Origin of the sequence: Metabacillus sp. FJAT-52054 (assembly GCF_037201815.1) — a bacterium.
Classification (GTDB): domain Bacteria; phylum Bacillota; class Bacilli; order Bacillales; family Bacillaceae; genus Metabacillus_B; species Metabacillus_B sediminis.
Genome location: NZ_CP147407.1, coordinates 2,639,993 through 2,697,663, shown reverse-complemented (window position 1 = coordinate 2,697,663; position 57,671 = coordinate 2,639,993). Strand labels below are relative to the sequence as shown.

Annotated in this window: 62 protein-coding genes, 1 other RNA gene and 2 other annotated features (1 of these 65 cut by a window edge); of the genes, 54 read left to right on the top strand and 9 right to left on the bottom strand. The window is 43.7% G+C overall.

All coding sequences use genetic code 11. The features are described 5' to 3' along the window. Positions 1–1,513, bottom strand: the 5' portion of a protein-coding gene (locus WCV65_RS14145) for an SH3 domain-containing protein (protein WP_338777304.1). The gene continues 203 nt to the left of window position 1, outside the view; 1,513 of the gene's 1,716 nt are visible here — the first part of the coding sequence; its start codon is at positions 1,511–1,513; the stop codon falls past the left edge of the window. 119 nt (positions 1,514–1,632) lie between these two features. Between WCV65_RS14145 and WCV65_RS14140 the strand changes: the two genes are divergently transcribed. The 6 genes from WCV65_RS14140 to WCV65_RS14115 all read left to right on the top strand — a co-directional run bounded on the left by WCV65_RS14140 (position 1,633) and on the right by WCV65_RS14115 (position 7,327). After that, positions 1,633–1,809 carry a hypothetical protein gene (locus WCV65_RS14140; protein ID WP_338777302.1) on the top strand — a complete coding sequence of 59 codons (177 nt, stop codon included), beginning with the start codon at positions 1,633–1,635 and terminating at the stop codon, positions 1,807–1,809. 59 nt (positions 1,810–1,868) lie between these two features. Then, positions 1,869–2,103 (top strand) — a binding site (T-box leader). A 153-nt stretch (positions 2,104–2,256) separates the two neighbouring features. Next, positions 2,257–3,534 (top strand): histidine--tRNA ligase, encoded by a 1,278-nt coding sequence (gene hisS / locus WCV65_RS14135; protein ID WP_338777300.1) that lies wholly within the window; start codon positions 2,257–2,259, stop codon positions 3,532–3,534. A gap of 47 nt (positions 3,535–3,581) precedes the next feature. After that, positions 3,582–5,351 carry an aspartate--tRNA ligase gene (aspS, locus tag WCV65_RS14130; RefSeq protein ID WP_338777298.1) on the top strand — a complete coding sequence of 590 codons (1,770 nt, stop codon included), beginning with the start codon at positions 3,582–3,584 and terminating at the stop codon, positions 5,349–5,351. 83 nt (positions 5,352–5,434) lie between these two features. After that, positions 5,435–5,618: non-coding RNA, 6S RNA (gene ssrS, locus WCV65_RS14125), on the top strand. Positions 5,619–5,717: 99 nt separating this feature from the next. Next, positions 5,718–6,479: a tRNA threonylcarbamoyladenosine dehydratase gene (locus WCV65_RS14120; RefSeq protein WP_035405233.1), complete on the top strand. Its 762-nt coding sequence runs from the start codon at positions 5,718–5,720 to the stop codon at positions 6,477–6,479. A gap of 98 nt (positions 6,480–6,577) precedes the next feature. Beyond that, positions 6,578–7,327, top strand: a complete 750-nt coding sequence (locus WCV65_RS14115; RefSeq protein ID WP_338777294.1) for an SDR family oxidoreductase — start codon at positions 6,578–6,580, stop codon at positions 7,325–7,327. Positions 7,328–7,489: 162 nt separating this feature from the next. Here the strand turns inward: WCV65_RS14115 and WCV65_RS14110 are convergent, their stop codons facing one another. Further along, complete coding sequence (locus WCV65_RS14110) at positions 7,490–8,761, bottom strand: replication-associated recombination protein A (protein ID WP_338782304.1); 1,272 nt, start codon at positions 8,759–8,761, stop codon at positions 7,490–7,492. A 304-nt stretch (positions 8,762–9,065) separates the two neighbouring features. Here WCV65_RS14110 and WCV65_RS14105 point away from each other — a divergent pair, with 304 nt between their 5' ends. The 5 genes from WCV65_RS14105 (at position 9,066) to WCV65_RS14085 (ending at position 14,959) form a co-directional block, all read left to right on the top strand. Beyond that, positions 9,066–9,482, top strand: coding sequence for an Rrf2 family transcriptional regulator (locus WCV65_RS14105; protein WP_035405231.1), 417 nt, complete (start codon positions 9,066–9,068; stop codon positions 9,480–9,482). A gap of 18 nt (positions 9,483–9,500) precedes the next feature. Continuing rightward, positions 9,501–10,643, top strand: coding sequence for a cysteine desulfurase family protein (locus tag WCV65_RS14100; protein WP_338777291.1), 1,143 nt, complete (start codon positions 9,501–9,503; stop codon positions 10,641–10,643). A 17-nt stretch (positions 10,644–10,660) separates the two neighbouring features. Next, positions 10,661–11,776, top strand: a complete 1,116-nt coding sequence (gene mnmA, locus WCV65_RS14095) for a tRNA 2-thiouridine(34) synthase MnmA (protein WP_338777289.1) — start codon at positions 10,661–10,663, stop codon at positions 11,774–11,776. A gap of 114 nt (positions 11,777–11,890) precedes the next feature. Beyond that, positions 11,891–12,553 carry a tetratricopeptide repeat protein gene (locus WCV65_RS14090; protein WP_338777287.1) on the top strand — a complete coding sequence of 221 codons (663 nt, stop codon included), beginning with the start codon at positions 11,891–11,893 and terminating at the stop codon, positions 12,551–12,553. A gap of 45 nt (positions 12,554–12,598) precedes the next feature. Beyond that, positions 12,599–14,959 (top strand): ATP-dependent RecD-like DNA helicase, encoded by a 2,361-nt coding sequence (locus WCV65_RS14085; protein WP_338782302.1) that lies wholly within the window; start codon positions 12,599–12,601, stop codon positions 14,957–14,959. A 42-nt stretch (positions 14,960–15,001) separates the two neighbouring features. Here WCV65_RS14085 and WCV65_RS14080 read toward each other — a convergent pair whose 3' ends face one another. Next, a complete protein-coding gene (locus WCV65_RS14080; RefSeq protein WP_197491565.1) occupies positions 15,002–15,151 on the bottom strand; it encodes a hypothetical protein in 150 nt (49 codons plus the stop codon). Positions 15,152–15,319: 168 nt separating this feature from the next. Between WCV65_RS14080 and WCV65_RS14075 the strand changes: the two genes are divergently transcribed. From WCV65_RS14075 to WCV65_RS13995, 17 genes are all read left to right on the top strand, one after another. After that, positions 15,320–15,802 (top strand): PRC-barrel domain-containing protein, encoded by a 483-nt coding sequence (locus WCV65_RS14075; RefSeq protein WP_035405226.1) that lies wholly within the window; start codon positions 15,320–15,322, stop codon positions 15,800–15,802. Positions 15,803–15,814: 12 nt separating this feature from the next. Next, positions 15,815–16,003: a hypothetical protein gene (locus WCV65_RS14070; protein ID WP_035405225.1), complete on the top strand. Its 189-nt coding sequence runs from the start codon at positions 15,815–15,817 to the stop codon at positions 16,001–16,003. Between the two features lie 26 nt (positions 16,004–16,029). Beyond that, positions 16,030–16,161 (top strand): DUF3918 family protein, encoded by a 132-nt coding sequence (locus WCV65_RS14065; protein WP_082883708.1) that lies wholly within the window; start codon positions 16,030–16,032, stop codon positions 16,159–16,161. Positions 16,162–16,435: 274 nt separating this feature from the next. Further along, positions 16,436–17,401 carry a nuclease-related domain-containing protein gene (locus tag WCV65_RS14060; protein WP_338777281.1) on the top strand — a complete coding sequence of 322 codons (966 nt, stop codon included), beginning with the start codon at positions 16,436–16,438 and terminating at the stop codon, positions 17,399–17,401. Positions 17,402–17,465: 64 nt separating this feature from the next. Beyond that, on the top strand, positions 17,466–18,521 hold the full coding sequence (locus WCV65_RS14055; RefSeq protein ID WP_338777279.1) for an AI-2E family transporter: 1,056 nt from the start codon (positions 17,466–17,468) through the stop codon (positions 18,519–18,521). A 40-nt stretch (positions 18,522–18,561) separates the two neighbouring features. Continuing rightward, positions 18,562–18,774, top strand: a binding site (T-box leader). A gap of 81 nt (positions 18,775–18,855) precedes the next feature. Beyond that, the gene (gene alaS / locus WCV65_RS14050) at positions 18,856–21,492 is read left to right on the top strand and encodes an alanine--tRNA ligase (RefSeq protein WP_338777277.1); all 2,637 of its coding nucleotides are present in this window, start codon (positions 18,856–18,858) and stop codon (positions 21,490–21,492) included. 87 nt (positions 21,493–21,579) lie between these two features. Next, on the top strand, positions 21,580–21,846 hold the full coding sequence (locus WCV65_RS14045; protein ID WP_035405221.1) for an IreB family regulatory phosphoprotein: 267 nt from the start codon (positions 21,580–21,582) through the stop codon (positions 21,844–21,846). A 3-nt stretch (positions 21,847–21,849) separates the two neighbouring features. Further along, positions 21,850–22,266: a Holliday junction resolvase RuvX gene (gene ruvX, locus WCV65_RS14040; protein WP_035405219.1), complete on the top strand. Its 417-nt coding sequence runs from the start codon at positions 21,850–21,852 to the stop codon at positions 22,264–22,266. Between the two features lie 28 nt (positions 22,267–22,294). After that, positions 22,295–22,588, top strand: a complete 294-nt coding sequence (locus tag WCV65_RS14035; protein WP_035405218.1) for a DUF1292 domain-containing protein — start codon at positions 22,295–22,297, stop codon at positions 22,586–22,588. Positions 22,589–22,701: 113 nt separating this feature from the next. Continuing rightward, positions 22,702–23,838, top strand: coding sequence for an endolytic transglycosylase MltG (mltG, locus tag WCV65_RS14030; RefSeq protein WP_338777272.1), 1,137 nt, complete (start codon positions 22,702–22,704; stop codon positions 23,836–23,838). 146 nt (positions 23,839–23,984) lie between these two features. After that, a complete protein-coding gene (locus WCV65_RS14025) occupies positions 23,985–24,641 on the top strand; it encodes an O-methyltransferase (protein WP_338777270.1) in 657 nt (218 codons plus the stop codon). Beyond that, positions 24,638–25,570: a peptidase U32 family protein gene (locus WCV65_RS14020; RefSeq protein WP_338777268.1), complete on the top strand. Its 933-nt coding sequence runs from the start codon at positions 24,638–24,640 to the stop codon at positions 25,568–25,570. Before WCV65_RS14025 ends, WCV65_RS14020 begins: the two co-directional genes overlap by 4 nt. A gap of 44 nt (positions 25,571–25,614) precedes the next feature. Next, on the top strand, positions 25,615–26,883 hold the full coding sequence (locus tag WCV65_RS14015) for a U32 family peptidase (RefSeq protein WP_338777267.1): 1,269 nt from the start codon (positions 25,615–25,617) through the stop codon (positions 26,881–26,883). A gap of 5 nt (positions 26,884–26,888) precedes the next feature. Then, positions 26,889–27,524: a uridine kinase gene (udk, locus tag WCV65_RS14010; RefSeq protein ID WP_035405208.1), complete on the top strand. Its 636-nt coding sequence runs from the start codon at positions 26,889–26,891 to the stop codon at positions 27,522–27,524. Positions 27,525–27,730: 206 nt separating this feature from the next. Further along, positions 27,731–28,207: a transcription elongation factor GreA gene (gene greA, locus WCV65_RS14005; RefSeq protein ID WP_338777266.1), complete on the top strand. Its 477-nt coding sequence runs from the start codon at positions 27,731–27,733 to the stop codon at positions 28,205–28,207. Between the two features lie 54 nt (positions 28,208–28,261). Further along, on the top strand, positions 28,262–30,004 hold the full coding sequence (locus WCV65_RS14000) for a penicillin-binding protein 2 (RefSeq protein ID WP_338777265.1): 1,743 nt from the start codon (positions 28,262–28,264) through the stop codon (positions 30,002–30,004). 81 nt (positions 30,005–30,085) lie between these two features. After that, on the top strand, positions 30,086–30,697 hold the full coding sequence (locus tag WCV65_RS13995; protein WP_338777264.1) for a DUF1510 family protein: 612 nt from the start codon (positions 30,086–30,088) through the stop codon (positions 30,695–30,697). 52 nt (positions 30,698–30,749) lie between these two features. Here WCV65_RS13995 and WCV65_RS13990 read toward each other — a convergent pair whose 3' ends face one another. After that, positions 30,750–30,956 carry a DUF2536 family protein gene (locus WCV65_RS13990; protein ID WP_035405200.1) on the bottom strand — a complete coding sequence of 69 codons (207 nt, stop codon included), beginning with the start codon at positions 30,954–30,956 and terminating at the stop codon, positions 30,750–30,752. A gap of 179 nt (positions 30,957–31,135) precedes the next feature. On the opposite strand from WCV65_RS13990, the gene WCV65_RS13985 reads away from it, so the two are divergent. From WCV65_RS13985 to WCV65_RS13960, 6 genes are all read left to right on the top strand, one after another. After that, a complete protein-coding gene (locus tag WCV65_RS13985; protein ID WP_035405198.1) occupies positions 31,136–31,777 on the top strand; it encodes a class I SAM-dependent methyltransferase in 642 nt (213 codons plus the stop codon). A gap of 25 nt (positions 31,778–31,802) precedes the next feature. Further along, positions 31,803–32,498, top strand: coding sequence for a 5'-methylthioadenosine/S-adenosylhomocysteine nucleosidase (gene mtnN, locus WCV65_RS13980; RefSeq protein ID WP_035405195.1), 696 nt, complete (start codon positions 31,803–31,805; stop codon positions 32,496–32,498). Between the two features lie 54 nt (positions 32,499–32,552). Continuing rightward, on the top strand, positions 32,553–33,476 hold the full coding sequence (locus WCV65_RS13975; RefSeq protein ID WP_035405193.1) for a cysteine synthase family protein: 924 nt from the start codon (positions 32,553–32,555) through the stop codon (positions 33,474–33,476). A gap of 2 nt (positions 33,477–33,478) precedes the next feature. Further along, positions 33,479–34,612 carry a bifunctional cystathionine gamma-lyase/homocysteine desulfhydrase gene (locus WCV65_RS13970; protein WP_338777259.1) on the top strand — a complete coding sequence of 378 codons (1,134 nt, stop codon included), beginning with the start codon at positions 33,479–33,481 and terminating at the stop codon, positions 34,610–34,612. Positions 34,613–34,695: 83 nt separating this feature from the next. Continuing rightward, positions 34,696–34,917, top strand: a complete 222-nt coding sequence (locus WCV65_RS13965; protein WP_035405189.1) for a YrhC family protein — start codon at positions 34,696–34,698, stop codon at positions 34,915–34,917. A 614-nt stretch (positions 34,918–35,531) separates the two neighbouring features. Next, on the top strand, positions 35,532–35,660 hold the full coding sequence (locus WCV65_RS13960) for a YrzI family small protein (protein ID WP_082883707.1): 129 nt from the start codon (positions 35,532–35,534) through the stop codon (positions 35,658–35,660). Between the two features lie 132 nt (positions 35,661–35,792). On the opposite strand, the gene sigK is transcribed toward WCV65_RS13960, so the two are convergent. Next, positions 35,793–36,518: an RNA polymerase sporulation sigma factor SigK gene (gene sigK, locus WCV65_RS13955; RefSeq protein ID WP_338777257.1), complete on the bottom strand. Its 726-nt coding sequence runs from the start codon at positions 36,516–36,518 to the stop codon at positions 35,793–35,795. 192 nt (positions 36,519–36,710) lie between these two features. On the opposite strand from sigK, the gene WCV65_RS13950 reads away from it, so the two are divergent. Further along, positions 36,711–37,433: an SGNH/GDSL hydrolase family protein gene (locus WCV65_RS13950; protein ID WP_338777255.1), complete on the top strand. Its 723-nt coding sequence runs from the start codon at positions 36,711–36,713 to the stop codon at positions 37,431–37,433. A 96-nt stretch (positions 37,434–37,529) separates the two neighbouring features. Next, positions 37,530–37,703, top strand: a complete 174-nt coding sequence (locus tag WCV65_RS13945; RefSeq protein WP_156505842.1) for a hypothetical protein — start codon at positions 37,530–37,532, stop codon at positions 37,701–37,703. 154 nt (positions 37,704–37,857) lie between these two features. Here the strand turns inward: WCV65_RS13945 and WCV65_RS13940 are convergent, their stop codons facing one another. Continuing rightward, on the bottom strand, positions 37,858–37,995 hold the full coding sequence (locus tag WCV65_RS13940) for a sporulation histidine kinase inhibitor Sda (RefSeq protein WP_035405183.1): 138 nt from the start codon (positions 37,993–37,995) through the stop codon (positions 37,858–37,860). Between the two features lie 385 nt (positions 37,996–38,380). Between WCV65_RS13940 and WCV65_RS13935 the strand changes: the two genes are divergently transcribed. The 8 genes from WCV65_RS13935 (at position 38,381) to WCV65_RS13900 (ending at position 43,409) form a co-directional block, all read left to right on the top strand. Continuing rightward, complete coding sequence (locus WCV65_RS13935) at positions 38,381–38,893, top strand: YqeG family HAD IIIA-type phosphatase (protein ID WP_156505850.1); 513 nt, start codon at positions 38,381–38,383, stop codon at positions 38,891–38,893. After that, the gene (yqeH, locus tag WCV65_RS13930) at positions 38,875–39,993 is read left to right on the top strand and encodes a ribosome biogenesis GTPase YqeH (RefSeq protein ID WP_338777251.1); all 1,119 of its coding nucleotides are present in this window, start codon (positions 38,875–38,877) and stop codon (positions 39,991–39,993) included. Before WCV65_RS13935 ends, yqeH begins: the two co-directional genes overlap by 19 nt. A gap of 26 nt (positions 39,994–40,019) precedes the next feature. Continuing rightward, positions 40,020–40,856 (top strand): shikimate dehydrogenase, encoded by an 837-nt coding sequence (aroE, locus tag WCV65_RS13925; protein ID WP_338777249.1) that lies wholly within the window; start codon positions 40,020–40,022, stop codon positions 40,854–40,856. Position 40,857: 1 nt separating this feature from the next. Further along, the gene (yhbY, locus tag WCV65_RS13920) at positions 40,858–41,151 is read left to right on the top strand and encodes a ribosome assembly RNA-binding protein YhbY (RefSeq protein ID WP_035405175.1); all 294 of its coding nucleotides are present in this window, start codon (positions 40,858–40,860) and stop codon (positions 41,149–41,151) included. Between the two features lie 75 nt (positions 41,152–41,226). Further along, entirely contained in the window at positions 41,227–41,736 is a 510-nt protein-coding gene (locus WCV65_RS13915; RefSeq protein WP_338777246.1) for a nicotinate-nucleotide adenylyltransferase, read from the top strand. Continuing rightward, entirely contained in the window at positions 41,726–42,307 is a 582-nt protein-coding gene (yqeK, locus tag WCV65_RS13910; RefSeq protein WP_338777244.1) for a bis(5'-nucleosyl)-tetraphosphatase (symmetrical) YqeK, read from the top strand. The genes WCV65_RS13915 and yqeK overlap by 11 nt, the downstream gene beginning before the upstream one ends. After that, entirely contained in the window at positions 42,304–42,660 is a 357-nt protein-coding gene (gene rsfS, locus WCV65_RS13905) for a ribosome silencing factor (protein ID WP_035405169.1), read from the top strand. The genes yqeK and rsfS overlap by 4 nt, the downstream gene beginning before the upstream one ends. Then, positions 42,657–43,409 (top strand): class I SAM-dependent methyltransferase, encoded by a 753-nt coding sequence (locus WCV65_RS13900; protein WP_338777241.1) that lies wholly within the window; start codon positions 42,657–42,659, stop codon positions 43,407–43,409. The genes rsfS and WCV65_RS13900 overlap by 4 nt, the downstream gene beginning before the upstream one ends. 78 nt (positions 43,410–43,487) lie before the next feature. Here the strand turns inward: WCV65_RS13900 and comER are convergent, their stop codons facing one another. Next, positions 43,488–44,315: a late competence protein ComER gene (comER, locus tag WCV65_RS13895; RefSeq protein WP_338777239.1), complete on the bottom strand. Its 828-nt coding sequence runs from the start codon at positions 44,313–44,315 to the stop codon at positions 43,488–43,490. Positions 44,316–44,405: 90 nt separating this feature from the next. Between comER and WCV65_RS13890 the strand changes: the two genes are divergently transcribed. From WCV65_RS13890 to WCV65_RS13880, 3 genes are all read left to right on the top strand, one after another. Next, the gene (locus WCV65_RS13890) at positions 44,406–45,056 is read left to right on the top strand and encodes a helix-hairpin-helix domain-containing protein (RefSeq protein ID WP_035405164.1); all 651 of its coding nucleotides are present in this window, start codon (positions 44,406–44,408) and stop codon (positions 45,054–45,056) included. 64 nt (positions 45,057–45,120) lie between these two features. Beyond that, positions 45,121–45,684, top strand: a complete 564-nt coding sequence (locus tag WCV65_RS13885) for a ComE operon protein 2 (RefSeq protein WP_035405163.1) — start codon at positions 45,121–45,123, stop codon at positions 45,682–45,684. Between the two features lie 24 nt (positions 45,685–45,708). Further along, the gene (locus WCV65_RS13880; protein WP_338777236.1) at positions 45,709–48,042 is read left to right on the top strand and encodes a DNA internalization-related competence protein ComEC/Rec2; all 2,334 of its coding nucleotides are present in this window, start codon (positions 45,709–45,711) and stop codon (positions 48,040–48,042) included. Between the two features lie 40 nt (positions 48,043–48,082). On the opposite strand, the gene WCV65_RS13875 is transcribed toward WCV65_RS13880, so the two are convergent. Beyond that, positions 48,083–48,217: a YqzM family protein gene (locus WCV65_RS13875; protein WP_035405161.1), complete on the bottom strand. Its 135-nt coding sequence runs from the start codon at positions 48,215–48,217 to the stop codon at positions 48,083–48,085. A gap of 314 nt (positions 48,218–48,531) precedes the next feature. On the opposite strand from WCV65_RS13875, the gene holA reads away from it, so the two are divergent. Next, complete coding sequence (holA, locus tag WCV65_RS13870) at positions 48,532–49,557, top strand: DNA polymerase III subunit delta (protein WP_338782298.1); 1,026 nt, start codon at positions 48,532–48,534, stop codon at positions 49,555–49,557. A 227-nt stretch (positions 49,558–49,784) separates the two neighbouring features. Here holA and rpsT read toward each other — a convergent pair whose 3' ends face one another. After that, a complete protein-coding gene (gene rpsT / locus WCV65_RS13865; protein WP_035405160.1) occupies positions 49,785–50,051 on the bottom strand; it encodes a 30S ribosomal protein S20 in 267 nt (88 codons plus the stop codon). Between the two features lie 203 nt (positions 50,052–50,254). Here rpsT and gpr point away from each other — a divergent pair, with 203 nt between their 5' ends. The 6 genes from gpr (at position 50,255) to hrcA (ending at position 57,612) form a co-directional block, all read left to right on the top strand. Further along, positions 50,255–51,385, top strand: a complete 1,131-nt coding sequence (gpr, locus tag WCV65_RS13860) for a GPR endopeptidase (RefSeq protein WP_338777233.1) — start codon at positions 50,255–50,257, stop codon at positions 51,383–51,385. Between the two features lie 69 nt (positions 51,386–51,454). Next, entirely contained in the window at positions 51,455–52,651 is a 1,197-nt protein-coding gene (locus WCV65_RS13855) for a stage II sporulation protein P (RefSeq protein ID WP_035405158.1), read from the top strand. Positions 52,652–52,672: 21 nt separating this feature from the next. After that, complete coding sequence (locus WCV65_RS13850) at positions 52,673–53,020, top strand: DUF3679 domain-containing protein (protein WP_338777230.1); 348 nt, start codon at positions 52,673–52,675, stop codon at positions 53,018–53,020. 322 nt (positions 53,021–53,342) lie between these two features. Further along, positions 53,343–55,166, top strand: coding sequence for a translation elongation factor 4 (gene lepA, locus WCV65_RS13845; RefSeq protein ID WP_035405373.1), 1,824 nt, complete (start codon positions 53,343–53,345; stop codon positions 55,164–55,166). A 61-nt stretch (positions 55,167–55,227) separates the two neighbouring features. Beyond that, positions 55,228–56,370, top strand: a complete 1,143-nt coding sequence (hemW, locus tag WCV65_RS13840) for a radical SAM family heme chaperone HemW (RefSeq protein ID WP_338777227.1) — start codon at positions 55,228–55,230, stop codon at positions 56,368–56,370. 210 nt (positions 56,371–56,580) lie between these two features. Further along, a complete protein-coding gene (gene hrcA / locus WCV65_RS13835) occupies positions 56,581–57,612 on the top strand; it encodes a heat-inducible transcriptional repressor HrcA (protein ID WP_035405155.1) in 1,032 nt (343 codons plus the stop codon). Positions 57,613–57,671 lie beyond the last annotated feature (59 nt).

The following is a 57,671-nucleotide window of genomic DNA, read 5'->3' as shown; positions in this document are numbered from 1 at the left end:
TCAATTCCTCTTTTACCGGGAGAGCTAATTTCTGGCCGGATGAATGATAATAATAAACCGTCATCCCTCTAACTGCTTTATTCGAGCTGCTGTCGTAATGGAGGCTGATAAAGGCATCCGCTGACCTCGACTGAGCTGAATTGACCCTTGAGCTTAGGCTGATATACAGATCAGAGCTTCTAGTCATAACGACATTGGCGCCCTCTGATTGCAGCTCGCCTGAAAGGTAGCCGGCTGTTTTCATCGTCAGAGATTTTTCAAGGGTTCCGCCGGATCCTGACGTACCCCCGTCTATACCGCCGTGTCCCGGGTCAATTACAATCGTTTTCCCCTTAAGGGACTTTGACTCTCCAGGCCGGTTTACCGTTTTGCCAAATTCCGCATCCTCAGCAAGCCAGCCCGCCACATAGCCTGTCCTGCCATCAAGCAGCTTAATTTTGTACCAGTCGTTTTGCAGTGAAAGGACGGTGTATGTCTGACCTGCTGTCCCTCTGGCAATGACAGAGCTGTTCACAGAAGCGGAGGAGCGAATATTCGTCCCGTCTGAGATCAGCCGGATTGCTCCGCTGTTTTTGGGAGCTGTATCCTGTTGTGATCCTGTTTCTGAAGCTTTAATATAAAGCGATGAAACCCAGCCTGTCTGACTTCCGTTAAATCGGATTTTCGTCCAGCTGTTTTTTTCTTCAAGGATGGATACCTGTTCATTTTTTACGACTTTTCCAGATAACCCGCCAGTAGGGGAAGGAGCATTCCGGACGTTTAAGGATGCAGCTGTAACGATCCCTGTTTTCCCAGTTTTAATCTGGCTTTCAAGACTGCCGCTTTTTACAAAATCCCGGCTTACCCAGCCTGTCTTTCCGCTATAGGAAATTCTAAGCCAGCTGCCCTCCGACTTCAAAATGGCAACCTTAGTCCCTTTTGTTACTGAACCAAGCAATGAGCTTGCAGAAGAAGGGGCGGATCTTACATTTAGGGAGGTCGCAGTTATGTATCCTGATGGTCCTTTAAGGTCCGTTTTTTCTTTCGAATCCTTAATGGATGAAGAAGCATAGCGGGAGGAAATCCACCCAGTTATCCCGTTAAACGAGATGTTTGTCCATTCCCCTTCTTTTTTCAGAAGCACAGCCTGTTTTCCATAAGGGAAGGTGCCGACGATTGCATGGCCGGTTCCCGGTCCCTTGCGAATCCTGACATCTTCGGCATTTGAGTATACGGTTTTTACTTGTGATGGGGACTGAATTTCCACAAGCCAAGTGGCCGCCCAGCCTGTCCGGTTTCCAGGCAGATCAAGCTTTACCCATTCCTTGTTTTTTTCAAGAACACCATACTTCTCGTCTTTGCGTGCAATTGCCTCAATTCCATAGCTTAATCCTGGTCCTTTGCGAATATTAAGGGTGTCATTTAAAATTTTCGCCGTTTCCTTCGGAGCAGCCTCTGCATAAAACGGCTCTGCTGGAATGAGTGAGAAGAGCAGAATCGCACACAAAGCTGCGCTAACTATTTTTTTATACATAAGAACCCCCTTTTTAACCTTCACTTCTATCATTATATCGTCAAATCCCTGGTTCGTTTGAAATAATTTTTCGTCAATTTGGGCAGGCTAAAATGAATCTTACGAAAGGGGCTTTCAGAATGAGATACAGTGAAAAAGGAGAAAGGGCCCATCAGTCACCGGGAAATTTGTTTTCAGCCGACCTGCATGCCCTCTCAAAGGTGGAAAAGGATAGCGCCCCAATGGAGCTTGCTTCGGAATTTGGTTTAACATTAAGAGAGGTAAGAGATTTGAAAAAACATTTACACCAATCTTGACATGACAAGCGTGCATGCGTATGATAAGATAAAATTCGAATCTTGAAGGTTATACATATGAACAACCAGTGAGGGAGAAAAGTAGCTGGAACTACACGTGGAAAGAGATGAAATGCCTTGGCTGAAAGCATTTCTCCATGATGATCCAATGAACGAACACTCCTTAGGTTTCTTTCTGAAAAGCAGGAGCTTAGTAGGATAAGGACGCAGCCGGCGTTAAAGGTTATGAGCGGAAGCCTGAATCATGAGGCTTCAACTAGGGTGGAACCACGGGTATTAACTCTCGTCCCTGCGATAATGCAGGGATGGGAGTTTTTTTATTTTAGCTCATTAAAGTTCGAAGCTGATTGGAACGCGATGTGATTTCGGGAGTTACCGCTGAAAAAAGAGTGCTGGAAGCGGATTTTATCAGAATCATTATTTTTAAGAACGCAGGAGTGATGAAAAATGGCATTTCAAGTTCCAAGAGGGACACAGGATATTTTGCCGGGACAATCTGAGCGGTGGCAATTTATTGAAAATATTGCAAGAGAAGTTTGCAGCATTTATCAGTACAAGGAAATAAGAACCCCAATCTTTGAACACACAGAATTATTTCTAAGAAGCGTCGGCGAATCAACGGACATCGTACAAAAAGAAATGTACAGCTTTGAAGACCGCAAAGGAAGGAGCATTACCCTTCGTCCGGAAGGAACAGCTTCTGCTGTAAGATCTTTTGTAGAAAACAAAATGCATGCAGCAGCGCAGCAGCCTGTCAAGCTTTACTACATTGGACCGATGTTCCGTTATGAAAGACCACAGGCAGGCCGCTACCGTCAATTTGTTCAATTCGGTATCGAAGCGATTGGCAGCGAGGATCCAGCAATTGATGCAGAGGTTATTTCTTTGGCAATGAGCGTGTATCAAAAAGCCGGTTTGAAAAACTTAAAGCTTGTCATTAACAGCCTTGGGGATCAGGATAGCCGCTCGGCACACAGAGAAGCGCTTGTTCAGCATTTCCAGCCAAGAATAGGGGAGTTCTGTGCAGACTGCCAAAAGCGTCTTGCTCAAAATCCTCTTAGAATTCTTGACTGCAAAAAAGACCGGGAGCATGAGCTTGTTCAATCGGCGCCATCCATTCTTGAATATCTAAATGAAGAGTCCGCAGCGTATTTCGAAAAGGTGAAATTTTACCTGGAAGAACTGGACGTTGAATATACGGTTGATAAAAACCTTGTACGCGGGCTTGATTATTACAATCATACCGCTTTTGAAATTATGAGCAACGCGGAAGGATTCGGTGCTATAACGACTCTTGCCGGCGGCGGCCGCTACAGCGGTCTCGTAAAAGAGATGGGCGGACCGGAAATTCCCGGAATCGGTTTTGCGATGAGTCTGGAGCGGTTCCTCGCAGCGATTGATGCTGAACAGGCAGAGCTTCCTATACAGTCCGCAATTGATTGTTATGTTGCATACATGGGCGACAAGGCAAAAGACCGTTCCGTTTCGATTCTAAATCATCTGAGAAAAGCGGGCTTGTCCGCTGAAAGAGACTACGAGAACAAAAAACTGAAAGGCCAGTTCAAATCAGCAGACCGTTTACAGGCTCGATTTGTCGCGGTCCTTGGTGAAGATGAGCTTGAAAGAGAAGCGATTACGCTAAAAGATATGGAATCAGGAGAGCAGCAGGAAGTTTCCATATCAGACCTTGCGGAAGTCATTTTATCCCGAAAGAACGGGAAATAAGTTTCACTGATTAAAACGATTTTAATTGAAAGTAAGGAGAGGTTTACATGTTTGGAAGGACTTATTATTGCGGGGAAGTTGCACCGGAAGCCATTGGCGAAAAAGTAGTTTTGAAAGGCTGGGTTCAGAAGAGACGCGATCTTGGCGGACTGATTTTTATTGATTTGCGCGACAGAACGGGCATCGTCCAAATTGTTGTCAATCCTGAAGAGGCAAAAGGAGCCTGGGAGACGGCAAACAATGTACGCAGTGAATATGTCCTTGATATTGAAGGGACTGTAACGGAAAGAGCGGAGGGAACCGTTAACCCGAATTTAAAAACAGGGAGCATTGAAGTGCACGCTTCATCCGTTTCCATACTAAACGCTTCTAAAACCCCTCCTTTTATGATCGAGGATAAATCGGAAGAAGTATCAGAGGATGTTCGCCTCAAATACCGCTACTTAGATCTAAGAAGACCTGCATTATTCAATACAATTAAAATGCGTCATGATGTGACAAAGGCCATTCGTTCTTTCCTTGACAATGATGGTTTTCTGGATGTTGAAACCCCGATTTTGACGAAGAGCACACCAGAGGGTGCACGTGATTATCTTGTACCAAGCCGTGTCCATGAAGGGGAATTTTATGCGCTTCCTCAATCTCCGCAGCTTTTCAAGCAATTGCTGATGGCATCTGGGTTTGAAAAGTATTATCAAATCGCCCGCTGCTTCCGTGATGAAGATTTGCGTGCAGACCGCCAGCCTGAATTTACCCAAGTGGATATTGAGACCTCCTTCATGAGCCAGGATCAAATTATGGAAATGGCAGAGCACATGATGGCTCACGTGATGAAAGAGGCGAAGGGGATGGAAATCTCTCTTCCTCTTCCAAGAATGAGCTTTGATGAAGCCATGTCCCGCTTCGGTTCCGACAAGCCTGATACGCGCTTCGGAATGGAACTTGTAAATGTCTCAGAGCTTGTGGCAGACAGCGGCTTTAAAGTATTCAGCAGCGCTGTGGAATCTGGAGGAGAAGTGAAGCTGATTACCGTAAAAGCCGGTGCTTCAAAATATTCCAGAAAAGATATCGACGCCCTTACTGAATTCGTTAAGCCATACGGCGCAAAAGGGCTTGCCTGGCTGAAACAGGAAGAGGACGGCTTAAAAGGACCAATCGCGAAGTTCTTCTCAGAGGAAGAGCAAGCGGCTTTAATTCAAACGGCTGATTCAGAAATTGGCGATTTGCTGCTTTTCGTTGCAGATCGGAAATCAGTAGTAGCCGATTCTCTTGGCGCGCTCCGTCTAAAACTGGGGAAAGAACTTAAACTGATTGATGAAAGCAAGTTCAACTTCCTATGGGTAGTGGACTGGCCGCTTCTGGAATTCGATGAAAAAGAAAACCGTTACTACGCTGCCCATCACCCGTTCACGATGCCTGTGCGCGAGCATCTGGATAAGTTTGAAAGCGATCCTGCAGGAATGATCGCACAAGCATATGATTTAGTATTGAACGGCTATGAGCTTGGCGGAGGATCCATCCGTATTTTTGAAAAAGAAATTCAGGAAAAAATGTTTACCCTGCTAGGCATGAGCAAGGAACAGACAGAGGATCAATTTGGATTCCTGCTTGAAGCCTTTGAGTATGGCGTTCCTCCGCATGGCGGAATTGCCCTCGGTCTTGACCGCCTTGTAATGCTGCTTGCGGGTAGAACCAATTTGCGCGATACCATTGCCTTCCCTAAAACAGCGAGTGCGAGCTGCATGATGACGGATGCTCCTGGCCAGGCAAGCGACGCCCAGCTTGACGATCTTCATATTGCCAGAAAGACAAAGTGAACACAGAAAACAGGAGGACTGCCCCTCCTGTTTTCCCTTGAAAACGGAAAATCCATATAGTATAATCTTCTAAAAGACGGGGAAGAGTCCTGATGTGTTCGTTGGATACCTTGCATTTTGACCGAACAATTTTTTGATTGGGAGCTTGCGTTTTTGAAATGAGCAAATGCCTTTTATAAGGACTTGCGAACTTTCAAAACAGGGCACCCACCTGCTGAGAGCGGGTTCAAAACAAAGGATAAACACGACGGCACGATTGGGACTTAGCCCATCGAAATAATCAATAAACTGCATGGGCAAGGGTGCTCATGCAGTTTTTTATGAGGTAAAAAACCAATAAAACATACAGCAATGGAGTGAATGAATGTGCTGCACCAGTTTTCCAGAAACGAACTAGCGATTGGCCAGGAAGGCATTGAAATCTTAAAAAACAGTACGGTTGCTGTACTCGGAATCGGCGGGGTCGGCTCTTTTTCGGCAGAAGCTCTCGCACGCTCAGGAGTTGGCCGTTTAATATTAGTGGACAAAGATGATGTGGATATCACCAATGTAAACCGCCAGATTCACGCGCTTGTGTCTACAGTGGGCAAGCCGAAAGCGGATTTAATGAGAGACCGCGTAAAGGAAATTAACCCTGAGTGTGAAGTAATCTCACTGAAAATGTTTTATACGGAAGAAACCTATGAGGAATTTTTCAGCTATGGGCTGGACTATGTGATTGATGCATCAGACACCATTTCATACAAAATTCATTTAATGAAAGAATGCCTGAAACGAGACATTCCGATTATCTCCAGTATGGGTGCTGCAAACAAAACCGATCCGACAAGGTTTAAAGTAGCGGATATTTCAAAAACCCATACAGATCCAATAGCCAAAGTCATCCGCACGAGACTGAGAAAAGAAAGAATTCACAAAGGGATTGAGGTTGTGTTTTCGGATGAAAGCCCAATTGTGATCCGCGAGGATGTCCGCAAGGTGGTTGGTAAAGAGGATGCCCCTATCCGCAAAGCAAAAATGCCGCCTTCTTCCAACGCTTGGGTTCCCTCTGTTGCAGGCCTCATTATGGGCGGCCATGTGATTATGAAATTGCTTAAAGATATTAAAATAAGCCGGGTAAATGATTAAAGCAGCCACTGATGCTGCTTTTTTTAATGCTCTCCTTTTTGTTATTTCCAGTTGAAAAAGGGTAAAGATAGGGAGTCGAATATAAGGGAGAGATAATCATGAATTCAATTAAAGGAAAAACAGCAATTATTACGGGTGCAAGCAGCGGGATCGGAGAAGCGATCGCGAAAAAATTGGCTTCTGAAGGAGCAAATATTGTTCTGGCAGCACGCCGCGAAGACCGTATTTCCACATTGGCAAACGAGCTGAAAGAATCCTTTTCATCGGAAGTGCTTGCTATCTCAACGGATGTAACATCAAGGGAAGATGTAGAGCAGCTTGTGAAACAGGCGAAAGAAAAATTCGGACAAGTGGATATCCTTATTAACAATGCAGGAGTCATGCTGCTGTCTTTCCTTAAAAATGACCTTGTTGATCAATGGGAGCAGATGGTGGATGTGAACATTAAAGGAGTATTGTTCGGAGTGCATGCTGTACTTCCGGGAATGCTTGAAGCCGGACGAGGACATGTAGTGAACGTTTCCTCTGTAGCAGGGCATGAAGTATTCCCGACATCCGCTGTTTACAGTGCTACAAAATATGCTGTTCGGGCCCTGTCCATGGGAATGGAAAAGGAATTGGCGGAAACGGCTATTAAGGTTACGAATATATCTCCGGGAGCCGTGCAGACTGAATTGACAACCCATATTACGGATGAGGAAGTTCAAGGGATGTTTAAGAAAATGATTCCTGAAGATATGAAGGTGCTTGAAGCGAAAGACATCGCAGAGTCTGTTTTTTATGCCGTGTCCCAGCCGGATCATGTGAATGTGAATGAAGTGATTGTGCGGCCGGTGAACCAGGCTTAAGTGTTAGGGAACAAGGGGTCGTCTGAAAAGTACAATAACTAAAATAACTAAAACAGGGAGACGCATTTTAAGCGTTTCCCTGTTTTAGTTTAATAGTAGCCCAACCAATCCATATTCAAAAGCGAAAGCAGCTTTGAAAACTACTTTCTGGACAGCCCCTTGTTATTTAAGCTGCTGTCCATTTAGCTTTTTGTAGACCTGTGCAAGAGCCTGTTCAAATTTCCCGGTTGTTTTTGGGGTGTAATAGGTTTTATTTTTAATGGAATCCGGCAGGTATTGTTGCTTGACCCAGCCGTTTTCAAAGTCATGCGGGTACTGATAGCCGATTCCGCGGCCGAGTTTTCCCGCAGATTTATAATGGGCGTCCTTTAAATGTGCCGGAACATCTCCGGATTTGCCGGATCGGATGTCTGCAAGCGCCTCATCCAATGCTTTATAAGCAGAATTGGATTTTGGAGATAGGCACAATTCAATGACTGCATTCGCAAGGGGAATTCTTGCCTCAGGAAATCCGAGACGTTCAGCTGATTCAATTGCTGCGAGCGTTCTTGCACCAGCTTGAGGACTCGCCAACCCGATGTCCTCATAAGAAATGACGAGCAATCTCCTTGCGATGCTCACCAAGTCTCCGGCTTCTATTAATCTGCCTAAGTAATGAAGGGCTGCATTAACATCTGAGCCGCGGATGGATTTTTGAAAAGCTGAAAGGACATCATAGTGGGCATCGCCGTCTTTATCATGAGCAAATGCCTTCTTTTGCAGGCACTGCTCGGCCGTTTTTAAATCGATCGAGATGACGCCTTCCGGATTTTTAGGTGTTGAAAGAACCGCAAGCTCCAATGCGTTAAGAGATGACCTTACGTCTCCGCCGCTTCCGGCAGCCAGGTGATCCAGGGCTTCGGGAGAAATAGAAATGTGTTTTTCTCCAAAACCCCGTTCCTTATCCACGATTGCATTTGACAGGGCTTCCTTAATTTCTGTCTCCGTCAAAGCCTTCAGTTCAAATATTTGGCATCTGCTGCGGATCGCAGGGTTAATGGCATGATAGGGATTGCTCGTAGTAGCTCCAATCAGCACAATTCTCCCGTTTTCCAAATGAGGCAATAGAAAATCCTGCTTCGCTTTATCCAGCCTGTGGACCTCATCGAGAATCAAGATGACTTTTCCTGACATCTTCGCTTCCTCAACGACAATTTCCATATCTTTTTTATTATGAATGACCGCATTTAATGTCCGGAATGCCGTTTCTGTGCTTCCGGCAATCGCTGTTGCAATGGAGGTTTTTCCAATCCCGGGCGGTCCATAAAGAATCATCGAACTTAGGTGTCTGGCATTGACCATCCTGGAAATGATCATGCCTTCACCAACTAAATGCTCTTGTCCAATTATTTCATCCAATTTTCTTGGTCTCATTCGATAAGCAAGAGGCTTCAATTCAATCTCTCCCAAAAGTATCATGTGTGCTCCCTATTATAGTACGTTTTCACTTTGTTTGCAGGCAGCTGATTTGCGGTACGGAATTTTTGCAATGGAAGCTTGAATTCATTATAATATTCCAATCGGTCCTGCGGTTTTCAAGCGGACACCCTCTTAAATATGGTATAATGACATAGGTTTTCATGGAATTACAAAGATGCATAAACAGCAAATTCTTGCTTGATGTGTGAATTTCTATAGATTTTTTGTGATATAGAGCAGTCTGATTATATTGAATGATACCGGATTAGGGGTGTTTTGGTTGAAAATATCGACAAAAGGCAGATACGGTCTGACGATTATGATTGAATTAGCAAAAAAACACGGCGAAGGACCAACCTCGCTTAAAAGCATCGCTCAGACAAATGATTTATCCGAGCATTATTTAGAGCAGCTGATTGCTCCTTTGAGAAACGCAGGACTTGTCAAAAGCATCAGAGGCGCATATGGCGGATATGTACTTGGAGATGAGCCTGAGAACATCACATCCGGGGACATCATCCGGGTTTTGGAAGGGCCGATCAGCCCTGTAGAAGTTTTGGAGGATGAAGAGCCGGCTAAACGGCAGTTATGGATCCGGATCCGGGATGCTGTCAAGGATGTACTGGACAGTACGACTCTTGAAGACCTTGCGAGCTATTCCGATGGCGAGCAGGAATCTTATATGTTTTACATTTAACCTGTAAGAGGTGAGAACATGTCACGAATATACCTGGATCATGCAGCGACTTCACCGATGCATCCAGCTGTAATAGATACGATGACTTCATTTATGGCCGAAACGTACGGCAATCCATCAAGCATCCATGCGCATGGCAGAGAAAGCCGGCGTATTTTGGATACAGCAAGAGAGGAGATTGCCTCAATAATCGGTGCGAAGGCTAACGAAATTATTTTTACAAGCGGTGGAACAGAAGCCGATAACCTGGCCATCCTCGGGAGCGCATACGCAAACCGCTCCAAAGGAAATCACATTATCACGACGGCTGTTGAGCATCATGCTGTTCTTCACACATGTGAGTTTTTGAAGAAGGAAGGATTCCAGGTTACGTATCTTCCGGTTAATGAAGCTGGAGAAATCTCCCTGCAGGATTTCGATCAGGCGCTTACCGAAGAAACCATTCTTGTTACCGTTATGTACGGAAACAATGAAGTTGGAACCATTCAGCCGATAAAGGAGATCGGCGAACGGCTTAAAAATCATCAGGCAGTCTTCCATACAGATGCCGTTCAGGCGTTTGGTGTATTAAGCTTGAATGTACAGGAGCTGCAGGTCGACTTGATGTCAGTTTCGGGTCACAAGCTTAATGGACCTAAAGGGATTGGCTTTTTGTATGTTAAAACCGGACTTAAGCTGAAGCCCCGTGTTTTCGGCGGTGAGCAGGAGCTTAAAAGACGGGCAGGGACTGAAAATGCAGCAGGAGCAGCGGGATTGCATAAGGCAGCTTTACTGGCTGAAGATTTCAGGGAAGACAAGTTGCGGGAATTTACGGCCATGAAAAATAAGATGGCTGAAGTTTTTCGCAGCCACGGGGTTTCATTTGAAGTGAATGGTTCACTTGAAAAAGGCCTCCCGCATGTCCTGAATGTATATTTTCCGGGTACAAATGTTGAATCCTTTCTCGTTAACCTGGATTTAGCAGGAATTTCAGCGTCAAGCGGATCTGCATGCACGGCTGGCTCAATCGATCCTTCCCATGTGCTTACAGCTATGTATGGAAAAAATTCCAAACGTCCGGCATCGTCCATTCGCTTTAGCTTTGGACTTGGGAATACCGTTGAAGAGGTTGAGCAGGCTGCTCATAAAATAGCCGATATCGTAAAAAGAATAACAGCTTAGAATAGAGGTGAGAGCAAATGGAAAAAGCAATAAAAGACACGCGTGTAGTAGTCGGAATGTCAGGAGGAGTTGACTCATCTGTCGCAGCGCTCATGCTAAAGGAGCAAGGCTATGATGTGATCGGCATTTTTATGAAAAACTGGGATGATACCGATGAAAACGGCGTTTGTACAGCCACGGAGGACTACAACGACGTAATCCGGGTATGCAACCAGATCGGCATCCCCTACTATGCAGTAAATTTTGAAAAACAATACTGGGACAAGGTATTTACCTATTTCCTTGATGAATATAAAGCAGGCAGAACGCCAAATCCGGACGTGATGTGCAACAAAGAAATCAAGTTCAAGGCATTTCTTGAGCATGCCATGTCTCTCGGCGCCGATTACCTTGCAACAGGACATTATGCAAGAGTGGAAAAACGGGACGGCGTTTATAAAATGCTTCGCGGCATCGATGAAAACAAAGATCAAACGTATTTCTTAAATCAGCTCGGACAGGAGCAGCTTTCAAAGGTGATGTTCCCGCTCGGCGGAATTGAAAAATCCAAGGTCCGCGAAATAGCTGCAGAAGCTGGATTGGCGACAGCGGCTAAAAAGGACAGCACAGGAATCTGCTTTATCGGTGAACGGAATTTCAAAGAGTTTCTGGGAGGCTACCTTCCTGCTCAGCCTGGAGAAATGCAAACCTTGTCAGGTGTAAAAATGGGCAAGCATGATGGCTTGATGTATTATACGATCGGTCAAAGGCACGGACTTGGCATCGGCGGAAGCGGCGAACCGTGGTTTGTCATTGGAAAAGACCTGAAACGCAATATTCTATTCGTTGATCAAGGCTTCCACAATGACCTTCTTTATTCAGACTCGATTATCGCAACCGACATCAGCTGGGGCTCAGGTCAAGCACCCGAAGGCGATCTTGATTGCACAGCTAAATTCCGCTATCGTCAAAGCGATAATAAAGTAACGGTTACCATGCTCGATGAAACAACAGCCAAAGTAACGTTTGCCGAGCCGATTAGAGCGGTGACTCCAGGCCAGGCCGTTGTATTTTACGACGGTGATGTGTGCCTGGGCGGAGGAACGATCGATGAAGTATTCAAAGACAGCGAAAAATTAATGTACGTGGGATAATGCACAGCAGGACTGTCTCGAAGGATGTTCGGCCAATCAGCCTAGCGCTGTATGAATGGGTCTGGCGAAATTTGAGCAGTCCTTTTTACTTTACATAACGTTAGGAGAATGATGATGGATAAAAATCAGTTAGGCATTCAATCCATGCAGGAGGGAGAGCTGGAGCAGGCAGCTAAATATTTTACGGAAGCAATCAGTGAAGACCCTTCCAACCCGGTTTTATATGTAAATTTCGGCAACCTTCTGGCTTCCATTAATGAATTCAGCAAAGCGGAAAACTTTTTCTGCAAAGCCCTTGAGCTGGATCCTAAATTGGCTACTGCCCAATACGGTAAAGGCAATGTTTATTACGAGAAAGGCGAATTTGATAAAGCGGCAAAATCATTTACATCAGCAATGAATGATGGGCTTGAAGAAGCAGATGCTTATTTTATGACAGGAATGTCCCTCGTCCAGCTCAGCAGAGAGAAATTAGCACTTCCGTACTTTATGAGAGCGGTTGAAATGAACGGAGAAGATGCGGATGCACGTTTCCAATACGGATTGTGTCTGGCATCACAAGGACAAATCGAGCATGCTGCAAAAGAGTTCCGGCACGTAATCGAGCTTGTGCCCAATCACGCAGATGCCTACTATAACCTTGGAGTAGCCTATTCCTTTGAAGAAAAAGGACAGGAAGCCTATGAAATGTTTTCAAAGGCTGTTTCCATTCAGCCTGATCATGTATTGGCATTGAACGGCAAAAAGCTAATGGCGGATGCACTGGAGAAATCTTAAAGAAGCAATCATGCAGGAGGGGAGGAAAAAGCAATGCAAATATCGATGGATGAGCTTTCCAGCGCTAATCATGAGGAAAAGCCTTATGTTAAAGCGGTCATCAGGGCGGTTATTTTCCATAATGAACAGAATCTCTATACCGTTCTGAAGGCAAAATTGCTGGAGTCCAATCTGGAATTTGATGAGAAAGAAATCACTGTAACCGGATATTTTCCTCTCCTTGCTGAAGAAGAGACCTACCTTTTTTATGGAGCCGTCAAGCATCATCCGAAGTTCGGCATGCAGTTTCAGACCGACCACTTCAGAAAAGATATCCCCAATACAGAAGAAGGAATCATTCAGTACCTGTCCAGCGATTTGTTTAAAGGGATCGGAAAAAAAACGGCTGAAATCATTGTGGGGGAGCTTGGAACATCCGCCATTTCAAAAATCATGCAGGATCCGTCTGTCCTTCATAAAATTCCTAAGGTAAACAAGGAAAAAGCCGATATCCTTGCCCAAACGTTAAAGCAGCACCAGGGTTTGGAGCAAATCATGATTTCCCTGTCCCAATTTGGATTCGGTCCGCAGCTTTCGATGAAAATTTACCAGCAATATCAGGATCAGACGCTTGAAAAGATCCAGGAAAATCCCTTCCAGCTTGTGAAAGACGTTGAGGGAATAGGCTTTGGAAAAGCAGATGAACTGGCGCATCATTTAGGAATATCAGGCAGCAGTCCTGAACGGATCAACGCCGCTTGTCTATATACCATTGAACAGTCCAGTTCACAGGAAGGACATGTCTACCTCACCGAGAACCAGCTGGTTGAGAAGACAAGACAGCTCCTTAGCGCCTCAAATAAAGGACAGGTAAACGCTGAAAGCATTTCTGCTCAAATTGCCGCTCTTGCTGAGAGCAAACAGCTCATTGCGGATGAAGGAAGGATCTATTTTCCAATCCTTTACTACTCTGAAAAGAAAGTAGCCGAGCACATCCAGCAAATCCTGGAGCAAACGGAATATGACGACTTATTTCCGGAATCTGAATTTCTCCTTTCCCTCGGCAATCTCGAGGAACGAATGAAGGTTACATACGCATCAAGCCAAAAGGAAGCAATTCAAAGAGCGCTTATGACACCGATGCTGCTATTAACAGGCGGACCCGGTACCGGCAAAACAACCGTCATTCGGGGGATTGTGGAACTATACTCTGACTTGCACGGCTGCTCATTGGATCCAGGCGAATATAAAAAGGATGAGCCTTTTCCGATTTTGCTCGTCGCGCCTACAGGCCGGGCTGCAAAAAGAATGAGCGAGTCAACCGGAATGCCCGCCGTCACCATTCACAGGCTTCTTGGCTGGAACGGATCGGAGGGATTTGACCGCAATGAGGACAATCCGATTGAAGGAAAACTTTTGATCATTGATGAAATGTCCATGGTCGATATCTGGCTCGCCAATCAGCTTTTTAAATCACTGCCTAAGCAGATCCAGGTAGTCATGGTAGGCGATGAAGACCAGCTTCCTTCTGTCGGCCCCGGTCAGGTTTTAAGGGACTTGCTTGCCTCGAAGGAAGTGCCGACTGTCAGGCTGACTGATATTTACCGCCAGGCGGAAGGTTCATCGATCATCGAGCTCGCTCACCACATAAAAGATGGGAAAACCCCGTCCGACTTGAAAACCCCGACCTCAGACCGCTCCTTTATTAAATGCGCCTCCGGCCAGGTTAAAGAGGTTGTTCGGAAAGTGGTGGAGAATGCGAAGAAAAAGGGCTTTACGGCCCGGGATATTCAGGTGCTGGCGCCAATGTACAGAGGACCGGCGGGAATCGACCAGCTCAATATTCTGCTGCAGGATATTTTTAATCCGGCCTCAAGCACGAAGCGGGAAATGAAATTCGGCGACCTCGTCTACCGGATCGGCGATAAAGTGCTCCAGCTTGTCAATCAGCCGGAAAGCAACGTTTTTAACGGGGATATGGGCGAAATTGAATCCATCTTTTACGCGAAAGAGAATACGGAAAAAGAAGATATGATTGTCGTTTCCTTTGATGGAAACGAAGTCACTTATACCCGGTCCGATTTTTCGCAATTCACCCACGCCTACTGCTGTTCGATCCATAAATCGCAGGGAAGCGAGTTTCCAATCGTCGTTTTGCCTGTTGTAAAGAGCTATTACCGTATGCTGCGCAGGAATTTGATTTACACCGCGATCACTAGAAGCAAAAAATTCCTGATCATGTGCGGGGAAGAAGAAGCCTTTATACGCGGAATTGAAAACAGAGATCAGCTTGAGCGCCAAACTTCATTAAAACAGAGGCTGAATAAATTTACAGAAGAAGAAGATGAACTTCAGAAGCTCCTGCCGTTTGATGTAAGCGATGCGAATATTGGAATGGAAAATATAACACCATTTGATTTTATGTAAAAAAAGCCGCCTGCTGGATGACAGGCGGCTTTTTGGCTTCTATTAATTAAACATCGGTAAAATATAGCTGATCAAAAACCAAATGATTCCAAAAAAGATGATCAAATACGCTGCGTATTTAATAAATGTAGATGCAACAAGACTTGAATCCTTTCTCTTCTCTCTAACCTCGACATCTTTATGTTCATTCATAAAATCACGTCCTCGATATTGGTATGATTGCTTGTTATTAAATACCACATTTGGAAAATGTCAAACCTTTTGCCTAAAGAACTTTTTAGCGGAATGGAAAACGTTACGCTGTATGACTTAATGCTGGAGGAAGAATCCTAAGTGTGTTCGGAAAGGTGGGAGATCATCTTGCGGACATACGGAACATTAAAGGGACTTCCGGTTTTTGATGCAAGAAACGCTGCCTGCATAGGCAAAATTACGGATTTAGTCATCAGCACAGACGGGCACGTTTCCGGACTTATCTTGGATGGCAAAGGTCTATTCAAGAAAGACCGCTTCATTCCGCTGGCCTGTATAGATTCAGTGGGAGAAGACGGAGTGATGGTCAAAGATCCGGAACAGCTGCAGCCTGCAGCTGCTGCAAAAGAAGATTATCGATTCCGCGGCAATGGGCAGCTGTTTAACAAAACCGTCTACTCGAAAACCGGCGAACAGCTCGGTCTCCTGGAAGACGTATATTTTACAGAACAACTGGGCACAATCGTAGCATACGAACTGACAGACGGATTCTTCGCTGATTTAACCGAAGGGCGGAAAAAAGTAAACCCCCTAAGCGAGGAACTAATGGTAAGCAAGGATGCCATCGTCATGGATGTGATTCAAGAGTGAGGTGTGCCCGGTTTGTTAAAATGCCCGAACTGTCAATGCAAGGACCTTGGAAAAATAGGAGTAAACCAGTATTACTGCTGGGGCTGCTTTATCGAGCTTTCGGTATCCAAAGGAATGATTTTAACCCATCAGGTTGAAGAAGACGGTACCTTAAGCTCACTAGATGACTTGTTTGACGAACATGACCGTACCGTAAGCTAAAATCGAAATTAAAGGAGGAAAACGCCATGAACCGCACCATGACCTCAATAATTTCAATGGGAATCGGCGCTGCCGCAACCTACGCAATGAGCGGCAAACGCATGAACACCCGCAAAATGAAAAAAAACTGGCAGCGCCAGATGAAGAAAATGTTTTAATAGCAGTTGGTGAAAACCTCCGCGTGTTGCGGGGGTTTTTTTTGTTGGGGTGGGGTGGTTTTGCGGTTGGGAAAATTGTCGGATAATAGATAGTTGTGTCGGTTTGGCTGTAATCGACATAGAATTGCCCGAAATCGACACATTTGTGCCCGCAATCGACAAATAGCTGCCCGTAATCGACAAGAAAATGCCCGTAAAATTGTTGTGTCCGTAGAGGAAGGAGTTTTTCCCTTGTAAGTGGAATTAATGAGTGACATCGGAAGGAGAATCTTAAATGATTATCAAACCCCTGCAAATTCCTCGTTCTCTAAAACAACTCCATGCATTAAAAAGAAGACTCGATCCGAAACATCCTAAGTACGAAGCTGTTCTCCAAGACTTAGCTATTCAATCAGCGGGATTTAAAGGAGAAAAGGAAATGGAATATCCCCTTAGCTTTCTTCCGAGAGAGACCTATCAGATATTCCATGATTTAAGGCTGCATGACGGCATCCATTTTTTTCAGATAGATGTACTGCTGCTGTCTCGGTCTTTTATTACTATTTTTGAGGTGAAGAATATAGCAGGGACGCTGATTTTCGATTCTGATTTCAACCAGCTCATAAGAATTCAGAATAATATAAAAGAGCCCTTTCCCGATCCAATTGTGCAAGTTAAACGGCAAAGACTGCAATTAGTAAATTGGTTAAGAAAATACAGCCTTCCTGTACTTCCTATACAGGAATTCGTTGCGATTGGAAATCCTCGTACTATGCTTGAAACCTCCAAGAATAATCATGAAATCCCCCATAAGGTGCTTCATAGCAATACAATCCCATTTAAAATAAATGAACTAGAAAAGATATACCAAAAAGAAATTCTTACATCTGAACAGCTAGCCGAATTAAGCAATAAATTATTGTCCGCCCATTCAGATCTAGAAAAAAATATGATGTCAAAGCATCAAATACACTCGCATAATATCTTGCCAGGGGTCTGTTGTATGAAGTGTTCGAAGTTAACAATGACAAGGCTGAAAAATTCAATGTGGATGTGCGGTTTATGCGGGATCACTTCTAAAGATGCACATATTGAAGCATTGGAGGATTACGGCTATTTGTTTCAAAACTTAATATCGAATCGTGAAGCAAAATCCTTCCTAAACCTGTCTTCCAGCTCTACTGTAAAAAGGCTATTAAAATCCTTGAACTTGGAAACGACAGGAAGTCACAGGTCCACTGCCTATAAAATCAATATGTAAATCGAATGCCCCCTGCATAATCCCCCCAAAAATCCCCCAAACTAATCTCCGGAGGGGATGCCCCGTGAAAGAAAAAAAGATCCTGCTAAGAGCGGGAATTATTCTGCTGTCTTTATTATCCCTTTATTTATTTCTTAAACTGCGGGTAGTGTGGAATCCAGTCTGGATTATGCTGCAGGCCATTATCGTGCCGTTTGTTATTGCTTCCTTTATCACGTATTTGCTTCATCCGATTGTAGAGAAGCTGCATGAAACGGGGCTTCCGAGGACGCTTTCGATTCTCATTATTTATTTGCTGTTCTTCGGTTCGATTGGGTATGGTTTTTATCGGGGCATTCCGCTGCTTATTAATCAGCTGATGGAGCTGTCGGCTAATGCGCCGCGGATGGTGAAGCTTTATGAGGGCTGGCTTACGATGATCAGGGATCAGACGGATCATTGGCCGATGGGGCTGCATCATCGGGTGGAGGGGTTGCTTGGCGAGGCGGAGCAGTGGATCTCAGGGATGATTGACGGCATTATCTACTCGATCCGGTCACTGTTTGATAATGCGGTAATTTTAACACTTATTCCATTTTTGGTTTTTTATATGCTGAAGGATTTTTCACTGTTGAAAAAAGCTGCCTGGTATTTGACTCCGAAAAAGTGGAGAAGGAGGGGGAAGGAGCTGCTGAGGGATGCAGATGAGTCTCTCGGAAGCTACATTCGGGGCCAGTTTTTTGTTTGTGTCATTATGGGTCTGCTGGCGTTTATCTCTTTATGGTTTTTTGGGGTAAAGTATCCGCTTGTGCTTGGAATGATTATAGCGATTACAAATGTGATTCCTTACTTTGGCCCTGTGATCGGTGCTATTCCGGCTTTAATTTTGGCGGCAGCGATGTCGACTCAAACAGTGATTACCGTGGTTATTATCATTTTGGTTCTGCAATTTCTTGAAGGAAACGTAATCAGTCCTCTGATTGTTGGAAGAAGCCTGCATATGCATCCCATTGTTATTATGCTGGCGCTCGCTGCTGGCGGTGAGCTTGCAGGAATTTTCGGACTGATTATCGCCGTACCTGTCACCGCTGTCCTGAGGGTCGTTTTGGAGCATGGAGTCCGGCTTCTCCGGCATGATTGACAGGCGGGCGGCCATTGTCTATAATCTACGGTATAATAGGTAATAAACGCTGATGGAAACGAGTAGGTCACAGTCCATTTCCAGAGAGAATGCCCCAAGGCTGAAAGGGTGTTTATTGAAGGGTGACGGAACGCTATTCCTGAGTGCAGGTAAAAGTCCTGCCGTCCTGAGACCGCGTTAAGGTCCAATGAAGCTGATGGATGTTTTGGAATCCATAATCAGGGTGGTACCGCGAGCAACTCTCGTCCCTGTGCAAATCTAAAGGATTTGTACAGGAACGGGAGTTTTTTGTTTTTCGGAGCCGCCCGGCATACATATTAAGGAGGAGAAATGAATGAAATTTTTAACGTCTGCAGAAGTACGCCAAATGTTTCTTGATTTTTTCAAAGAAAAAGGCCACTCAGTAGAACCAAGTGCATCACTTGTTCCGCATGAAGATCCTTCTCTTTTGTGGATTAACAGCGGGGTTGCTACCCTGAAAAAATATTTTGACGGACGTGTGATTCCTGCGAACCCAAGAATTTGCAACGCGCAGAAATCCATCCGCACCAACGATATTGAAAATGTAGGGAAAACGGCACGACATCATACGTTCTTCGAAATGCTTGGAAACTTCTCAATCGGAGAATACTTCAAAGAAGAAGCAATTGAATGGGCTTGGGAGTTCCTTACAAGCGAGAAGTGGATCGGCTTTGACGCTGAAAAGCTTTCTGTTACGATTCACCCTGAAGACAATGAAGCCTTCGACATATGGACGGCTAAAGTAGGCGTTCCGGAAGAGCGCATCATTCGGCTTGAAGGGAACTTCTGGGATATCGGCGAAGGCCCGAGCGGACCGAACACGGAGATTTTTTATGACCGCGGTGAGGCTTACGGGAACGATCCGGAAGATTCCGAGCTATATCCAGGCGGCGAAAATGAGCGTTATTTAGAAGTATGGAACCTTGTTTTCTCTGAATTTAACCATAATTCGAATGGAACCTATACTCCGCTTCCTAAGAAAAATATTGATACAGGGATGGGACTTGAGCGGATGTGCTCCGTTATTCAAAATGTTCCGACCAACTATGAGACGGATCTCTTTATGCCGATTATTGAAGCAACTGCAGCAATTGCCGGTATGGAGTACCATGACAGCAAAGAGAAGGATGAGGCATTTAAGGTTATTGCCGATCATATCCGTACCGTATCCTTTGCAGTAGGGGATGGAGCTCTTCCGTCCAACGAAGGCCGCGGCTATGTTCTCCGCCGTCTGCTTCGACGGGCTGTGCGCTATGCAAAAAAACTTGATATCAACCGCCCATTTATGTATGAGCTTGTACCGGTAGTTGGTGAAATTATGGAAGCCTTCTATCCGGAAGTTAAACAAAAGACCGAGTTTATACAAAAAGTCATTAAAAACGAGGAAGAGCGTTTCCATGAAACGTTAAATGATGGACTGGCTATTTTATCTGAAGTGATTAAAAAGCAAAGAGAAGCGGGACACGATGTCATTCCAGGCACTGACGTTTTCCGCCTTTATGATACCTATGGCTTCCCGGTTGAATTGACAGAAGAATATGCAGAAGAAGAACAAATGAAGATTGATGCAGAGGGCTTCGAGTCTGAAATGCAAAAGCAGCGCGAACGGGCAAGATCAGCTCGCCAGGAAGTCGATTCCATGCAGGTTCAGGGAGGAGTACTTGGTGATCTCACAACGGAAAGTACGTTTGTCGGTTATGAGCACCTTACTGTTGAAACTGAAGCTGCTGCCCTTGTGAAAGATGGCGAGCTTGTCTCAGAAGCATCTGAAGGGGAAGAAATCCAGCTTATCCTTGTACAGACACCGTTTTATGCGGAGAGCGGCGGACAGATTGCAGATGAAGGAACCATTTCCAATGCAAATTTCACCGCACGCGTTAAAGACGTTAAAAAAGCTCCAAACGGGCAAAATCTGCATCGCGTGATTGTTGAAAAAGGAACATTAAGAGCAAATGATTCCGTCACAGCTGCGGTTGACCGTAAAGTAAGAGAAGGTGTTGTGAAGAACCATACTGCGACTCATCTGCTGCATCAGGCATTGAAGGATGTTCTCGGAGGCCACGTCAATCAGGCTGGATCATTGGTGACGGAAAACCGCCTTCGTTTTGATTTCTCCCATTTCGGCCAGATTACAGATAGCGAGCTAAAACAAATTGAGCAGATCGTGAATGAAAAAATCTGGGCAGGCATCGGTGTAAACATTGACTTAAAACCAATTGATGAAGCAAAAGCAATGGGAGCAATGGCTTTATTCGGTGAAAAGTACGGCAAAATTGTCCGTGTTGTTCAAATTGGAAAGTACAGTCTTGAACTATGCGGAGGCTGCCATGTGGATAACACTTCTTCAATCGGCTTGTTCAAGCTTGTATCTGAATCCGGTATCGGTGCAGGTACAAGAAGGATCGAAGCTGTAACAGGAAAAACGGCTTATGAAACGATGAATGAGCAAATTGCCATTCTGGAAGCGGCCGCTGCTAAGCTTAAAACAAACAGTAAAGAGGTTCCTGCCCGTATTGATGCTCTTACAGGCGAACTGAAAGATCTTCAGCGCGAAAACGAGTCCCTTACTTCAAAGCTTGGCAATCTTGAAGCCACTTCTTTAACGGACCAGGTAAAAGAAATCGATGGCGTTAAACTTCTTGCAAGCAAGGTGAACGCAAAGGATATGAACAGTCTTCGTGCCATTTTGGATGATTTGAAGGAAAAGCTTGGATCTGCAGTAATCGTTTTAGGGGCTGCAAATGGTGATAAGGTAAATATTGCAGCCGGTGTTTCGAAGGATCTTATTGACCGCGGCCTGCATGCCGGCAAGCTCGTAAAAGAAGTCGCAGAGCGCTGCGGCGGAGGCGGCGGAGGCCGTCCGGATATGGCTCAGGCAGGAGGAAAAGACCCTGAAAAACTCGAATCTGCTTTAAACTATGCAGAGGAATGGGTTAAATCCGTTTTATAATTCTCATTCTTAGTGTAGAATGGTGATAAGAGTCAGGACGAGCAGGATCAAGTCCTCGAGCGCGAACTTGAGAAAGAGGTGCAGACAGTGAGCTCATTCGATAAAACAATGAAATTCAACGTTTCGGACGATTCCGTTCAAACAGATGTGAACGAAGTTTTGTTTACGGTACATGATGCACTCAAGGAAAAAGGATACAATCCGATCAATCAGATCGTCGGTTATTTGCTTTCAGGAGATCCGGCTTATATTCCCCGTCACCGTGATGCAAGAAGCTTGATCCGCAAGCTTGAGAGAGACGAGCTGATTGAAGAGCTTGTTAAATCGTACCTGCAAAATCATCGTGAGGAGTAATAGATGCGAGTATTAGGTTTGGATTACGGAACGAAAACAATCGGAGTAGCAGTCAGTGATCTTATGGGCTGGACAGCTCAAGGACTCGAAACGGTTAAAATTAATGAAGAAGGCGGAGACTATGGTCTGACTAGGCTTTCTGAAATCATTAAAACGGAAGAGGCGGACAAAATTGTCGTCGGTCTTCCGAAAAATATGAATAACACAATTGGTCCGAGAGGGGAAGCGTGTCAAAGATTCGCTTCCCTGCTGGAAGAGACATTTTCGCTTCCCGTTGTTCTCTGGGACGAGAGATTAACGACAATGGCTGCAGAACGGATGCTCATTGAAGCGGATGTAAGCAGAAAAAAACGCAAAAAAGTCATTGATAAAATGGCAGCTGTCATGATCCTTCAAGGATATCTTGACAGCCTCCGATAACGGAGATTACTTAACGAGGTGAATAGACATGGAACATGGTGAAAAACAGATTACAGTAGTAGACGAAAACGGAAACGAACAGCTTTGCGAGATCCTTTTTACATTTGAGTCAGATGAATTCAAAAAATCCTACGTTCTTTACTACCCAATCAGCAGTGAAGATCAGGATGAAGAGGATGTAGAAATTCATGCATCAAGCTTCACGCCAAGCGAAAATGGCGAAGATGGCGAGCTTCAGCCAATTGAAACAGAAGAAGAGTGGGACATGATTGAAGAAATGATGAACACATTCTTCGATAACGAGGAAGAAGAAGAAAACTAAATGCAAATAAAAAGGAGCCTGGGGATGTATTCCCGGCTTCTTTTTTTGTTCAGATAGTGACGAATGGGGTAGAATTTTGTAGTATAATATACGGAAGTGAAAGGGGGAAAAGGATGAAGCAAAAACAAAACAAACCATCCATACATAAAACACTGCTTGAAAAACAGGAAGAGGCAAAATCAATCCGGAAAATTGTATGGCGAATTGTCCTTGTGGCTGGGATCGCAATTGCTGCGATCGCTCTTGCAGGCATCATATATATTCAGAACGCATTGAGTCCAGTGGACCCTTCTGATAAAAAACAAGTAAAAGTATCCATTCCTCTCGGATCATCTGTTTCAGGGATAGCTGCTGAGCTTAAAGAAGAAGGAATCATTAAAGATGCCAGGGTGTTTAAATATTATGTGAAATTTAAAAATGAAACCAATTTTCAGGCCGGAGATTATTTGCTAAGTAAATCTATGACGATGGATGACATGATTCAGCTCCTTAAAACAGGAAAAATGGCAGAAAACATTGCCATGCAGTTTACCATTCCTGAAGGCCATCAAATGAAGCAAATCGCAGCAATCATTGAAAATAACAGTGAATACTCAAAAGAGGATGTTTTAAAGAAGATCCAGGATCCAGCATTCATTGCAGCAATGAAAAAGAAATACCCCAATACCGTAACCAATGAAATTGATAAAAAAACAGCAAAATATAAGCTTGAGGGTTATTTATATCCAGCAACTTATCCATTTGCGGACCCAAAAACATCTCTGGACACCATTCTTGAAAAGATGATCAGCGAGACAGATGAGAGGATAAAGCCTTATCTGCCACAAATGAAAGAGAAAAAATGGAGTGTTCATTATTTCCTGACCATGTCCTCGATTATCGAAGAGGAGGCAACAGGAAAGGTAGACAGAAAAAAGATTGCGAGTGTTTTCTTTAATCGCTTAAAGTCAGGCATGCCTTTGCAGACAGATCCAACGGTACTGTATGCACTCGGAGAGCACAAAGACCGGGTTACTTATAAAGATTTGAAGGTCTCCTCTCCATATAATACGTATGTAATCAAAGGCCTTCCGCCAGGACCTATTTCAAACAGCGGGAATATGTCCATGGAAGCGGCACTGAAGCCGGATAACACCGACTATCTATATTTCCTCGCAGCACCGGATGGAACCGTTTATTATTCCAGAACGCTGAAAGAGCATAACCAGCTGAAGGAAAAGCATATAACCGGTCCGAGAAAAGGATCATAAGTGAAAACGGGGAGTGAATTTTATTTTCATTCCCCGTTTTTTTATGCTAAAATATATCAGGTTATATGAAGAACAGGACTATGGTGTTAAATAAAGGCAAGAGTTCTTAACAGGAACTCTTCTTTTTGCGCAAGGAGGCAAAATTAGTGCTTGACCAAAAGCTTCAAACCTACATGGAAAGCATGATACCCGATCGCCCACCAGCTATTCAGGAAATGGAAGCCTATGCAAGCGAGCATGGAGTTCCGATTATGGAAGCGGCGGGAATGGAAGTATTGCTTCAATTTCTTCGGATTCATTCTCCCCATCATATACTTGAAATTGGAACTGCCATTGGCTATTCAGCCATCCGCATGGCATCTGCTGTTCCAAAAGCCTCTATTGTCAGTATAGAAAGAGATCAGGAGAGATATGATCAGGCACTTTTACGAATCGAACAAATGGGTCTAAGCAGCAGAATCCGAGTTCATTTTGGCGATGCCCTTGAACTTTCTGATGCAATAGAAAGCGAAGGACCTTATGACGCACTTTTTATTGATGCGGCGAAAGGCCAATATCAGCGCTTTTTTGAACTGTATGAGCCGATGCTGACTGAAGGCGGTATGATTATTACCGACAATATTTTATTTAAAGGTCTTGTAGCAGAAGAACAGGACCAGATTGATAATAGACGGATACGGAGCCTCGTTAAAAAGATAGCGGGCTACAACACTTGGCTTATGTCCCATCCTTCTTATGAAACGTGTATCATACCAGTCGGCGATGGCATTGCCGTGAGCATTAAAAGAGGTGAACTAAAATGAAAAAACCGGAATTGCTGGTTACGCCTTCAAGCCTTTACGATTTGGAGCCGCTCGCTGAGGCGGGAGCAACTGCATTTATTATTGGGGAACAGAAATTCGGACTTCGTCTCGCAGGTGAATTTAAAGGCGAAGATTTTAAAAAAGCGGTCAGAATCGCCCATGAAAAAGGGGTAAAAGTATACGCTGCTATGAACGCCATTTTCCATAATGACAAAATTGATGAATTAGCTGATTATATGCTGTTTCTTCAAGATGCAGGTGCTGACGCGATTGTATTTGGCGATCCGGCTGTTTTAATGATTGCACGTGAAACGGTACCGGAAATGAAGCTTCACTGGAATACAGAAACAACAGCAACGAACTGGTATACTTGCAATTACTGGGGCCGGAAAGGTGCAAAAAGAGCCGTGCTTGCAAGAGAGCTGAATATGGATGCAATAGTGGAAACAAAGGAAAATGCAGAGGTTGAAATTGAAATTCAGGTTCACGGCATGACGTGCATGTTTCAATCCAAACGCTCACTTATAGGCAACTACTATTTGTATCAGGGAAAAGAAATGGAAGTTGTGAATAAAAGCAAAGTCGATACCGGCCTGTTGCTGCATGATAAAGAACGGGAAAATAAATATCCTGTTTTTGAAGATGAGAATGGCACACATATTATGAGTCCAAATGATATGTGCATCATTGATGAATTGCCGGAGCTCATCGATGCAGGAGTGGATTCCTTCAAGATTGACGGGATACTCCAGAAGAGTGACTATATAATTGAAGTAACTAAAAAATATCGAAAAGCCATCGACCTTTGCATCGAAGCAAGGGACCAATATGAAGAGGTGAGGGACGCCCTTCTTGAAGAAATCAAGCAGATTCAGCCTGTACACCGTCCGCTGGATACTGGATTCTTCTTTAAAGAAACCGTCTATTAAGAAACCTCGTTTTCAGCTATGAAAATAAATAGGGAGGCACGCAGATGGACGCCTTAAAAGATTCAATTTCCAAGATCGTTGATGGAAAACGGGTCATAATTAAAAAGCCTGAGCTTCTGGCACCGGCCGGAAACCTGGAAAAATTAAAAATTGCTGTCCGTTATGGAGCAGATGCCGTTTTTATCGGCGGACGCGAATATGGACTTCGTTCAAATGCCGATAATTTCTCACAGGAAGAAATGGCAGAAGGCGTACAGTTTGCCAATCAGTACAATGCCAAAATTTATGTGACAACGAATATTTTTGCTCACAATGAAAATATGGACGGACTTGCCGATTATCTAAAAGGACTTGAAGAAGCAGGGGTTACAGGAATTATCGTAGCTGACCCGCTCATTATAGAGACATGTAAAACAGCTGCGCCAAAGCTTGAAATTCACCTGAGCACCCAGCAATCCTTATCCAACTGGAAGGCTGTTCAGTTTTGGAAGGAAGAAGGTCTTGAACGGGTTGTTTTGGCACGTGAAACAAGCGGAGATGAAATCCGCGAAATGAAGGAAAAAGTGGATATTGAAATCGAAACATTTATTCACGGGGCGATGTGCATCGCTTACTCCGGACGCTGTACTCTTTCAAATCATATGACAGCCCGCGATTCAAACCGCGGCGGCTGCTGCCAGTCCTGCCGCTGGGATTATGATCTTTACAAACAGGAAGATGGTCGGGAAACTCCATTGTTTGGGGATGGCGATTCTCCATTTGCCATGAGTCCAAAAGATCTTAAACTAGTGGAGTCTATCCCTAAAATGATTGAAATGGGCATTGACAGCCTGAAAATTGAAGGCCGCATGAAATCCATTCACTATATCGCAACGGTGGTCAGCGTGTATCGCAAAGTAATTGATGCCTATTGCGCAGATCCGGACAATTTTGTCATTCAGCAGGAATGGCTGGAAGAGCTTGATAAATGTGCGAACCGAGATACGGCAACGGCATTTTTTGAAGGAGTGCCGGGTCACAAAGAGCAAATGTTTGGCATACATGGGAAAAAGACGGCATACGATTTTGTCGGAATGGTGCTGGATTATGATCCTGAAACCAAGAAGGTAACACTCCAGCAGCGGAACTATTTTAAGCCGGGAGATGAAGTTGAATTTTTCGGACCGGAGCTTGAGAATTTCCGTACTGTGATTGAAGCGGTATACGATGAAAAAGGCAATGAACTGGATGCTGCACGCCATCCTCTTCAAACGGTGACATTTACATTGGACCGGCCTGTTTATCCTTACAACATGATGAGAAAGGGGTTCTAGGATAAATGGTAAAAAAACCTATTGTAATCGGGGTTGCCGGAGGATCCGGATCAGGAAAAACTAGTGTAACGAAAGCGATTTACGAGCATTTTAAAGGACATTCCATTATGATGCTTGAACAGGATTATTATTACAAGGATCAAAGTCATCTTCCTTATGAAGAGCGCCTCAACACCAACTATGATCATCCTTTGGCATTTGATAACAATTTGCTGATTGAACATTTGAAGAAGCTTCTCCATTATGAAAAGATCGAAAAACCGGTGTATGATTATAAAATTCATACAAGATCTGAGGAAATCATCGAGGTCGAACCGAAGGATGTCATCATTCTTGAAGGAATTCTCATTTTGGAAGATGAACGCCTGAGAGATCTTATGGATATTAAAATGTATGTGGATACAGACGCAGACATTCGAATTATTCGGCGCATCCTCCGCGACATCAAGGAACGCGGACGTTCCATTGACTCAGTAATCGAACAATATGTGTCCGTTGTAAGACCGATGCATAACCAGTTCATCGAGCCTACAAAGCGCTATGCAGATATTATCATCCCTGAAGGCGGCCAAAATCACGTGGCTATCGATTTAATGGTAACAAAAATTCAAACAATTCTTGAACAAAACGCTATTTTGTAATAACATAGCATAGATATAGAGCACTGTGCCCATATTATGTATAGATTGTTAAACGTTTCATGTAAAAGACGCGCTCAGGCAGATTGAACGCCAATTCTCGATATGAAAGAAGAGTGTGAGGGCATGATTGCCCTCGCTCTTGTATTATTAACAGGTCTTACATACCAAATTTCGGGGGACAGCTGTTTCAGAAGGAGTGAGTATCGATGGCAGTAGAGAAAGAATTTCCGATGACGAAAGAAGGAAAAGAAAAGCTCGAACAAGAATTGGAGTACATGAAAACTGTACGTCGTAAAGAAGTAGTCGAGCGGATTAAAATTGCGCGCAGTTTCGGTGATCTTTCTGAAAACTCCGAGTATGATTCCGCTAAAGAAGAGCAGGCGTTTGTTGAAGGAAGAATTACAACGCTTGAAAACATGATCCGCAATGCGAAAATCATTGTCGAGGATACATCGAATTCAAATTCAGTAGCGCTTGGCAAAACCGTTACGTTCCAGGAACTTCCAAATGGGGAAGAAGAATCTTACACAATTGTGGGAAGTGCGGAAGCAGATCCTTTTGAAGGAAAGATTTCCAATGACTCACCAATCGCTAAAAGTCTTCTTGGCAAACAAGTGGGCGATGAAGTAACTGTGCAAACGCCTGGCGGTGAAATGCAGGTTAAAATTGTAAAAATTAAGTAAGATCCGATTAAAGAATGACCGCCTCGTCGACAATGGTGACGAGGTGGTTTTTTTATGCGTGCAATTAAAAAAAGAATCGTATCTGTTTGCGTGGTAATCACCATTTTTCTGCTGATTTTGACAGCAAGACTTGCTGAACTCCAGCTTTTTCGGACTGAATCGTTCGGAAGCCATCATATCAATTTGATTGAAGAGAGCGTGAAACAGCGAACGCAATCCGTATTAATTGATGATGGCAGGGGGAGCATTGTCGATCGGAGGGGTGAACCGCTTTCTGCAGGGGTTGAGCCATCCGTTGTGCTGTTTCCGTTTATTAAGAGCTTAAATTGGCCGAGCGAAAAAGTTGCCTCCATAACCGGGATGTCAGAGGGAATTATTCACTCCCTTGTTTCCAGAGCAAAAAAACCGGTTATCTTGTCAAAAAAGGATGGCGCGGAGCTTACCCAATCTGATTTAACAAAAATTAATGAATTTAAGTTTCCTGGTGTTTATGGGGTAATGGTGCAAGAGAAGCCAAGTGAATTATCAGCGTCCCACATCATTGGATATACAGCTGAAATGCCTGTGACGGCGAAAAAGCGGTACCCTGATAAAAAGCTTCCGCTCACTATGAAAATAGGCGCAGCGGGGCTGCAAAAGGCCTTTGATGCGTTTTTGCTGCCGGAATCAGAGACAAAGCTGCTGTATCATGTTGATGCGAATAACAATCCTCTTTTTGGCGTGAACGTCAAATACATCGCCGATTCCAGCGCACACTATCCGGTGAAAATTAAAACTACTCTCGATTCAGACATGCAGCAGCTTACGGAAAAAGCTCTTACACAGGCTGGCATCAAAAAAGGAGGAGCCGTCCTAATAGATATCCAGTCCAGTTCCCTTCTGGCAATGGCGAGCAAGCCGGATCTCAATGTGAACGGGTCCTCTTCAAGCTTAAGCAACTATATGCTTGAGAGCATGAAGCCAGGCTCAATATTTAAAATTGTGACTGCTGCGGCAGCGATAGAGAACGGGCTTGATCATCCCTCCGCCAGATATAATTGCAATCTGAATCCATACGGCGGCGCTGAAGAAGACCGCCAGCTGGGTTCTCTGAGCTTTGATCAAAGTTTTTCAAGAAGCTGCAATTATACCTTTAACGTCCTTTCCAATCAGCTTATAAAAAAGGTGCCGGATTATATGGAAACGACTGCTGAAAAAATGGGGTTAGTCCACCCTGTGGGATGGCAGGGCACAGTGTTCCATTACAGCGGCTTCAAGCAGTTTCCAGAAGAAAAACAGGGAACTGTCTGGTCTGATAACAGAGACAAAGGCTCCCCTAAAGCCGTTGCCCAAACCGCCATTGGTCAAAAAGATGTCCAGGTTACTCCGCTTTCAATTGCGAATATGATGGCGACGATTGCAAGAGGAGGTAAAGGGATGGAAGTGAAAACGGCTGAGGAAATTTTGTATAAAAATGGAATATCCATGTACCGTTTTCCGAATTCAGAGCTTGCGAACGTATCCATTGATCATTATACGGTCCAAAAGCTCCAGAAGCTTCTCCGCCTGGTGGTATCTGACGAAAAAGGCACAGGAGTTAGATTCAGGACGCTGCCGTTTGAAGTGTCCGGGAAATCAGGTACGGCAGAAACAGGAAGAAAGGACGCAGAAGGACATAATCTGATCAATAAATGGTTTGCCGGGTATTTTCCATCAGACAGCCCGAGGTATGCTCTAGTGGTTGTTGATGCTGATACAATTGCCAGCAAAGCTGCTGCAAATCAGGTGTTTTATGATATAGCGGCCGGCCTGAAATGATTCTATTGAATCAAAACTGGCTAGATTCATACTCCTTTGATAGAATAGTACAGAAAGAAAGTGGGAAGAGGAGTGAAGATGATGAATAGAACCCGCTATGGCAACCGCGATAAGCGCAGAAAAACTAATGTCGTATTGAATGTCATGATCGCTGTCGTGCTCATTCTCATTGCGGCCGTCGGCTACCAGCTTATTACTGGAGGCGAAAAGAAGCAGACTTCCAGCAGCAAAATCTCTGACCAGCAGTCACAAAGCGAAGAGACAAGCGAAGAAACTGCGTCTGAGCAAACAGACAAAGAAGATACAGAATCACAAAATACATCCGGTGATGAGGCATCTAAGGAAGAAGCCAAACCTGCTGATGACAATAAGCAGAGCGAGGAAGACAAAGCAGCAGAAGCGGACAAGGAAACAAAAAGCTCCGAATGGGAGCCTGTCGGTACCTCACAAAAAGGGGAACATACCACAGTTTATGATAAAGGCTCAGCGGATTGGCAGGAAATGACCAAGGCGATGAGTGTAGCAACTGGAATCCCGGAAGATAATATGACGATCTGGTTCATTGGAAATAATGGTTCTCCGAACGATGCAAAAGGAACCGTTTCTGCTAAGAACTCGGATGAGAAATATGAAGTAACCCTTCAGTTTATAGAAAATGAAGGATGGAAACCCCTTACAGTTGAACCGAAATAATGATAAGAACGCTGCCGATTCACGGCAGCGTTCTTTTTTGCAGGAAGCGAAATTACATGTTCGTTTTAAAATGAACGACGGCACTGTAAAATCTCCGCCCGTCTTCAAGGACATGCATTTGATGGGTAACCGAGTGAACCTCCATCATAATGGCTTTATTATGGTCAATCTGCTCGGCAATTTTTGTTTCCAGATCTTTTATGCTCGAAGCTTCAAAAAATTCTACTTTATCTTTAAGATAATCAAGCTGAAAATTCATTCCATGTCTGCCTCCTCTGTTCTCCTCTCTCAGTTTACCAAAAACACTGCTGCAGCGGCATAGGCAAAAACTTTTAGGTTGAGGTTACTGCAGGAATATGATAATCTTTGAACAGTTATTTATTTTAATTCATACTATACTCATAGGAATTATTAAGTTTTCAAAGGGAGCGTGTCGTCATGGGCAGAGAATTTTTGGAGTTGTTTGAAGGATGGGCCTCTGATTATGATACAACCGTCAGCGGACATGACGTTGAATATAAAGAAGTATTTCAAAACTACAGCGGTATTCTTGAAGAAGTTACAAAAAGATCGGGATCCTCCGTATTGGAATTCGGACTGGGTACCGGGAACCTGACAGCTCTTCTGCACGCTGCGGGCAAAAAGGTATATGGCATTGAACCCTCGAATGCTATGAGAGAAAAGGCAATTGAAAAGCTGCCTGCAGACATTTTCATTTCAGATGGAGACTTTCTTGATTTCCCAAAGCCTGCAGAGCAGATTGATTCAATAGTAAGTACTTATGCTTTTCATCACCTTACGGATGAAGAAAAAGATAAAGCCGTCGGGATTTATGGAAGCATGCTTGCCAAAGGTGGTAAAATAATCTTTGCTGATACTGTTTTCACTGACCGGGATGCGTATATAAAGAAGATTGAAGAATCGAGAAGAAGGCAGTATTTAAGCCTCGCTCTGGATCTTGAGACAGAATATTACACAACCCATGTTGTGATGAAGTCAATATACGAAAAGCATGGATTCCATGTAACCTTTACACAAATGAATCCATTCGTATGGATTATGGAAGCAGTAAAACAGTAATTTTAGAGTAAAGAGGGTTGTCACAATGAAAATAGCTATTATTGGAGCAATGGAAGAAGAAGTAAATATATTAAGAGAAAAGCTTGAAGGTCAAAACAGCGAGCTGATTGCAGGCAGTGAATTTACTGAAGGAATGTTCGAAGGAAAAGAAATCGTCCTTCTAAAATCAGGAATCGGAAAAGTGAATGCTGCTTTAAGCACAGCACTTCTGCTTGACCGCTATAAGCCTGATTATGTAATCAATACGGGATCTGCCGGCGGATTTCATCAATCGTTAAATGTTGGCGATGTTGTGGTTTCGACAGAGGTTCGCCATCACGATGTGGACGTGACAGCGTTTGGATACGAATACGGTCAGGTGCCTGGACTTCCTCCGGCTTATTTACCAGATCCAAAGCTTTTGGAAATTGCGGAAGCACAGGCCAAAAATATTGAAGGAATCCAAGTGGTTACAGGAATGATTGCGACAGGTGATTCTTTTATGAACGATCCTGAACGGGTTGAATACATCCGCACTAAATTTGATAACCTGTATGCCGTAGAAATGGAAGCAGCAGCTATTGCTCAAGTTTGCCACCAATTCAAGGTGCCGTTTGTCATCATCCGTGCACTATCGGATATTGCAGGCAAGGAATCAGATCTATCGTTTGATCAATTCCTTGAAAAAGCGGGTCTTCATTCAGCAGAGCATGTTCTTCGCATTGTCCGCAACTTAAAATAATTAAACGCACAGCAGAATGATTTCATCCTGCTGCGTCATAAAGAAGGTGTTTGGATGAAGGTAGTCAAAGGTGTCCATGAATTAATCGGGTCAACACCACTTATGGAGATACAGCATTTTCCGCTTCCGAACGGCACGCGTCTTTTTGCAAAACTTGAATTTTACAATCCAGGCGGAAGCATTAAGGACCGGCTCGGTAAAGAACTGATTCAAGATGCTCTAAAGACCGGTAAAGTAGCCAAAGGCGGCACAATCATTGAGCCGACAGCCGGCAATACGGGTATTGGACTTGCTTTAGCAGCCATTCATGAAGATCTTCAGGTGATGTTCTGCATTCCTGAAAAATTCAGCATAGAAAAGCAGGAAATCATGAAGGCGCTGGGAGCGAAAATTGTCCATACACCTACCAGTCTCGGTATGAAGGGAGCCATTGATAAGGCCCAGGAGCTGGTAAAGGAAATACCCGGATCTTACTGCCCTCAGCAGTTTGGAAATCCTTCCAATCCCCTTACCTACTACAAGACGCTCGGCCCGGAAATTTGGGACCAGCTTGAGGGAAATATTGATGTCTTTTTGGCAGGAGCCGGTACAGGCGGAACATTTATGGGGACAGCTGAGTATTTAAAGGAACAGAATCCACATGTTAAAACGTGTATCGTTGAACCAGAAGGATCCATTCTGAACGGCGGAGAATCAGGACCTCACAAGACAGAAGGAATCGGTATGGAGTTTTTGCCGGATTATATGAAGAAGGAGTATTTTGACTCCATTCATACGGTAACCGATGAAGATGCCTTCCGCAGAGTTTCAGAGCTTGCCAAGCGGGAGGGACTTCTTGTTGGAAGTTCATCGGGGGCTGCCCTTCACGCTGCATTGATTGAGGCTGAGACTGCGAAAGAGGGAAGCATCATTGTGACCATTTTTCCTGACAGCAGTGAGCGATACTTAAGTAAAAAAATTTACGAAGGGGGCATTTAGTCATGAAAAAACTGACAAAAATGATTCACGGAGGAATAACTGGCGATGAACAGACAGGTGCAGTCAATGTACCGGTTTATCAGGTTAGCACCTATAAGCAGGACCGCGTAGGAGAGCATAAAGGCTATGAGTATTCCAGAACGGGTAATCCTACGAGACATGCATTGGAAGAATTAATTAAGGACCTTGAAGAAGGACACGCTGGGTTCGCATTCGGTTCCGGAATGGCAGCCATCTCAGCTGTCATGATGCTGTTCAGCAGCGGCGATCATGTCATCATGACGGATGACGTATACGGCGGTACCTACCGTGTGATGACTAAGGTATTAAACAGACTGGGCATTGAATCTACCTTTGTGGACACAAGTAATTTAGATAACATCACAAATGCCATTCAATCCAACACAAAAGCATTGTATGTGGAAACACCAACAAATCCGCTGCTGAAAATTACGGATATAGAGGCTTCTGCCCGTCTTGCAAAAGAGAACGGATTGCTGACAATCGTAGATAATACGTTCAGTACTCCTTATTGGCAGACTCCGCTTACTCAGGGCGCAGATATTGTCCTTCACAGTGCGACAAAATATATTGGGGGGCACAGTGACGTTGTGGCCGGTCTTGTAGCCGTAAACAGCCAGGAGCTGGCAGAAGACCTCCATTTTGTTCAAAATTCCACAGGCGGTGTTCTTGGGCCGCAGGATTCATGGCTGCTGATCCGCGGTGTGAAAACACTCGGTCTCAGAATGGAAGCTCATGAAAGAAATACGAAAGAGATTGTTCATTTCCTGAAGGAACATCCGGCTGTTTCCAAAATTTATTATCCAGGCCTTGAAGAGCATCCAAACCATGAGATTGCGAAAAGGCAGGCAACAGGCTTCGGCGGAATGGTTTCATTTGATGTCGGAAGCCAGGAAAAAGCAGATCAGGTGTTGAGCAAGGTGAAATATTTTACATTGGCTGAGAGCTTAGGTGCAGTGGAAAGCCTGATTTCCGTACCAGCCAGAATGACTCATGCATCCATTCCTGCTGACCGCCGGAAAGAGCTTGGAATTACAGACGGCTTGATCCGTATTTCCGTTGGAATAGAAGATGCGGATGACTTAATTGAAGATTTAAAACAAGCCCTTTCGTGATTTCCTGATATTACAAGTGAGATAGCCTGCCAGACTATGTTAACCTAGTAATTGTCAAAACATTTTCTGGCAGGTGATATAGCTTGAAGAAACAGTTGCAGGATTTAGTTCTTGATTTCAAAAATTATGCGTTCGTCCTGTTAGCGTTAGGGACATTTTTCTATATAGGAGTATTTGTTGAATCCGGCAAGGTATCAGAGCAATCTACCATGATGGGGGCCTCAGCCTTTATGCTGGCCGGCGCACTTATTTGTTTTAACATTTCTCTTACCTTTCATAAAAAACTTCAAAAAGAAGCCGAATAACCTGCAGATGATTCTGCAGGTTGTTTTTTAATTTTTAGCTCTGTTAAACGTAGTTGTTGATTGCAGCTAGCAGGCGCTCGCTAATTCTTAGTCGGGCGGTGAGCATGCCCCTCGCTACACCACTGCGGGCTCTCACCTGTCCCGCTGCTCTAAGCAGAAGTCTAGCGCCTTCCGCTTCAATCATAGACGTTAAAAATCAGCACCAGACTTTAAGCGAGCCTAAGTTTTAAAAAGTCCAGTATAATCGATTCGTTTTTTTTATAGGCATTTGGCTTATTTTTCAAAAAAGTTAAAAAATTGGTTTACTTTCATGTGTGTTGTGGATATAATTACCATGTAATTAAAATTATTTCTAAGGAGGCCGGTTAAAATGACGATGACTGTTAAAGCGGATCAGCTAAAACAATTGAATAAAGTAATCAAATCTCATTGGCCGGTTTACAGCTAACGTATGTTCTTTTTTCAATAATGATTGGATTATACGCCGCAGGCTAAGCGATTTGCTTACTCTGCGGCGTTTACTATTTAAAACAAGACAGACGCCCGGGGTATTTCCTGCGGTGTTTTTTTGCGTAGAGAACCCAGGGCGCCTCGCCCTTTAAGGAGGTGATACCATGACCATCCATTTACTATTTGTAACGGTAACTTTTAAAAGGAACATGAAAACAAAAGAAGAAATGAATGACGACAAACGTGTCAGAAATTTGATGGAGAAAGTGCAGAACCGCCAGCTTATGCTGTAAGAAAGCTCATTGAATATCATGAAGGGAGCGATAATTATGATGAAAAGCGAAATAATGAACTACCTCACTGTGGAGAAGGATAGCGGTTAGTTAAAGAAAAAAGATAAGGATAGGGGAAGATACCCTTTTTCCTTATCTTTTCTTTTTTTTGCTGTTTTTCTCTTTTTCAGCACGATAAAATTCGTGGAACATTTTCATGAGCGCTCTTTTCTCAATGCGGGAAACATAGCTCCTTGAAATGCCCAGTTCTTTTGCGATTTCCCTTTGCGTTTTTTCTTTCTGCAAGTCGAGTCCAAAACGGCCGACAATGACCTCTTTTTCCCGCTCATCTAAAACATCGATAAATTTTTTGACCTTCTCTAGCTCCATATTCAGCTGAATGGTATCAATAACGTCTTCGCTTTCGGATTTTAGGACGTCAATAAGCGATATTTCATTTCCTTCTTTATCCTGTCCAATTGGATCATGAAGGGACACATCTTTCTTGGTCTTTTTTAAGGCTCTTAAATGCATCAGGATTTCGTTTTCAATACATCTTGCGGCATACGTTGCGAGTTTCGTGCCTTTTCCCTGCGAATAGCTCTCAATCGCCTTGATCAATCCGATTGTTCCGATTGAAATCAGGTCCTCGGCATCCTCTCCTGTGTTTTCAAATTTCTTGACAATATGCGCGACAAGCCTTAGATTATGCTCAATCAGAAGATTTCTGGCATGTTCATCGCCTTCTGCCATCAGCTGAAGGTATTTCTTTTCATCATTTGATGAAAGCGGCTGTGGAAAGGCATTGTTCTTTACATAGCTCACAAGAAAGACCATTTCCCTCATGACATAGGCCAGCGCTGTGAATAATCCGGACAAATAAGCACCTCCAAGGGTCGTTATGTAGGCAATCGCCTATTTAATTATGTGTATGTAAGAGAGGGCCTGCCCGTGTCTGTTTACCATCATAAAGTTGAGAATAGTGAAACCGGCAAGCTGGACATGCTTTAGCTGGTTGAAACACAGTCAGTTCTATATTATAGTGTTTTATAGCTTACGGAGGTGCAGGAGTTGAAAAAGCTTTTTGTTATCATATGTCTCTTACTCGCTGCCGGGTGCGGTGCAGGAAATAACGAATACAATGCGGTGGCGTTTGGAGACAGTAATACAAGGGGAGCGAATTACCCCATAAGAGATTATCCTGAAAATGAAAAGTGGGTGAACTTGCTCAATTTATCACAGCAGGGGAAAGTTACTATTTACAATGCGGGTATAGGCGGAGAAACAACTGAGGATGCGAGAAAGCGATTGGAAAAGGATGTATTAAATCGTCATCCTGAAACTGTCTTTATCATGTTCGGTACGAATGATGCGGTGGTTTTGCAAAGCGGAGAGCCGAGGGTTGAAAAAAAACGGTTTGAAGCGAATCTCCTTTATTTTATAGATGAAATAAGAAAAAACGGCGGCCATCCAGTTCTGATCACATGCCTGCCAATTGTTGAAGGAAACGGGAAAGACAAGCTTTACTATTCCAGATATGAAAAAATCTATTATGACGCAGGAAAAGGCGCAAGGAATTGGCATAATTCCTATAACGATATTGTAAGAGAGATTGCGAAGAGGGAACAGCTCCCGCTTATTGACCATTGGAGGAATATGGTGAGGGCAGCGGGAGGAGACACAGATTCAGATTTAATTGCATCGGGATTAATTGACCCATCTGGCAATCATATGACACCAAAGGGCGCAAGGATTCTATATCAGGCAATTCTTGATAGCGGCTTATTGAAATAATAGACGATTTGATTAGACTTCCGGACAGGAGCCTATACCTTGGCATAGGTACATACATACAATGCTAAGGAGAACGCGCAGTAGGAGGTCTATTTTATGTCCGTTGGATTTTACCCGTGCAGTCCCGGCTGTGGTCCGCTGCCCTATCCATACCCGTACATTCCCCCTAATGCTTCGTACGGATTCTGGTATGCTGTCCTCATTATCGCCTTCATATTGCTGCTGATCTTTGGAGGCTATTACTGGTTCTATGGCGGAGCTTGCAGATAAGGCACCTCATTTACTTGAGGTGTCTGCTTCAGGTCTTCTTGCAGGCCGGGTGGAGGTTAGGGGTTCAGGCATGTTATAATAGCATGCATTCATGATTTTGAGCTCTGTGATATAGGGTATGGCTTAATAAAAGAAAAGCGCTCAACCCCCTGCCTCATGAGTTTCTCAGCATGTGGGCAAGAGAGCGGCGCTTTATTTCAGATTCGATTAACTCGATAAAATCGTGGCTGAGTTTTAATTCTGTTGCTTTATAATAAGATTCAATCAACAGCTCATCGGATAATTTACGCATACTGGCTGGCCAAATGATTGGCAGGTCACCTCCCTGGAAAAAATGGACTAAATGCTTGTCCCTGTGCATAGGATAGTAGGTTCTTTATGACTGACTTAAATCTAACATGTTTAAGGTAGAGGAACAATCGTTCTGTTATCCACAAGTAAAAGTGGATAACCTGTTAGTAGGTTGTTTATAAACCTGGAAAATTTTGAAATAAAAGGGTGGATAATGTGTATATAGTTATCCACAGGTGTAGGGAAGAGCCGGTATCTGTCGAAAAATTTTCTTTATATTACCATTAATCCGCGATTTTTGAAGATTTTTTTGAAAGATTTGTCGAAATTGGGTAAGATGGAGAATGGCTAAATATGAACTTAGAGGTGTGAGCCCCTTGTTAAAAATGTTTTTACCAGGCGAATTTGTTAAGAGTATTTTTGAGATTAACCCTTACAAGCTTAAGGAACGCAATATAAAAGGCATTATCACGGACTTGGATAACACACTTGTTGAATGGGACAGGCCCAGTGCAACGCCCAAATTGATCGAGTGGTTCAAAGAGATGAACGACAGCGGAATTAAAGTTACCATTGTATCAAATAACGTGGAAAAACGGGTGAAGGATTTTTCAGATCCTCTGCGTATTCCGTTCATCTATAAAGCCAGGAAGCCGATGGGCCGTGCATTCAGGAAAGCCATTAATGATATGCAGCTAAAAAAAGAGGAAGTAGTTGTGATCGGAGATCAGCTCCTTACGGATGTACTTGGAGGAAACCGGAACGGATTCCATACAATTCTTGTAGTTCCTGTAGCTTCTACAGATGGAGCCATGACGAAATTCAACCGTAAAATTGAGCGCCGAATCATGGATACTTTAAAGAAAAAAGGCATGATTCAATGGGAGGAAAAGAAGTGAGAGAAGAAATTACCTGTGTTGGCTGCGGAGCCGTTATTCAAACAGAGAATCCTGAAGGAGTTGGATATACCCCTCCAAGCGCACTGCTGAGAGAACCAGTTATATGCCAGCGTTGCTTCAGGCTAAAAAATTATAATGAAATTCAGGACGTGGCTCTGACTGATGCTGATTTTTTAAAAATTCTTCATGGAGTTGGAGAAACAGACTCACTGATCGTTAAGATTGTCGATATCTTTGATTTTAACGGGAGCTGGATTAGCGGGATACAGCGTTTTGCAGGAAACAATCCCATTTTGCTGGTAGCTAATAAGGCTGACATTCTGCCTAAATCAGTCAAGAAACAAAAGCTGATTCAATGGATGCAGCGGGAAGCGAAAGAAAACGGGCTGAAACCAATCGATATTTTCTTAGTGAGTTCATCGAGAGGGCAGGGCGTTAAAGAAGTGGCCGAAGCGATTGAACATTATCGTGATGGAAAAGATGTCTATGTGGTTGGCTGTACGAATGTAGGGAAATCTACATTTATTAACCGCATCATTAAAGAAGTGGCTGGAGAGCAGGATCTGATTACAACCTCTCACTACCCTGGAACGACCCTTGATTTAATAGAAATTCCTCTAGATGACGGATCTGCACTTTATGACACTCCTGGGATTATTAATCATCATCAGATGGCTCATTTTGTGAATCAGGACGATTTGAAGCTCCTATCCCCCAAAAAAGAAATCAAGCCCAAAGTATTCCAGCTGAATGAAGAACAGACTTTGTTCTTTGGAGGCCTGGCAAGGTTCGATTTTATTAAGGGAGGAAGGAGTACTTTCACCTGCTACATCCCGAATGAGCTCTATATTCACCGTACTAAGCTCGAGCAGGCGGATACTCTATATGAGACCCATCGAGGAGAACTTTTATCTCCGCCAAGACCTGATCAGCTTGAAGAGTTTCCAGAGCTTGTTCCGCATACGTTTACAATAAAGAACGAAAAAACGGACATTGTATTTTCAGGCTTAGGCTGGGTTACAGTGAACGAACCCAATAAGAAAATTGTTGCCTATGCACCAAAAGGTGTGTATGTAGGCTTAAGAACTTCGCTTATCTGAAGCACTTCTTTAAAGGGGGAGCTTAAATGTCAGATTTATATGGTATAATCGGATGTCCCGTTGGCCATTCCATGTCACCTGAAATCCATAACCGTTCCTTTTCGGACCAGAAATTGGATGCAGTCTATCACAGGTTTCATGTTGAAAAAGACCAGCTTGGTGCAGCAATAAACGGAATGAGGGCTCTTGGCATACAGGGAGTGAACGTAACCATTCCCCATAAAGAGAACGTACTCGCCTATTTAGATCATGTGGATAAAACCGCTGCAGAAATGGGAGCGGTCAACACCATCGTAAACCGCAACGGAGTTTTGACCGGATATAATACAGATGGACCCGGGTATTTGGAGTCCATCAAACCATATTTAGCATCCCCGCTGTCTGAAATGAATTGCTTAATTATTGGAGCAGGCGGAGCTGCAAGAGGGATCTATACGGCACTGGCACACGCTCAAACGGGAAGAATAGATCTGGCGAACAGAACAAAAGAAAAAGCGGAGGCGATCATCCGGGAATGTGATTCGTCTGTTCCTGGCCGGCCATTAAGTTTGGAGGAAGCTGAGTACCATCTTGGTGAATACCAGCTTGTCATTCAGACAACCTCTATTGGAATGGCACCGAAATTGAATGATCAGCCGATTTCCCTGGAAAATATTACAGAAGGAACGCTCGTAAGTGATATTATATACAACCCGGTAAAAACAGCTTTTATGAAGGATGCGGAGCAGCGTGGCTGCCGCACTGTTACGGGGGTTGGGATGTTTATTTATCAGGCTGCGCTTTCCTTCCGTTACTGGACAGGTATAATGCCCGACATTCAAATTATGGAATCAGTGGTTATGGAAAAATTAGGAGGTAATTAACATGCTTACAGGTAAACAAAAACGTTTTTTACGTGCGGAAGCACACCATCTTAACCCTATTTTTCAAGTAGGAAAGGGCGGCGTCAATGATAATATGATTAAGCAAATTGAAGAAGCTTTAGAGGGAAGAGAACTTCTTAAGGTAAGCATTCTTCAAAACTGTGATGAAGATAAAGATGAAGTTGCCGACAGACTATCCAGAGGAGCAAGAGCGGAGCTAGTTCAAGTTATTGGTAATACGATTGTCCTTTATAAAGAATCACGGGAGAATAAGCAGATTAAGCTTCCTAACTGACGAAGGGGATTTAAGGATGAAGGAAATTGGCGTTTTGGCGGAACTTTTGATCCGCCCCATTACGGTCACCTGCTTATGGCCAGCGAAGTAAAGGCTGCCCTGTCATTGGATGAAATATGGTTTTTGCCAAACAGCCTTCCTCCTCATAAACAGGATGAAGAGCATTCAAGTCCTATCGACCGGTGCGAAATGCTCAAGCTTGCTGTCAGCGGAAAAGAAGGATTCCTGGTGGAACCCATTGAACTTGAAAGGACCGGTCCTTCCTATACATATGATACGATTGTGCTGTTAAAGGAAAAATACCCGGACTATCATTTTTCTTTTATTATAGGAGCAGATATGATTGAGTATTTGCCAAAATGGAACCGGGTCGATCAGCTTTTATCTATGGTTCGGTTTGTGGGTGTCGGCAGGCCAGGCTATTCTCCGGCTACAAACTACAATTTGACTATGGTCGACGTTCCTCAATTTGACGTATCATCATCGATGATCAGGAACCGGATTGAACAAGGCATAACAACGAGTTATCTGATGCAGGATAAAATAATGGACTTTATTAAGGAGAAGGGGCTGTATGGAACGTAAGCAAGCTTTAGCTATTGTAAAGGAACAGCTGACAGACCATCGCTATCAGCACACCCTTGGTGTTATGGAAACGGCTATTGAACTTGCGGGAAAATATGGCGCGGACGTTAGGAAGGCAGAAATGGCTGCTATTTTCCACGACTATGCAAAGTTCAGGCAAAAGGAAGAAATGAGGCAGATTATTCTCGATCAGAACATGAGAAGAGACCTGCTTATCCATAACGAAGAATTATGGCACGCACCCGCAGGCGCTTACCTTGTCCAAAAAGAAGCGGGTATAGAAGATCTGGAAGTACTTGACGCAATCCGCTGCCATACATCAGGCAAGGCTGGTATGAGCGTGCTTGAAAAGGTCATATATGTTGCGGATTATATTGAACCCGGAAGAAGGTTTCCGGGTGCAGAAGAGGCAAGAGAAGCTGCTAAAAGGGACTTGAATGAAGCGATGATTCTATCATTGCAAAACACAATTATGTTTTTGCTTAAGAAAAATCAGGCTGTTTATCCAATGACAATTGAAGCTTATAACGATTTGATCTTAGCAAAACGGGAGGATTTGAATTCAGAATGAATGAAAAAGACATTTTAAAACTGGCTGCAGCTGCTGCAGATGATAAAAGAGCAGAAGATATGGTCGCATTGCGAATGAAAGGATTATCACTCATTGCGGATTATTTTTTAATTTGCCATGGTAATTCAGATAAACAAGTTCAGGCGATTGCCCGTGAAATTAAAGATAAAGCGGACGAGCATGGAATTCAGGTTAAAAAAATGGAAGGATTCGATGAAGCACGCTGGATTCTCGTGGACCTTGGCGATGTAATAGCGCATGTTTTTCACCGCGATGAACGCCTTTATTACAATCTTGAAAAACTTTGGGGAGACGCCCCGTCTGAAGATGTGGCCAAGCTGCTTGAAGCATGATGTATCAGGGCTTTGCGGGTGTCTATGATCATCTGATGGAGGATGTTCCTTATCAGGATTGGGCAGACTTGCTTGATTCCTTAATAATAAAGTACGGAAATAAAGGCAGAAAAGTAATGGATCTTGCTTGCGGGACTGGGGAAATCACTTTGCTGCTTCATGAAAAAGGCTATAAGATGACAGGTGCAGACTTAAGTGAGGACATGCTCGCTCTCGCCATCCAAAAAGCTGAAGAAAAGAAGATGCCCATTCGTTTCTTTCAGCAGGACATGAGAGAGATGGAGGGCCATGATCTTGCCTATGATGCTGTTATCATTACCTGCGATTCACTAAACTATTTGCTTGAAGAACAAGATGTGCAAAGCACCTTCAGAGCGGCAGCCAAAATGCTGAATGATGATGGGCTTTTCCTTTTTGACATTCACTCCATATATAAAATGAAACACATATTTACGGGGTCAACATTTGCTGATGCCGGTGATGATGTGAGTTTGATTTGGCAGTGCTTTGAAGGGGAAAAAGAGCATTCAGTTGAGCATGAGCTTACCTTTTTCGTCAAAGAGGATGATGAGTGCTACAGGCGAATTGATGAATTTCATCAGCAGCGGACATATGAAATTGAAAAACTTATTCTTTGGCTCAATCATGCGGGCTTTGAAGTGCTGGAGTCGTTTGGTGATTTTAAGCCCGGTGAGATAAGTGAAGAGGCAGAGCGCATATTTTTTGCTGCCAAAAAAACCAGGAACTAAAAAAGGACGCGTAGTTGCGTCCTTTTTTCTTTTTTAAAAATTTATAGAAGGATTATACAGAACGATGACGAATTTGAATTAGTGATGGCTCCTGAATTGATCCCCGACAAGCGAAAGATCTTCATCAAACTTCTCATGTGTCTTCCTGAATAAGTGCTCAAATACGTTCCCAAGCTCCTTTTCAAGAATGCCGATTCCTTCTCCGGTGACTCCGCCTTTTACACAAACCTTTTTCTGCAGACCAGGCAGCGTGTAATGCCCGGTTTCAATCAATTTCCCCATTCCCGTTATCATTCCTGCTGCAAGCTGTTCCGCCATTTCCCTGCTGATTTGTGTTTCCTGAACGGCCGCATCAGTAAAACGCTGAAGGAGGTAGCTGAAGAATGCAGGCCCGCAGCTCACGATATCAGATGCAACTCTGGTTACATCCTCTTCTATTAGTACAGGTTCTGATATTTGCGCGCATAACTGAAGAATTTTAGCCCGGTTCTCCTCTGAGCATGTTTTTCCAAAAGTAATGAGCGATATTCCGCTTAGTGCACGGTTTGTAATACTTGGTATCACTCTGGCCGTCTGACAGGGAGAAATGGATTCAAGAAGATTTGCTGAAACCGGACTCGTTATTGAGATTAAACATTGATCTTTTGTAAGCTGAGGCGAAAGGCGCGTCACTAAAGGATGCAGATCAAGCGGCTTCACGCAAAGGAAGATCAAAGAGCATGTTCTCGCGATTTCTTCGCTGTTTTCGCTTACATGTATTCCTGGAAACTGCGATTGTATATGATGAGCTTTTTCTAAAGTCCGATTCGTAATATGGATCTCCCGGGGTTTTACCGCCGCTGATTCAACGAAAGCCTCGATAAGAATCCTTCCCATATTTCCCGTTCCAATAAAACCGATGTTCAATGGCTTTCCCCTCCTTCACTTGCCTATTCTCCTACACATTATGCAGCTCCTATTTTACTTATACCAAATATAATCATTAGAGGTGATGGAATGGATTTTATTCAGAAGTATAAGGTGCTTTTGATTGCAGGGTCTCTCATTCTGCTGGCCGGGGTATTTTTTATGTTTTCAAGAGAACTGCCGGATAAGGCTGAAAAAGCTCAGGAGATTCCTGCAGAAGCTGAAATTCAGGCTGCCAGTGAAGCGGAAGTCTTCAATGAGCCAGAAGCTCAAAAGAAAACGAGCGCTAAAAAGGAAGGTTTTATGGTGGATGTAAAAGGATCTGTCCAGCGGCCGGGAGTTTATGAATTATGGGAAGGCTCCAGGGTGAAGGATGCGGTTGAGCATGCAGGAGGATTATTGGAATCTGCAGATGGAAAGCTAATTAATTTAGCTGCGGTTTTAGAGGATGGTACAGCCATTTATATACCGGCAAAGGGAGAAACAGCTGAAGCAGAGCCGTCTCAGGGAATCGGCACTGCGCACGGCAATGCTTCACCAGATTCAAAAAAGGTTAATCTGAACACTGCCGCTTTGGAAGATCTGCAGACACTTCCGGGGATTGGCCCGTCTAAAGCGGAAGCTATTTTAGCATACAGGGATGAAAATGGGAAGTTTAAATCGGAAGATGAATTAAAAGAGGTTTCAGGAATCGGAGATAAGACGTATGAAAAGCTAAAAGATTTGATACAGGTCAATTAACCTTTGACGGAGGATTTCCTGCACCGCTAAAATAAAGGAAGGTAAAAAAGCGGAGGGATAAATGATGAATCGCATTTCATGGGATCAATATTTTATGGCGCAAAGCCATTTGCTGGCACTTAGAAGTACATGCACCAGGCTCGCGGTCGGGGCGACCATCGTACGTGAAAAAAGAATGATAGCAGGAGGGTACAATGGGTCCATTGCTGGTGGAGATCATTGTATTGATTCAGGATGCTATTGTATAGACGGCCATTGTGTGAGAACTATTCACGCCGAAATGAATGCCATATTACAATGTGCAAAATTTGGCGTGCCGACAAAGGATGCAGAAATCTATGTGACCCATTTTCCTTGCCTGCAGTGCTGCAAAGCAATAATTCAAGCTGGTATACAATCGGTTTTTTACTCTGCAGATTACAAGAATCATCCGTATGCCATTGAGCTTTTCCAGCAGGCAGGTGTAAAAGTTAAGCAGGTTGAGCACAGACAGCTGGAAAGCATGAAAGGCACAGAAAAGGACGAGCTGCTGACGGATTTGCTCAGCCGGTTAAAAGAGCTTGTGGAAGATGAGTCGGAAATGGACGAATTGAAAAGAAGGGCTGACCGGATTATGTCAGGGTCCTGAGTTATATTTTTAGGAGGCGCCTGTGTGAATTACGTATTATGTGCAGCTGCCTCTGTCATTGCCGTTATCTCAGTCCGATACCATATGGAATGGACAGGTTTCCTCCTCTTATTGGGAGGATGCCTGCTCCATGTATCGAAAAAGAGGGTGATCGGAAGTGTCCTGGCTGCTGCAATGTTTTTATTCTTTCTGTGTTTATCCTCGTACCACAGCCATCATAGCCAAAGCAGTCTCCGTGAGGGAGCCTTTACAGGAAGAGGAATGATGACCGTTCATCCTGTTACAGATGGAGATCGTTTCAGCGCTAGAATTAGGCTTGATAACCATGAAACGGTCGCCTTGCGGTTGCTAATTCCTAATGAAGCCATGAAGCAAAAACTCCAGACAATAAAGGGGGGGATGAGCTGTCAGGTGAAGGGGATGCTTGAGCCTCCTCTAAATTCAACCATTCCAAACGGCTTTAATTATAAGGAGTACTTGGAGGCGCAATCGATTCACTGGATATTATCGTCATCCAGTATAAGTAACTGCATGACTGGTTCCTCTCCCGAAGCTGCCTTGCTTAATTGGAGATCTGAGGGGCTGATACTCATTCTACGGTATTTTTCGCCAGAATCCGCAGGAATCGTTCAGGCTCTTATATTTGGAGAGCGGGAATGGATCAGCCAGGAAACAGAAAAGGCTTATCAAAGAATCGGCCTCACTCATTTGCTGGCTATCTCAGGCATGCAGGTTGCTTTAATTGCCGCAGCGGGCAGGTATTTCCTAATGAGAATGGGGTTAAGCAGAGAAACTTCTGCCCTCCTGCTCTTTATTCTGCTTCCTTCCTATTTGATTTTGGCAGGCGGATCGCCATCAGTAGTAAGAGCCGTCTTGGCAGCAGAGCTCTATTTTCTGTTTCTTCTTTTAAAATGGCCGATTCATCCTCTAAAGCTGCTGTCATTACTATTTCTTTTATGGCTCGCTTCCAGTCCCTTGAACTTATTTTTAGCTGGATTTCAGCTCACATTCATTATTAGTTTTTGTATATTGCTGTCTGCTGCAATATTTAATACGTTCAGCGGAAGAATTCATGTTCAGAATTTGTTTCTCACCTTCTTATCCATGATTTCCACAATGCCCCTCATCTTATCTTCTTTTTGGGAAATGTCCCTCCTCAGCTTAATCGTCAATTTCTTCTATGTTCCATACTATTCATTCATCTTAATGCCACTGTCTCTTATTTCTTTTTTTATGGCTTGCATGAAAATTCCGTTTTGGCAGGGCGGGATCCGTATCGCAGACTTGGTGATTGATTGGACAAACAGGATAACCGAATTTATTGCTGCTGCCGATCCCTTTCTTCTCAATATGGGAAAACCCTCAAGCTTTCTCATACTATGTTATACGGCAGGGGTCATCTATTGTTTTTGGTCAATGGAAAAAGGGATAAAAAAAACGATCGGGGCCATTTCCCTTTTAGCCGGGCTGCTGATCATAGATTTCATCCTTCCATATATAGATCCGAATGGATCGGTAACATTTTTGGATGTTGGACAAGGGGATTGCGTGGTCATTGAACTGCCTTATAATAAGGGAACGTTTTTAATTGATACCGGAGGGAAAATCGTATTTCAAGAAGAGAATGCGGAGTGGAGGCATCAGAGGGAGAAAAAACGGCTTTCAGATTATACACTGCTTCCCTATTTATCATCTAAAGGAATTTCAAGGATAGATACAGTTTTCCTTAGTCATGCAGACCAGGACCATACAGGCGAATACTTAAACATACTGAACAATATCACCATAGGGGAGCTTATCGTACCGGAAGGGTTTGTCCGCGATCAAACCGACCGAATTCTTATTGAAAAAACCGTTCAAAAAGGAATAGCAGTGAAAACTGCCAGAGGGCAGCAGGTCATTAAAAAAGCAGGAATCGATTTTCAGGTCCTTTGGCCGCTTAAGTGGAGTGATAGCAAAAATGAAGATTCACTCGTCCTGCGATTTAGTCTTGGGGGGAAGCGGTGGCTTCTAACAGGGGATTTGGAGAAGGAAGGTGAGGCTTTCATGCTAAAAACAGATCAGCAAATGAATATTGATGTTTTAAAAGCCGGCCACCATGGCAGTAAGTTTTCAACCTCTGCTGACATGCTGGAGAGGATTCAGCCTTCCGCTGCGATTATATCTGCAGGAAGGAAAAACCGGTATGGACATCCCCATCTCGAAGTTCTGAAAAGGCTAAAACAAGATGGAATCAAGACACTCCGAACGGATACTGGGGGGACCATCCAATTCCTTTTTAACGGAAAAACAGGAACCTTTATCAACCATCCTCCATACGATGTAGTAAACCCGGGCAGCAAAAAAAATAGAGACTGAATGCCAGTCTCTCCCATCACCATTCATTCCTCTTTTAAAATCAGGATGCAACAAGCTTAATGACTGTTGCAATAATGAAAAGGGTTGCAAAAAATCCGAAGGAAACAGCAAATCCAACTCCTGAATCTACAGCATCATTTCGTTTACTCTGCACATTTTTCTCAAATTCATTCACATTTACCCCTCCTGTTTCCACATTAGTATAAGGGAAACTAGAAAAAAAATCCATCCTGCGCATGTAAAAAGATCTGCTGATTAGAAGATCTTAACAGCGATACTCTGCTGCTTTAAACACAAAATAGAAGAAGTAGATGCGGCATCGTTTTTTTGCAGAATGAACCCGGGACCTGCAGAAGAACGTTTATCATATATGGATGGAGGGGTTTCATCCCTCCTCCGTTTCATAGAAGATTTGGCGTTCTTCATCTTGCCAAACAGAGAGAAACTCTTTACGATGAGTGTAGAGTTTTTTTACATAGGAGCTGGATCATTGTGCTGCAGTTTTGGAAACGGATCAATACTAAAAAACTGTCTCCGGTTTATTTACTGATCGGGACAGAAACATATCTTATGGAACAATCGGTGAAAAAATTGATAGCCGCTGCTCTCCAAGAAGATGAGAAGGATTTTAATTTCTCTATTTATGATATGGAAGAAACAGCTGTCGAAACGGCTATTGAAGATGCCGAAACTCTTCCTTTTATGGGAGAAAAACGGGTGGTTCTCCTTAAGAATCCGTCATTTCTAACGGGAGAAAAGAAAAAAGAAAAAATAGAGCACAATACAGAGAGATTTGAGCAATACCTTAAAGAACCCGCCCCCTATACTGTTTTAATCGTACAAGCTCCATATGAAAAATTAGACGAGCGCAAAAAGATTTCAAAGGCCTTAAAGAAGAATGCTGTGATCGGTGAGGCTAAATCTTTATCGGAACAAGAGCTCATCCAATGGACGCATACCCTGGCTGCGGCAGAGGAAACAGAGCTGGAATCTGATGCAGCAGAACACCTCGTTTCCTTAACGAGCGGAAGTCTGATGATGATGGATCAGGAGATTCACAAGCTTTCTGCTTATACCGGACCAGGAGGGGTCATTACCAAATCACTTGTGGACGAGCTGACTGCGAGAACTCTTGAACAAAATATTTTTGAATTGATTAATCATGTGACTGCTAGAAAAGCAGACCTCGCTCTTCAAGTCCTCCACGATTTATTGAAGGCAAATGAAGAACCGATAAAAATTCTTTCCCTTATTTCCTCGCAATTCCGTCTGATTCTCCAAGTGAAGCAGCTGAGTGCAGGAGGTTATGGCCAGCCGCAGATTGCCAGTACGTTAAAGGTGCATCCTTTTAGAATAAAGCTCGCTGCACAGCAGGCATCGTCGTTTTCTGAAGAAGAACTAAAGCAGTTGATGAAGCGTCTTGCCGATGCAGATTACGGGATGAAAACAGGCGGGATGGAAAAGGTATTAATTTTGGAGCTGTTCTTAATACAGCTTGCAAAGCCGCGAAAATAATCGATTAAATTTCCTTTAGCCTGGGTATTAAGGGAATGCCTGTTGCTTATGCTTATTGAAGCGAAGAAAAGTGAGGCAGGAGCGGGCATGCAGGTAAGCAGTGCAGGCGATTTGCTGCGGGGGTGAACGCGAATCCTCCATGTAGAATACAGCTGTATCCCAGCATAGGCTGTGAAAAGCACAAAGAAAAGAGGGCCGGCGATATGCCGGCCCTCTTTGTTCTTTGCTTACGCGGACAATCCGTTAACTTGTTTAGTCAAACGGGATTTGTAGCGAGAAGCAGTGTTTTTGTGGATGATTCCGCTTTGAGCAGCTTTGTCAATTCTTTTAGCAGCTTCTTGAAGAGCAGTTTTTGCATTGTCAGCATCGTTGTTAACAACTAGTGACTCAACTCTTTTGATTGCAGTACGCATAGAAGACTTAAGTGTTGCGTTATGAGCGCGGCGCTGATCATTTGTTTTTACACGTTTAATAGCAGATTTAATATTTGGCATCCGATTCACCTCCTAAAAAAAAGCAATCGAGATCTATTTAACTCGATATTATTTCCAACATAGAGAACAAGAGATATTTTATCAGACCCCGCACGGTTATGCAATACCTCTGACAAGGAATTTTCGTTGATAGCTTACTTTCAGAATGGCTGCCCTCCTAATTGGAAAAAATAAAACCAGGACAATCATCAGGAGGGAAAATAATGAGTGATTCGATTGATTTAGGAAAGTATACGGTCCGTACAGATCTTGCAATTGAAGCAAGGGACCTTGCCCTTGAACAGCAGGAAAAAAGCCAGGCTCAGCCTAATCCTTCAAATCAGGGCGAAGTGAAGGGGATCGTGGTTAAGGAGCGTACAGAGGGGGAAATTAAGCTTACTTCTGTAGAAATAAATAAAGAAGGTGAAGAGGCTACAGGTAAAAAGGCCGGCAATTATTTAACCATTCAGGCAGACGGAATCAGACAAAAGGATACAGATCTCCAGCAGGAGGTAATCGAAGTATTTGCAAGGGAATTCAGCAAATTTATTGAAAACCTCGGAATTAAGAAAGAGGCCTCATGCCTGATTGCGGGTTTAGGGAACTGGAATGTTACACCCGACGCACTTGGACCGATTGCAGCAGAAAATCTTCTTGTGACGAGGCATTTATTTGAGCTTCAGCCTGAAAATGTCCAAGAGGGCTACCGTCCAGTCAGCGTCATCTCTCCTGGAGTAATGGGACTTACGGGAATTGAAACGAGCGACATTATTTTAGGGGTTGTCAATCGGATTAAGCCTGATTTTATTATTGCAATTGATGCGCTTGCGGCAAGATCAATTGAGCGGGTAAACGCGACGATTCAAATCTCGGATACAGGGATCCACCCGGGATCGGGCGTAGGAAACAAACGAAAAGAATTAAGCGTGGAAACACTTGGAATTCCAGTGATTGCAATTGGTATACCGACCGTGGTGGACGCAGTCACCATTGCGAGCGATACCATCGATTATATACTGAAGCATTTTGGCAGAGAGATGACACAGGGAGACCGTCCATCCAGGTCGCTCGTTCCAGCGGGAATGTCTTTTGGCGAGCGCAAAAAATTAAATGAAGAAGATCTTCCCGGAGAGGAACATCGCCAAACTTATTTAGGGATTATCGGAACGCTCCCTGAGGAAGAAAAGCGGGCACTCATTCAGGAAGTGTTAAATCCTCTTGGTCATAATCTGATGGTTACACCAAAGGAAGTGGACGTATTTATCAGTGATATGGCCAATGTCATTGCGAGCGGCTTAAATTCTGCTCTCCATGGCCAAATTGGACATGATAATAGAGGCACCTACACACACTAGCAATTTGGTTCTAACTCTCGCAAATGGTCCATAGAATGTATAAGACATTCTGCGAGAGGACGGATATGCATGAAACGGACAAGCACAGCCCCTATCATGGCAATTAACGGGACAAGCATTAAAAAATTGTTTATATCGGCCTTTTTGGGCCTTGTATTTATTTTTGTTTTGTCGGGCGTCCTTACTTCATTAAAGCCCCAATACCGACCAGCTTCAACTTCCATTCACAGCCTCGCAGACGGTATTGCGGGCGAAGCATTCGTTTATTTACTGGGAACTGAGAATCATTACTTTACACAAGTGCTGCCGGAGGAAAGCAAGCCCGCTGATTGGTCATCCATGTTTTTGAAGCTCGCTGCAAGTATAAATCTGAATGATCCGCGGAGTTTGCTTGGAAGGGAGCTTCCCGGGTTTTCTTTATATGACAGTGAAATCATTGTTGCGGGTGAAGGCGGCAATTATAGTACGATTATTCCTTTTGAATCCGCACCTCCCGAAGAAGTGCAGCTTCAGGAACGGGAAGCATCAATTGAGGAGCTCCGCAAGGCTTCGGCAAAGTCAGAGGGTACGGTTAAGCCTCCCGTCCATAGTACTGGAGAAAAGAAAGTGGTTTATATCTACAGCACACACAATACGGAATCCTACCTGCCTCTGTTTAAAAATCCATCCAAGGACCCTGACGATGCCTTCCACAAAAGTGCGAACGTCACTCTTGTTGGGAAGATGCTTGCCGATGAACTGGAGGCTCAAGGAGTCGGGACGCGTTTTGAGCAAAAGGATATCCAGAAAATTTTAAAGGACAGGAAAATGAAATATAGCCAGTCCTATACAGCAGCAAGACCTGTCGTACAGGAAGCGATGACTTCCGGAAAAGATCTTGCGTACCTGATTGATATTCACCGTGATTCCCGACCTCATGCTCAGACGACGGTATCGATAAAGGGAAAACCCTATGCTCAGCTTGTATTTGTAGTCGGAGGGAAAAATACGAATCGTGAAAAAAACATAGAATTGGCTAAAAGCCTTCATACTAAACTTTCTGAAAAATACCCCGGGCTCAGTAAAGGGGTAACATTGAAGATAAAAAATTCGAACGGGCTTTTCAATCAGGATTTATCCGGTAATTCACTTCTTATGGAATTTGGGGGAGTGGATAATAATATGGAAGAGTTGAGAAATACGACTAAGGCCGTTGCTGATGTTTTCAGCGAATTTTACTGGCAGGCAGAAAAAGTTCAGGCTGACGTCAAAACGGAGAAGAAATAATAAGACGGCGAGGGATTCAAAATGGGAAAATTTATGGTGAAATCCATCCTTACTGCAGCCCTTCTTTTCATTGGTGTCTTAATGGGTATGCAGCTTGCCGGGAACGGGATGAAAAATCTTCAGGGATATGATAATCCTGATATGAAAAGTGCTTTTACTGTTAAAAATGGCGGACAAAATCAGGACATAGAGGCCTCCGTTCTCGGCCAATCCATTACAAGTCATGACCTGGAAACGAAAAGAAAGCAGCTCGAAAGCATGGAAGCCTTCAATCCCTTGTCGGAGGCAGCTAAAGGAATTTCCTCTGGTATTGAAAACCTTTTTGGCAAACTGATTTCCGCCGTGAAGGGGGAAAAGGATAAAGAGTAAGCATGGGATTGTCTGGAAAGCAGTTTCAAAGTTGCTTCTTTTGCTTAAAAGCAGGCTGGTTTGGGAAGCCGCGCATCTTCCGCTCTAATCAGTCAATCCATAGTTGTTTAAAATACCTATATAAAACCCAACCCCCGGAATGTGCTGACAGCGTCCCGGGGGTTTAAATTTCAATGCATTTCCTCTCAGCCGGTCCTTTTAGACCAACCCTTTTTATTTGCAGCAAATCTGCTCCTTTCAAAACATTAGTTGAATGTTGAATTTCCAATTGATATAATCAATGCTAGCGCACTGCGCAGTTTTGTAGGAGTGATAGATGATCATGAATAATCCGGATAAATTTAAAAGACAGTCTAAAATTCGTAATTTCTCAATAATTGCCCATATTGATCACGGAAAATCCACTTTAGCAGACAGGATCCTTGAGAAGACTTCGGCCATCACTCAACGGGAAATGAAAGCACAGCTTTTGGATTCAATGGATCTTGAACGGGAACGTGGAATAACGATTAAATTGAATGCCGTTCAGCTTACATATAAAGCTAAGGATGGCGAAGAATATATTTTCCACTTGATTGACACCCCTGGCCATGTCGATTTCACTTATGAAGTATCCCGAAGCCTTGCAGCATGCGAAGGTGCCGTGCTCGTTGTCGATGCAGCACAGGGAATTGAAGCTCAGACTCTTGCCAACGTGTATTTGGCGCTCGACAATAACCTTGAAATACTTCCAGTCATCAACAAAATCGACTTGCCAAGCGCAGAGCCTGAACGTGTTCGCAAGGAAATTGAGGATGTTATAGGTCTTGATGCATCAGAAGCGGTTCTCGCATCCGCAAAAGCAGGGATCGGCATTGAAGAGATTCTGGAGCAGGTTGTAGAAAAGGTTCCGGCTCCTACAGGAGATCCTGAGGGTCCACTTCAAGCAATGATTTTTGATTCTTTGTATGATTCATATCGCGGCGTCGTTGCTTACATCAGGATTATGGAAGGTACCGTAAAAGTCGGACAGAAAATTAAAATGATGGCTACCGGTAAAGAATTTGAAGTGCTTGAGCTTGGTGTGTTCACGCCAAAAGCGGTCATGAAGGACGAGCTTACGGTAGGGGATGTTGGATTCCTTACAGCAGCCATCAAAAACGTCGGGGATACCCGTGTGGGTGATACCATTACCAGTGCGAAAAATGGTGCTGCCGAGCCGCTTCCAGGCTACCGCAGACTAAATCCGATGGTTTATTGCGGTCTTTATCCGATTGACACAGCCAAGTACAATGATTTACGGGAAGCGCTTGAAAAATTGGAATTGAATGATTCCGCACTTCAATATGAGCCGGAAACGTCACAGGCACTTGGCTTTGGTTTCCGCTGCGGATTCCTTGGACTTCTTCATATGGAAATCATCCAGGAGCGTATTGAACGTGAATTCAATATCGATTTAATTACCACAGCACCAAGTGTTATTTACACCGTGTTTTTGACAGATGGAGAAGAGCTTAGAATTGATAATCCGTCCAATATGCCTGATCCTCAGAAAATTGCCCGTGTAGAAGAGCCATATGTAAAAGCAACCGTTATGGTTCCAAATGATTATGTTGGAGCCGTTATGGAGCTTTGCCAGGGCAAACGCGGAATTTTTATTGACATGCAGTACCTGGATGAAATCCGAGTGAGCATCGTATATGAAATCCCGCTATCAGAAATTGTGTACGATTTCTTTGATCAGCTGAAGTCCAGTACAAAAGGATATGCTTCATTCGATTATGAACTAATTGGATATAAGGAATCCAAGCTCGTTAAAATGGATATCCTGCTTAATAACGAAACAATTGATGCTTTATCCTTTATCGTTCACCGCGACAGTGCATATGACAGAGGAAAAGTGATTGTAGAAAAATTAAAAGATCTCATCCCGCGCCAGCAGTTCGAGGTGCCTATTCAAGCAGCGATCGGTCAGAAAATTGTGGCTCGTTCTACCATTAAAGCTATGAGAAAGAACGTTCTGGCTAAATGTTACGGCGGAGACATTTCCCGTAAAAGAAAACTTCTTGAAAAACAAAAAGAAGGTAAAAAGCGCATGAAAATGGTTGGTTCTGTTGAGGTACCGCAGGAAGCGTTTATGGCCGTTCTTAAAATGGATGATAACTAAAAATGATAAGGGATGCCGCAGAATTTCTGCGGCATCTTCCATTAAAAAAGGAGAGTCCATCATGGTGAAAGCAGCCTATGTCCATATCCCATTCTGTGAATACATCTGCCATTACTGCGATTTTAATAAGATCTTCATCCAAAACCAGCCGGTGGAATTGTATCTTGACTATTTGCAAACGGAAATTGTCCGGGTAATGCAAACACACGATAAACAGGAGCTTGATACCATTTTTATCGGCGGAGGAACTCCGACAGCGTTGAATGAGGCACAGCTTACACAGCTTATGACTACAATCAGCCGTCACCTTCTTCCTTCAAATAAGAACATTGAGTTTACGGTTGAGGCAAACCCGGGGGATCTCTCCTACGAGAAAATGAGACTTCTTAAAAGCTTTGGAGTCAATCGGTTCAGTATAGGGGTCCAGAGTTTTGAAGACCGTCTGCTCGAGAAAATTGGCAGAGTGCACCGTAAGAACGACGTGCTTAGAACAGTCGAGGATGCGAAAAAAGCCGGATTTGATAATTTGAGCATTGATTTGATGTTTGGTCTTCCAGGACAGACTGCAGAAGATTTTGAACGAACGCTGGATTTGGCATTGGCTCTTGATGTTCAGCATTTTTCCGCCTATTCGCTGATTATTGAACCAAAAACCGTATTTTATAATCTTGTGCAAAAAGGCAGGCTTCCTCTGCCCCCTCAGGAAGAAGAAGCTCGCATGTATGAGCTTTTAATGTCCAGAATGGAGCAAGCCGGCTTTAATCAATATGAAATCAGCAACTTTTCCCTGCCCTTTATGGAAAGCCTGCACAACCTGACATACTGGAATAATGAAGAATATTTTGGTTTTGGCGCAGGAGCTCACGGGTACGTAAATGGGATGAGGGAAGTAAATGCCGGTCCTTTGAAGAAGTACATGGCATTGATTGATGAGTCGGGTTCCCCTATTACGACAAGGCATAAAGTAACGGAAGCTGAACGAATGGAAGAAGAGCTATTCCTCGGTCTTCGTAAAACTGCAGGTGTCAGCAAGCAAGTATTTAAACAAAAATTCGGTCAGGAACTGACGGATGTTTTTAAAAGCCCAATAAACGAGCAAAAGCAAAAAGGACTCCTTGAAGAAGATGAGTCAAGCATCTTTCTTTCCGTTCAGGGCAGGCTTCTCGGCAATGAGGTGTTCCAGTCATTTATAGGGCTTTCTTAACCGCAGGCATGGTAAAGCCATGTGCTGTTTTAAAAAGACCTGTTTATTGGAGCGGAAAGGGAACGCCTTCTGAAGAAATCAACAGTCAAGTGTAACAGAGCTAAACCATAAAAAAAGAAGACTTTTGAATTGACTTTTCTTTTCTGTTTTGATAATTTGTAAATAGTATTAGCACTCAGCGACTACGAGTGCTAACAGAGGTGATGACAGATGCTAACTAATCGTCAATTGCTGATTTTGCAGGTAATTGTTGATGACTTCATCCAGTCAGCTCAGCCTGTCGGTTCCAGAACCCTGTCCAAGAAAGAAGAGATATCTTTTAGCTCAGCTACCATTCGGAATGAAATGGCAGATCTCGAAGAATTGGGCTTTATTGAAAAACCGCACACTTCTTCAGGACGTATACCTTCAGAGAAAGGCTACAGGTATTACGTTGATCATCTGCTGTCTCCTAAAAGACTGGCAAGCAATGAGGTTCGAATGATCAAATCTCTTTTTGAGGAAAAGATCTTTGAACTGGAGAAAATGGTCCAGAAGTCTGCTCAGATTCTTTCTGATATGACCAGCTACACGACCATTGTGCTTGGGCCAAAAGTGAATGAAAATCAGCTTAAACACTTGCAAATCATCCCAATCAGCGAAAATGCTGCGGTTGCTATAATGGTGACGAATACGGGACATGTTGAAAGCAGACCGATTTCCCTTCCTGAAGGCATACGTCCAGGCGATTTGGAAAAAGTCGTCAATATCCTTAATGAACGACTATCAGGGGTTTCACTTTCTGAACTTAAGGATAAAATGTACAAGGAAGTAGCCAGTCTATTAAAAACGCATATTGAGAATTATGGAATGTTCCTTCAAAGCTTTGAGGACAGTCTGCTGCCGAAGAATCACCAGGAAAAGCTGTTTTTCGGCGGAAAAACCAATATGCTGAATCAGCCGGAATTCAGTGACCTTGAAAAGGTGAAAACTCTTTTAAGGATGATTGATGAGGAACGGCTGTTTTATAAATTACTGAGCAGCAAAGATTCCGGACTATCTATTTCAATTGGGAAAGAGAATCAGATTACTGCGATGGAATACTGCAGTCTGATTACTGCTGATTATTCAATTGATGAAAAGAAAATCGGGACAATTGCCATACTGGGTCCTACCAGGATGGAATATTCAAGAGTTGTCAGTTTGCTCCAAAAAGTTGCAGGCGGACTTTCAAAAGCCATGTCCGATCAGTATTACAGCTGAAGATGAGTTTGCTTTTTTAACTCAGCTTTTTATTAAACGTATGCTGCTTATGTGCAGGC

Coding starts and splice junctions, on each gene's coding strand:
- WCV65_RS13995 (WP_338777264.1), top strand. CDS start 30,086: ATGAATAGAACCCGCTATGGCAACCGCGATAAGCGCAGAAAAACTAAT.
- WCV65_RS13890 (WP_035405164.1), top strand. CDS start 44,406: ATGGATTTTATTCAGAAGTATAAGGTGCTTTTGATTGCAGGGTCTCTC.
- mtnN (WP_035405195.1), top strand. CDS start 31,803: ATGAAAATAGCTATTATTGGAGCAATGGAAGAAGAAGTAAATATATTA.
- lepA (WP_035405373.1), top strand. CDS start 53,343: ATGAATAATCCGGATAAATTTAAAAGACAGTCTAAAATTCGTAATTTC.
- WCV65_RS14140 (WP_338777302.1), top strand. CDS start 1,633: ATGAGATACAGTGAAAAAGGAGAAAGGGCCCATCAGTCACCGGGAAAT.
- aroE (WP_338777249.1), top strand. CDS start 40,020: ATGTCAGATTTATATGGTATAATCGGATGTCCCGTTGGCCATTCCATG.
- WCV65_RS13975 (WP_035405193.1), top strand. CDS start 32,553: ATGAAGGTAGTCAAAGGTGTCCATGAATTAATCGGGTCAACACCACTT.
- WCV65_RS13960 (WP_082883707.1), top strand. CDS start 35,532: ATGACCATCCATTTACTATTTGTAACGGTAACTTTTAAAAGGAACATG.
- WCV65_RS14000 (WP_338777265.1), top strand. CDS start 28,262: ATGCGTGCAATTAAAAAAAGAATCGTATCTGTTTGCGTGGTAATCACC.
- yqeK (WP_338777244.1), top strand. CDS start 41,726: ATGGAACGTAAGCAAGCTTTAGCTATTGTAAAGGAACAGCTGACAGAC.
- WCV65_RS14085 (WP_338782302.1), top strand. CDS start 12,599: ATGGATGAGCTTTCCAGCGCTAATCATGAGGAAAAGCCTTATGTTAAA.
- WCV65_RS13900 (WP_338777241.1), top strand. CDS start 42,657: ATGATGTATCAGGGCTTTGCGGGTGTCTATGATCATCTGATGGAGGAT.
- WCV65_RS14035 (WP_035405218.1), top strand. CDS start 22,295: ATGGAACATGGTGAAAAACAGATTACAGTAGTAGACGAAAACGGAAAC.
- udk (WP_035405208.1), top strand. CDS start 26,889: ATGGTAAAAAAACCTATTGTAATCGGGGTTGCCGGAGGATCCGGATCA.
- WCV65_RS14020 (WP_338777268.1), top strand. CDS start 24,638: ATGAAAAAACCGGAATTGCTGGTTACGCCTTCAAGCCTTTACGATTTG.
- gpr (WP_338777233.1), top strand. CDS start 50,255: ATGAGTGATTCGATTGATTTAGGAAAGTATACGGTCCGTACAGATCTT.
- rsfS (WP_035405169.1), top strand. CDS start 42,304: ATGAATGAAAAAGACATTTTAAAACTGGCTGCAGCTGCTGCAGATGAT.
- WCV65_RS14100 (WP_338777291.1), top strand. CDS start 9,501: ATGTCACGAATATACCTGGATCATGCAGCGACTTCACCGATGCATCCA.
- WCV65_RS14065 (WP_082883708.1), top strand. CDS start 16,030: ATGAACCGCACCATGACCTCAATAATTTCAATGGGAATCGGCGCTGCC.
- WCV65_RS13935 (WP_156505850.1), top strand. CDS start 38,381: ATGTTTTTACCAGGCGAATTTGTTAAGAGTATTTTTGAGATTAACCCT.
- mnmA (WP_338777289.1), top strand. CDS start 10,661: ATGGAAAAAGCAATAAAAGACACGCGTGTAGTAGTCGGAATGTCAGGA.
- WCV65_RS14060 (WP_338777281.1), top strand. CDS start 16,436: ATGATTATCAAACCCCTGCAAATTCCTCGTTCTCTAAAACAACTCCAT.
- ruvX (WP_035405219.1), top strand. CDS start 21,850: ATGCGAGTATTAGGTTTGGATTACGGAACGAAAACAATCGGAGTAGCA.
- WCV65_RS14090 (WP_338777287.1), top strand. CDS start 11,891: ATGGATAAAAATCAGTTAGGCATTCAATCCATGCAGGAGGGAGAGCTG.
- WCV65_RS13985 (WP_035405198.1), top strand. CDS start 31,136: ATGGGCAGAGAATTTTTGGAGTTGTTTGAAGGATGGGCCTCTGATTAT.
- hemW (WP_338777227.1), top strand. CDS start 55,228: ATGGTGAAAGCAGCCTATGTCCATATCCCATTCTGTGAATACATCTGC.
- yhbY (WP_035405175.1), top strand. CDS start 40,858: ATGCTTACAGGTAAACAAAAACGTTTTTTACGTGCGGAAGCACACCAT.
- WCV65_RS14080 (WP_197491565.1), bottom strand. CDS start 15,151: ATGAATGAACATAAAGATGTCGAGGTTAGAGAGAAGAGAAAGGATTCA.
- WCV65_RS14015 (WP_338777267.1), top strand. CDS start 25,615: ATGGACGCCTTAAAAGATTCAATTTCCAAGATCGTTGATGGAAAACGG.
- hisS (WP_338777300.1), top strand. CDS start 2,257: ATGGCATTTCAAGTTCCAAGAGGGACACAGGATATTTTGCCGGGACAA.
- WCV65_RS13940 (WP_035405183.1), bottom strand. CDS start 37,995: ATGCGTAAATTATCCGATGAGCTGTTGATTGAATCTTATTATAAAGCA.
- alaS (WP_338777277.1), top strand. CDS start 18,856: ATGAAATTTTTAACGTCTGCAGAAGTACGCCAAATGTTTCTTGATTTT.
- WCV65_RS13970 (WP_338777259.1), top strand. CDS start 33,479: ATGAAAAAACTGACAAAAATGATTCACGGAGGAATAACTGGCGATGAA.
- hrcA (WP_035405155.1), top strand. CDS start 56,581: ATGCTAACTAATCGTCAATTGCTGATTTTGCAGGTAATTGTTGATGAC.
- WCV65_RS13990 (WP_035405200.1), bottom strand. CDS start 30,956: ATGAATTTTCAGCTTGATTATCTTAAAGATAAAGTAGAATTTTTTGAA.
- mltG (WP_338777272.1), top strand. CDS start 22,702: ATGAAGCAAAAACAAAACAAACCATCCATACATAAAACACTGCTTGAA.
- WCV65_RS13945 (WP_156505842.1), top strand. CDS start 37,530: ATGTCCGTTGGATTTTACCCGTGCAGTCCCGGCTGTGGTCCGCTGCCC.
- greA (WP_338777266.1), top strand. CDS start 27,731: ATGGCAGTAGAGAAAGAATTTCCGATGACGAAAGAAGGAAAAGAAAAG.
- WCV65_RS13850 (WP_338777230.1), top strand. CDS start 52,673: ATGGGAAAATTTATGGTGAAATCCATCCTTACTGCAGCCCTTCTTTTC.
- WCV65_RS13855 (WP_035405158.1), top strand. CDS start 51,455: ATGAAACGGACAAGCACAGCCCCTATCATGGCAATTAACGGGACAAGC.
- yqeH (WP_338777251.1), top strand. CDS start 38,875: ATGGGAGGAAAAGAAGTGAGAGAAGAAATTACCTGTGTTGGCTGCGGA.
- WCV65_RS13885 (WP_035405163.1), top strand. CDS start 45,121: ATGAATCGCATTTCATGGGATCAATATTTTATGGCGCAAAGCCATTTG.
- rpsT (WP_035405160.1), bottom strand. CDS start 50,051: ATGCCAAATATTAAATCTGCTATTAAACGTGTAAAAACAAATGATCAG.
- aspS (WP_338777298.1), top strand. CDS start 3,582: ATGTTTGGAAGGACTTATTATTGCGGGGAAGTTGCACCGGAAGCCATT.
- WCV65_RS14115 (WP_338777294.1), top strand. CDS start 6,578: ATGAATTCAATTAAAGGAAAAACAGCAATTATTACGGGTGCAAGCAGC.
- WCV65_RS13915 (WP_338777246.1), top strand. CDS start 41,227: ATGGCCAGCGAAGTAAAGGCTGCCCTGTCATTGGATGAAATATGGTTT.